A 57,181-nucleotide genomic window follows, 5' to 3' on the forward strand; every position below is an offset into this window, starting at 1 on the left:
GAAACAAAACCGACGAGATTGGAAGTGGCGTGCTTGTTGCTCTTGCCTGAATGGTCTGGTGCCATTCACTACTTAACGGCCCTGGGAGACATGGGCAAAAGTGGAACGGTTTGTGCGTGCCAATGGGCCAGGTCTGCTGGAACTAAGCATCATTTGATTGGGCTTGACTTTCTTTTTCTCTCTTCTGTTGGATTTTTTTGGCACGCTGCTGCACTTCGTAATTAGAATTCCGCGTAAAGGAATAAAATAAGACCACCACAATTGCTGCAAGCCCGAGTGCTAAGAAAACAACATAGTAGCCGGGTAAAATATCTAGCATAATGATTATTTTTCTTGAATATAGCATGAAATGCATTCAGGCCCTGGTGTGCCATCTGTTGTTGCTGTGGAACCGCATCTCGCAATCAAGCTATTGCAGACATAGGTAGCGTGATTTGTTCTCTCGATCCTTACTGCATGGGATGATCCTGTGGACATTGAATCTTTTTGCATGCTCAGCTTGTGGGAGTCATCATTTTGAGTGAAGGGCTTGTCATCAAGCTTCGGCCATTACACCCGTCGGACGACATAGCGTTGGCCAAAGTAATTCGGTCGGCACTTGTTGAATTTGGTGCTAATCGCCCAGGTTTTGCTTGGCAAGATCCAGAACTCGATGCAATGAGCAAGACCTACGATGCCTCTGGATGCCTTTATTTCGTTGCAGTGGAGGGCACCAATCTTCTTGGCGGAGCCGGAATAGGACCCCTAAGGGGTGTGGAGGGTACTTGCGAATTGCAGAAGATGTATTTAGCTCCGTCAGCGAGAGGCAAGGGTGTTGGTTGGCGCCTGATGGGGAGCTTGTTGGAACAGGCTCATGTGATGGGCTATCGCTGGATTTATCTCGAAACGCTTTCGGGAATGGTTGCTGCTCAACAGCTTTATCGGGCCTGGGGATTCCTCCAGATGGAACATCCTCTTGGCCAAACAGGGCACGGTGGTTGTGACTGTTGGTTTCTCAAGTCACTGCACGGGGCTGGGGGGGGGGGAACGACGAGATTGACGCATAGAAAACAGGAATCACGAGGGCAAGACCAAGGCGGAATCCATGATCCTGATCATTGGTTTCCCTAGAGGCCTTTCATTCGTTGTTTTTTTTGTCCTCTTTCAGATCGATTCCGAGTTCTTTCATGGATGAAATCGTATCGCTTACGGCTGGGACGTAGGCAATCCTTCGTCTGATTTTGTCGATCAGATTACTTAGCTTAGGCGGTATTCGTTGTCTTATTTTCATGGGTCTCTCCAATCGGAATAGATCGTGCGTTGAGCTCATAGCAAGTTTAGTGGTCTCAATTGCCTGCTCCTGATGCCCTTTATGGAATTTCATCGCGATGGGCGATGCCGTGCTGGGCGCATCCAACCTTCTGTCTCCCCTGAATAGGTGATTCATTCGATGTCTACGATCACCCGTTTGGGGGAGTTCTTTTGAATGTGTGTGGGCGATAGTGATCTCATCACTCAGAACCAACTTTGATGCCTGAATTGCCAGTATTTGCTATGAAGAAAGAGCGGAGAGAGCTTGTTGAATTAATGTCTTTTCCGTTTAAATGTGAGCCTAACTATTGTCAAACGAAGATCTCTTTCTCGAAGTTCGTTTCAGAGATGCCTGCGCCAACTTTGCTTCACTCCCTTTCGGTGATCAGGGGGTAATGGGCATTGGATCAAAAACAACGAGCAGCTGCATATCGACTACTTGCAGCAATAGAGGCCAATGAAATCACGAAGGAGGATGCTGTTGCGTATGGTAACTGGTACTCCTATTTGCTTGAACATTTGAAAGCGGATGAGAAGGAGTGTAGTGAATGAGCAAGCTTTGCCATCAGCTGAAGCCATTCAATAGGCTTCTTCACTTGATGTTTTTATTGTAGGCGAGTGCTTCTTTTTCCATTTGTATCCTCAGAATTTTATGGAAGCGGATGCAGGCTCACCCTGCTATTGATTGTTCTGGGGATCGATGAGAACTGTGGTTGGCACATCTTTCTCTCCCGCATAAAATACAATCAGATCTACATCGGTTGCTCCTAATGCTTTACCTTCGTGAATCGTGTTGACAACTTCTATGAGAGCATCGCCTTGTTGGTACGTCTTTCTGGTGCCATCTTTTAATTTGAGTTCTAGTGTTCCCTGGAGAATGACGGCGGCATTGATCACAGGATGGTAGTGCCAGGGTAATGTCACGCCACTTGGTACTTGGATCCGAAGTATTTTGATATTGGGCTGTCCCTTGGGATAGCTGGGTAACACTCTGCCATTCCACATTTTAGTGGAGTTTGCTAACACCTCAACCTTGACTCCATGGCTTGCTGAGTGCCCGTCATCGCTATTCGCGAATGATGGCCACAAGATTGATGTTGTAAAGACGAAAGATAAGGAAATGAAAAGATTTTTGATTGCCTTACTTCGTAAGAATGTTGTTGATAGGTTCGCGCTCATCCCTAATGCCTTCTTGTCAATATGTCTCGATAGACTAGAGAATTTTTTTGTACTGGCCCGCATTTGTGGATTGGCTCAGTGGCTGTGCTCTTCTTGATGGATGTGTTCAGAGTTTGTATTGGATAGCATTCCAATCATGCGAACCCTATCAAGAGGTGGTGCTTCGGAAGGAATGGAAGCCACACAACAAAAATTTTGCTGGTGGCGAGAGTTCCTTCCTCCGGTTGAAATCAGCTGTAAACCTTGGCCATGAAGGGACCTGCCTGATCGTCCGTAAGAACAGGGGTCACTTCCCAATCCAAGCACTCGGCCCATTCGGCAGCGTGTTCGTAGCAGGCATCAGCATTATCGGCTTCCACCAAAATCCAACCTTCTACTGAGCCAGGACCGTGAAACCGCTTCCATGATTTGCATTCAGGGAATGGAGCCCCTGTAGATAAAAACTTTTTAGCAGCAATGGCGTGATAACCAGTTTTAAATGACCAATGCATTAAAAATGTCATGAACCTTTTGTTAATCGACTGCTCTGCACGACTGCTCAAAAAGTCATGTAGCTTTTGATACATACAGAATTGGCATTTTTGCTGCATTTTGCACCTGATGATCCAGTCTTCTTTCGCTATGTTTTGTTATATGATGCGCTTAATGGCAGCAATCCGGCGCAATTGATGACTTGCTGAAAATGATATGAAGATCGCTATTACTGTCGATCCTAATCCAAGCAACCAGATGTTTCTTACCCCTAGTGAATAGGAGGTGATCATGGTTCCGGCAAGGAGTGGTATGTGGATTAAATAGGCGCCAAAACTATCCTTGCCTGCCTTGACCAGCCAATGCTGTTCTGGCTGTTGGTGGTCTTGACTCCAAGCTAAAATTGCAGCCATATATCCCCAGCCAATGAGTGGTGATAAAAATTCCATGATTGGCGTAACCGTTTGCGAGTCTGTCTCGTTAAGGGGAACTTGAAATGGTGCGTGGTTTGTAGCCACGAGTACCAGTGTGATCAGTGATGAAAGTTGTAGCCATCGCAATGCGTGCCGCTTGTTAATACGTTCTAACCATTGATGCGATGCGGCTTTGCATCCCACAAAGAATAAAAAACAATAGGTCCAAAGGTGCATTCCCTGATAGCCAAGACCATCTAAATGGGAGTTTTTTAAGTTTGACCAGAATCCTGTGAAATGTCCCATTACGATCTCTAGTATCCCAAGAATTGCAGCGCTCTTCAGCCAGGAACGCCAGCCTGGTAACGGTTGGGTGCTCTCAACTGAAAATCGGCTTTTTCGAATGAAGGCCCAGCAGCAGTACATTGCATTCAATAAAATGAGTATTACAAGAAACCATTGAGGTCCAATTCTATTCAGTGGAAGAGTGTTAATTTCTTGCGCAAATACGGTGCTGTTGGGGATGGCGAGACCAGCTAAAGGCGTTATGTTGTTAAGGATCAAAATTGCAATAATCAGAGGGATCCCAAGGCGAAGAAGGCGGTGCCTGGCAAAGTATCCGACCCCTCGCTTATGCACTGAATTTGGTAATAGGTAGCCTGAGATCAGGAATAGGATGTTCATGTAAAAAGTGTTGCAAATCCAGCCAAACCAATTGCTCGCTGCCTCGTAAATAGGTGACGACGCGATCATTTGCCTCGTGTCTGTAGTGAACAGTACGCCTACAAATATTGTATGACTGGCGATGACGAGGGCTACCATGATTGCTTTAATTTGATCTAAAAAGATCAGCCGTTCTGGCGCTTTTGTGGGTCTGGAGAGCAAGATTGTCCTTCGCTTTGGTTTTGTTGTTGTCTAATGAGATGGTCTTGTAGGAGGCCTTTGAAGTCTGTGTTGCATTTCAAGATTGCCACTCAATTTCTGTTTGATCAAAACTGTGGTCTCACCTCAAGCAGATTGTGATAAAGGCTGCCATTGTTTTCATCTCGATGGGCTCTGATCGATGTCTGGTGCTGAAATGCCCCTGTCTGTTGCGATTGGAGCCGTACACTTGGAACTCAGGGATAAGGCCATGGCCCTGGGGTTGTGAAGGCCCATGGATTCATTTTTCACTTTGAATGGTTAATGAAATTGCTGTCGCTCTGGGTGATCCTTTCTCCATAACGACAGCAACAGCATGGCGATGAGGATGATCATCAAAGGTATATTGATGATGGCTCCTGGGGCATCACCCATCGTCTCAATGGGTTTGTAGTGGCCAATATAAAAAGCTCTTACTCCGTATTCAATGATGCCAAGAGCATATAAAAGAGGTATGAGTGCTTTGTATCTCAAGCATGCCGCTAGATAGATGATTCCTATAACTAATTGCGATAGACCCCAAAGTGCAAATATCCCAATAACGGTTCCTGATGCCTCTGCTGAATAGGTATCAAGCGGGATGGTGGCTATCGATTGTGCCCCTCCATCGGCTGCAAGCAAGTGGTGTTGGCTGCGCCAAAGTGTTATAGCAGTCAGCACATAAAAGAACCATAGTGAAGCTTTTCTGCCTGAAAAGGTGTTATCTATGGCTGTGGGTAAAAGCAAGCTTGCATCAAGCATTGATTTGAGTTTCGTTGTATGCGTTCCTTCAAACGTTAGGCCGTTCGTGCTTTTTTGAGGATTTTTTGTGGATTCGTCCCGATGTTTGGATTTCGATGTCGCGGCAAGCGGACTGACTGATTGCTTGGCGTGCGAAGGGGGCGATGGAATCGTGCCGCTCAACAGCTTGCCAGCACCTCGATGGCTTTAAGATTGTGATTCTTTGTTGAAATGGGTCGTGGCAAAGCTTGGTGAGATAAAGCTCAAGCAAATTCAGCAGCTGAATACGGCGGATAGTCCCCTTTTGATTCGCAAGCACAAAGAGCTTCTCAATTGGATGATGAGGACATTCCAGCTGGACTCCTATGGGCTGACGTGGGCTCAGTTCTTTAAGGGTGTAGGAATCGGTGGTCTTGCTGTCTGGTTTTTGATGCGTTGAGGCTTGGATTACATGCCTGGGTTGTGAATATGTTTCAGTTGCTTCATTTATTATGGATATTTAAGCTGGAAATGATTAAGGCTTGTTTTTTGGATTCTGCTGCTGATGATCGAGTGATTTGCAACTTATAAACGGTTTTAGAAATAGGGCTGAAAATACACTTCAGCGTTGCTCCATTGGTCTGAACTGCCACTCTTTTCTCAACGGCGTCCGCAGATAAAGCCATCGCGGCGTGCATCGTTGAGATTGGCCTCCCCTAGGACCGGGATAGATTCACCGGTGCGAAAGCTGCGGAAGGGCCAACCCGGTCTGGTATCGCAACTCGCACGGTCGCAGGCGCAGATGTAGGTGTTGGCGTTATTGCCGTTTTGGCGCCACTCACTGAAGATCAAGGAAAGCGGTATGTTCCTTTGCTCAAAGGCTTTTGTGGCAGGTTCCTGTGCCTGGCTAGTTGGCACGATGAGCCATGGCAGTAACAACAACCGTGCAAGGGGCATGAGGCGAACAAAACGAGGCATGACTCCAGGGCAGGCGAGCGCTGTCTTGCAACATGGCATGGATCAGCGGCTATGGGGGAAAGAAGGCCTTAGTAATTGATCTCAGGGGAAGAGTCGCTAGCCCAACAGCAATGCACAGAAGAACATCGAAGTTCGACAGTTTGCAGGCTATTCGTAAGCCCTTATCTTCGCTCGAAGCATTGGCTACAGGCATTGCCTCGGTGAAGCGGTAGGGAGCATTGCCTGTCGAGAGGATCCTGGTAGCAAAATTCTGATTGAGTCAACATTCTGCAGGAGGATTCAATCTTTTCTGCAAAAAGTAAGAAAATTTTGCCAACCTCAGTTTTTTAATGGATGGGTTCAATCCTTCGGTGAAGATCCGAATCTAAACCTAGATGACGTCACCGGAATGAGTCTTGTGCAAGATTGGTGATGACAGTGAATGAAACCAGTATTCATGACCTTGCTTTGATTCTTGCCGTTGCCCAACCATCCATATTGAGGAGTTTGAATCGTGACCCCAACAACAGGAACCAGCGCGGATTTACGGGCGTTGTTGTCACAAGAAGCCTGTCATGTCATGCCCTGCTGTTTTGATGCCTTATCGGCAAGAATTGTGGAGCAATCGGGCTGTCCGCTCACCTTCATGAGTGGATTCTCGGTGGCTGCAGCGCGTGCGGGGTTGCCTGATACAGGATTGCTTACGGTGACAGAAATGCTGGATCAGGGTCGTGCTCTTTGCGATGCCGTTTCGATTCCAGTGATCGGTGATGGTGATACAGGCCATGGCAATGCGGCCAATGTGCAGCGCACCATGCATCAGTTCAAGCAGGCAGGTTTTGCTGGGATCATGCTTGAAGATCAGGTCTCTCCCAAACGCTGTGGACACACCGGGGTCAAACAGGTTGTGGAGCGTGATGTTGCGATTGAGCGGATCACTGCTGCGGTTGAAGCTCGCCGTCAGGGCGCAGATCTGGTGATCGTGGCGCGAACCGATGCGCGATCGGCGTTTGCGGAACGCTACGGGCAGCAGCGGGCACTCGATGAAGCGCTTTGGAGATTAAAAGCGTTTGCCGATCTTGGTGCTGACGTGCTTTTTTTTGAGGCGCCACGTTCAGAAGAAGAGATGCTTCGCTTTTGCAGCGAGGTACCGGGAAAGCGCATGGCGAACATGTTGGAGGGAGGGGTGACTCCCTTGCTATTGCCTGAACAACTCGGCGCCATGGGGTTTCATTTAGTGGCCTATCCCCTCACCCTGCTTGCATCTGCCGCTTACGCCATGCGGCAAGCGGTGACGGATCTTCAGAACGGAAAAACACCAGACAACATGCTCAGTTTTTCCGAACTGAAGGATTTGGTGAGATTTGACGCCTATGACGAGGCTGTGAGTAAAAAAGACACCTAATGTTTCTTCAATGCTGAGAAACAAGAATGGGCCTATTGGTTAATGGGCATTGGTCGTTGGGGTAGTGCTGGCTTTTGGAGCTGGCTTTTGGTTGTTGTGACATCCTGTGACCAAGATCACGGGTCGAGATGATCTGGCTCGTGACCGCAGCCATGGATCGGTGGGATGGTGTGTGCATCGGAGAGGTATCACCCTCTTCGCCACACTCAACCAATTCAAATCAATGAATAACGCTGAACTGAGCCTCGATCAGCTGCAAATAATGGCAGGTGGAGGTGTTGAAAACAAACTTGCAAAAATTCTCAAGCCGAAACCGAAAGTGAAAGAGATCAAGATCCCTAAGCCTTTTGTCTACGATCTCGATAGTGCTGTGAAATGGGGAGCTTCTTCAGGACCATTTGTGCCTAAGCCAAATTATGTCTCCCAAAATATGTATCGAGGTTTCTGATTAAATCTTGATGGCCCTCATACCCTGCGCTCATGCGTGGGGTTATTGAATTGCCTGGCGCTCATTCATCCATGCTTCTGCAGGGGCTGGAGGCCATCAAAAACGAAATGACTGTCTTGCTGCGTCAAAGTTCAGTGAATTCGGCAGTCTCAAGATTGGTGCTCACGCTGCAGACATCATCCAGGGCCTCCAAGGCTTCTTGTAAACGTTGGCACGTTTCTGCAAGGTGTTGGTCTTGGATCTCCACAAGCGCCAAGGGGTGCCAGCAGTGCTCCCAATCGATCACGGACCAGCCACGATCCTGGAGCCCCTGTTGAAGTTGTTCGAGCGCTTCGAAGCCACCATGAACCATGGTGTTGCCATCGCTTTGCCACACATATCCCTCTGCATCGAGGTCGAGAAGGGCTTCCAGCAGAGGCTCTTCTTCGCAATGTCCCTCCAGTCGCACCTCGCTGCGATGCTGAAAGAGATAACTCACGCATCCGGTCTCTCCGAGCTTTCCGCCGTGTTTGCTGAAGGCCAGCCGAACCTCGGCCGCCGTGCGGTTGCGGTTGTCGCTGAGTGCTTCCACAAGGACAGCCATGCCTTCAGGGCCATACCCTTCGTAGCGAATCAATTCCAGGCTGGAAGCGGCCTCTCCTTGGCCCGATCCTTTGGCAATCGCGCGTTCAATGTTGCCTGCTGGTAAACCCGCCGAGCGCGCTTTTGTGATCGCCGTACGCAATTGAAAATTGCCGTTTGGATCGGCTCCGTTACGTGCCGCCACGGTGATCTCGCGTCCAAGCCTGGTGAATAGGGCACCTCGCTTCCCATCCACCACCGCCTTGGTGCGTTTGATCTGGGACCATTTGCTGTGGCCGGCCATACGTAGCAGGGTAGGAATCAGCCGCGCGCTTCAAACACGACCTTGGGTCTGAGCTGGCCTTCGCTGTTGGCGAGTCCGATTCCCAGCATGATGTCGTCTGAACTGAGAACAACGGTGGGCCCGGTTCCATTTTGAAGGGGAATCGCGCTTCCGCAGCTCCAGTCGTCCCGCTCGCCTTCGGAGAGCCTTCGTGTGGGGAGGTGCGTTAAGGCGAGTTGGGGAGGAATGAGGGTGAGCGGCTCCAGCCCTGCAGTGTGCTGTTCATTGGGATGCACTGGGAGTGCGATGGCATGGGCTTCCACGAATCCCAGCGCTTGGGTGCGCCTCAGCCAGTCGAGGCAGCCGCCACATCTGAGCGACTGGCCAAGATCTCTGGCCAATGAACGGATGTAGGTGCCAGCGGAGCAGTGCACCTCAATAGTGAGCTTTCCTTGCTCTGAATCCCAATGCTCAAGTGAGAGGGAGTGGATGGTCACAGGGCGGGCAGGTAGGTCCATCACTTCACCGCGGCGGGCCCTTGCATGAGCGCGTTCACCGTTCACGTGAACCGCCGAAACCTGGGGAGGGCACTGCTCGATGCTGCCGCGGAACGGATCGAGCGCCTGATCGATTTCCTCCAGGCTTAAACGCGGCCAGTCCTGAACCGCAACGACCTCTCCCTGAAGATCATCGGTGCTGGTGCTGGTCCCCAGCTGGATCACACCCCGATAGGTTTTCTCTCCTGGCAGGTAGGGAAGCAGTCGGGTGGCCTGGCCCACGGCAATCGGCAGCACGCCAGTCACGGCCGGGTCAAGCGTGCCTCCATGCCCCACTCTTTTGGTTTTGAGCACGCGACGCATCCGGCTCACGCAGGCATGGGAGGTGAGACCTGATGGCTTGTCGATCACCACGAAGCCAAGTGGTGCATCCAAGGGGTTTCAACAGCAGTTGTTCTGAATGTGGCATCCGGCCTGCACGTAAATTGACGCTGTCTGACCGGCAGAAGATGCAACGTCTCAGCAATTCTCCCCGCGTGGACATCGAGACCTTCTTGGATAGTGGCTTCTCTGTTCGTGCCCATTTGGCTGAACACCTTCAGCTCACGCTGGAGCAGGTGGATCAGCGCTTACCCGATGGCAAGGACGATTTAGCCGCACTCCATCCGGGCGCTTTTCAAGCGGATCAAGCCACGGAGTTTTATGAAAGCACCGTAGGGACGGGCCATCTCTTTGAGTTGGCGGCTTGGCATCTCAGTAGTTCTGATTACATCGCGGACACGCTGCGTTTGCAGGAGGATTTTGCTCGAGGCACCGTTCTTGATTTTGGAGGAGGGATCGGCACCCACGCTCTGGCTGCAGCGGCATTGGACGCTGTTGATCGCGTTCATTTCGTTGATCTGAATCCACAGAACAGAGCGTTCGTTTGGTCCAGGGCTGTGGCTCTTGGACTGGAACACAAGATGTCGATGCATCGTGATCTATCAGATCTCACTGGCCAACGTTTCGATACGGTCGTTTGTCTTGATGTCTTGGAGCACCTCCCTGATCCGTCGGATCAGCTCATGCAATTTCATGCACTCATGAATGAGGATGGACGAGCTTTATTAAACTGGTACTTCTTTAAAGGTCATAGCGGCGAATATCCTTTTCACTTTGATGCCCCTGATCTTGTTGATTGCTTCTTTCGAACGTTGCAATCGCATTTTCTTGAGGTCTTTCACCCATTATTAATCACCACAAGGGTCTATCGGCCACTAGGCATGACCTCTTAGTCGTGAGGACGTTGATCATTGCTTGAATGAAAGCCTTTGAAGATGTCTCTTGAGTGAAATCTTAAGTGGAACGATCAAATGCTTGATAACGGTTGCCTTGAGATGCGTGAATGGATTGTGATGTTAAGGATTGAGTTCAGAGCGATGATCTTTTTCCCTGCCTATTTGTTGACAAGGATTCAATTGATGACCAAAAGATTGATCATCAATTGATAAATCTATCTTCTTGCTGATTTAATCCTGTCGCGCCTCAGCGGGCTGCCTTAAATGCATTCTTTTCGAGAGCAGGATGATGGAAAAATCATAAGTTTAAGCCTTGGAGTTGGCGCAAGTTTTTAAAATTAATAGATGTCACCTGATCTAAAATCATGTTCTTCCTCCTTGAGATTTGAAGAGCTGCATGTAGACTGAGAATAGTGAAGAAGGTTTTTATAGCCAGCTGGTACTAATCCTGGACATAGGATTCCAACTTCAATAGCTTGAGGGCAAAAATATACTCCTTTCCATCGATTAATAAATCTTCCTTTGATTTCATCTGAGAAATCAAAACCACTCTCTGTGGCAAATTCTATAATTTGATTTGGACTCATTGATGAAAGGTGAGCACGAAAATGCTCGTCATTATGTGCTCGATCAATGAATGCATGTAATTGAGAATGAGACATAGCATGATTATCGCTACTCGATTTATACACTGCATGAACCCGTTATTTGGGTGAAAATATACTTGCTGCGTTTAATATTGAGTGCAATGCGGAAATAGTGAATGTGACTTTTCGGTTTTATGCATCCTGAACGTGCATTGCCTCGAAAATGAGTAAAACTTTGCTAAGGAGGCCTATTCGCCTGAGCCCTGTGCTCCATAGGCCTATCGGATTATCTTTTAAATATTAAAAGAGTCTTGTAATGTCTGATCGGAAAGCGAATAGTTGGTATTCTTGATTAGGTTTTACAGGGATGGCTCTAAGGCAGTATTTAGATGAAGGCAAGGAAGGCAAAAGAATATGTTTTCAGTAACTTGCTTGGAATGGAGACGTATTGCAAGAATCACTACAATGAATATTACTCCACCTCAAATTTTTCTTGCAATATCACCCAGCTAAGCAAAGGTGAACTGCAAACGAGTTCAATCTGCGCGCCGATTAATAATGTTCACCTTGAAATTTTTAAGTCAAATCAAACATTGCTTTACGAAGAAGAGGCAAATCAAAATTCAATTGCATTTTGTTGGGTAAATAATCAAGGGAAAAAGCCAGGCAGCAATACTATTATTGGTGGTCATAAAATGAAAGATTTAAGCATCGCTGGATTTAATCGCTTAAATAAAACTGGTGGCAATACATGGGATATTGTCGGGGCCAATACTCTCCTTTGTTGTATGAGCTTGAAGTGGAAATTAATGAAAGAAAAAATCGATGAGATGAATGCTTACAATGCCTATGCGAGGATAGAAGAATGTATTGGTATTGATTCAAATAGTGATGCCAGTTTTCAGCTCAAAAAATTATTTCAATATCATTTTACCAAGGGTGTAGCCAAAGCAAATGAATTTTACGATTTAGCTATTGCGACTTTGGAGGATTCTTGTGAGCTTCCTAATTACATCACAGAGAGATCTGAATCTACCGAGTTAATAGAGGATCTTGTTAAGTTATTGCATGAAGATAGACCAGGTTTGCCACCCTTGACAATAGGAGAAATATCCAAATACTTGAACTCTGAGCAAGAATCTCTGGGCCAAGCATGTAGATCGACCTTTAATATGAATACTCTTGATTTGATTAAGAGTATACGTCTAGAACAAGTCAAAAAATCTTATTTAAATCCCCCTGTTCCTCGAGGCCTGAAGCAATTTACTAAGCAGCATAATGCTTTGTATTATGGATTTAAAAATTGCAATTCTTTTCAACGTCTTTATTTTAAGACGTTTGAAGAGAGTCCTGAAGAGACAATTGATAAAGCAAGCAAAATGAGTGTTCTTGTCTCTGATTTGCATAGAGGAAGCATGTCATGAAAGTCAAGTTTTCCTATACAGATCCTTTGCAATTGTCTGAGACTCTTCAGAAATATGATCAATTTACAAGAATTACTCAGCTTGAAACTGGTGAAGGTAGTTATTCAATGGCGCATGAAAGATCTTCTGGTATGGCCATAGCCGAGATCAGTGCATCAAAACCTCTTTTATATGAGGGATGGGGTACAGGTTGGTCCGTCGATTTTAATTGGATAACACCAATACAGAAAGCAAGTTATCCGCATGGATATTGCGATGGTTTCGATATGAGCGAGAATAGTCTTGGTGGTCTTAATACTTTTCGTTCAAATCCAGGGGACTCATGGGGGAAATATTCTGAATCATGCTCTGCAACTGCATGTATGTTAGATAAGAAAATATTACTCGATAAACTTGAACAATGTCAGGCAAATCGTGCTCTTGAGAATTTACACCAATCCATTGGCTTAGTGATTGATCATGAAGCTTTTTCCCAATTACGCAGACTCACTCGAAGGGATCTTGTTCAGGGAATTTCGAATCCCTCTAAATACTATGATTTAATGACTATATGCCTTGAAGAAGGAGGTCACAGGTTATATAAAAAGAAACAAGCGAAGAATCAGGGATTGCTTGGTGAGATTGTTAATCTTTCTCATGATCCTGATAAAATGAGTTCACCAATGTCTCTATCAGATGTTTGCAAGCACTTAAATGTAGCCCAGGCTTCATTGTATAGAGTATGTCAAGATTATTTTGGCATGGGAATTATAGAGATGATGACACAAGTAAGACTTGAAGAGGCTAGAAGATCATTGCTTTATTGCTCTGCCGATTGCAACACGAAGACTATTCGTGAAATAGCTATTCGTTTTGGATTTAAGCATCAAGGCAGATTTTCTAGGAGATATTTCACAAGTTTCGGAGAATTGCCTAGTCATACGGTTAAACATTCCGAGTCCCTGTGAAAAGCTAGAGACATGATCAACCTCCAGGAGCAGCTCAACTCAAGCGAGGACTGGTTGGGCGATCAGCGCAAGCCTTGAAGCTAAGGAAAAAATTAAGATTTTTTCAGGCCTATCCGTTTCTTATCAAAAATAGTACAATTCAGTTTGTTGAGACTCATTCTGTTTCCATATTGCTGAACAATGCACTCTGCTGAAAAATGAAACGTATCACCTTTGAGCTGCATGATGATCTTCATAAAAAGCTCAAGCTTCTTTGCTATGCAGAGTCTTTGTCGATTGGCCATATTTTGAGGCAATGTGTTTCTGATTTTTGTGATAAGCATGATGCTCATTTGATTGAATTAATTGATAAGCGATCAAAGTAGCTTGTTGATTCTTGGTGTGGTGTTAATAGCCCGCTAAGGCTGATCAGGCTTGTTTCCCTGATGTCGGATCCTGTGAGTCGTTGAGGGGCATATCAGTCTCAAAAGGAAAAATTGGAAAATGACTTTTGTGAAGCTATGCCCCTTTGTTGGCTAAGATGACCGCTATCTAGGCCTATGACGATTCGATGGATGTAAAGACATTCGTCCATGTCTCAGTATGTTTAATCAAGCCAATTTGGGTGGTTGTCTGATTGGTTATGGTTTGACAAAACTATGATTTGATCTCTCTTTGAGGTCTTTCTGTCTTGATGTTGTCCTTGGGTATTGGCCTCACGGTTGGAGTTCTTTCTGCAGGTATCAGCAAGAGATGCGGGATGCGAACTGAATTTCCTTTGATGAGCTCAGCAGCAATCATTCAGAAGCTATTTGCGTCTTTGAATTTTCTGCCATGGTTGATATGAATATCTTGGCATTAATGATGAGTTTTGCCGCAGCTGTAGATTGGAATTATTGTTTGGGTGATTGCAATAAAAAAAGAGCAATGACCTCAGGAAAGATCACTGCTCTTCTATAAACCTGCTTCGATTGTTGAAGAGGCTGCTTTGTCCTTTTGTTCTACTGAGCTGCTGCGGCAACGGTGATCCGCTTGCGATTGCGGAGTCCGCGGCGGATCGACTCAAACTTGACAATCCCGTCGGTCAACGCAAACAAGGTGTCATCCTTGCCACGACCAACGTTGACGCCTGGCATGACAGAGGTGCCGCGTTGGCGGATCAGAATCGAACCAGCCGTTACGCTCTCGCCGCCGTAGGCCTTCACGCCGAGGCGCTTGGAATTGGAGTCGCGTCCGTTACGGGTTGAGCCTGTGCCTTTCTTGTGGGCCATGGGAAATCAAAGAGATGGTGAGGGGGAAGCTGGTTGAAGCAATCAGCTGATGGCTTTGCCGCCAACGGAAATGGATTCGACCATCACTCGTGTGAGCTCCTGTCTATGACCATTCTTACGGCGTGTCTTCTTTTTGGGGCGCATTTTATAGACGATCACTTTCTGACCGCGACGGTGGGCCATCACTTTGAGCTCCACGCTGGCGCCCTGGACGTACGGCTTGCCAACGGTGGCGACGTCACCGTTCTTGACGAGGAGCACCTTGTCGAGGGTGATCTTGGCGTCGACGTCTGCATGCAGACGGTCGAGATCGTAATAGCGGTTGGGTTGCACCCAAAATTGCTGCCCAGAGGCTTCGACAATGGCGTATGAGCCTGTCTCTGGAGTGGTTTGTGAGCTGGTGCTACTGGTTTCTGCCATGGGCTACAGGACGCGAACAGGCTCGGAGACTTGAAAGCCACCGATTTGGCCTGTGCCGCAATCGAAAGACAAACAAAGATCCTCGACCTTCGTGCTCTCTTTCGTCAAGATTCAATTGATCACTTTTCGTTTTGGATGAGCAGGCCGGCACTCACGATCGCGTTCTTGTTGAGGTCGCCTGAGCTTGAATCGGCTTGCTGTCAGTGGTTGCCTGGCAATCGCTACACCAGGGTTGACCTTGGACTTGAGGATTCTGCCGTCGATGTCGTTTCCGCTTTGGAGCGACAACGGGAGGCTGTTGATGCCGTTGTGATTGAACAATCTCTCCTGGAAGAGCAGACACGAGAGGACTTATTGGCTCGTGGGTTGCTCTTTCCAGCCGTTGTGGTGGGCGAATTGATGGGGCGTGTCGATTACCACCCAGAAGAAGTCCACCTGCCAGGTGACCAGCTCGAGCAGCTGGGCTACAACGTGGACGCAGCGATTTCACGGTTTCTGCGTCACGGGCAGAAAGATATTCGCCCTGAAGATGGATCCGCTGAATCGGATCAGGTGGGTGGTCAGCCTGAGGGTAGTGCCTGGAAGCTGTCCAGTCGTTTGCAGGAAAGGCTGGGCTACCTCGGGGTCTTTTACAAACGCGATCCCTCTCGATTCTTGGCCAATCTTCCGCCCCATGAACAGCGTGAGTTGCTGCAGTCGCTGCAGCGCACCTACCGAGATTTGCTGATTGGTTATTTCCGTGACCCCGCGGCGGCCAACCAGGCTTTAGAGAGTTTTGTGAATACCGCTTTTTTTGGCGACTTGCCCATTACCCAAACCGTTGAGATCCATATGAATCTGATTGACGACTTTTGGAAACAACTCAGACTTGAAGGACATAAAGACGACTTCCTTCAGGATTACCGCCTTGCACTGCTGGACGTCATGGCTCACCTTTGCGAAATGTACCGACGTTCGGTCCCTGGAGATATTCCCTTGGTTCCCTCTGGATCTCAGCGTCGCCAGCTTCAGGATTCGGAGGTGACCTTGTGAGCCCCCGGAAGACTTACATCCTCAAGCTCTATGTAGCTGGGAACACCCCGAATTCGATGCGTGCACTCAAAACGCTTCGAAATATCCTTGAAACTGAATTCAAAGGTGTTTACGCCTTGAAGGTCATTGATGTCTTGAAAAATCCTCAGCTTGCAGAAGAGGACAAAATTCTGGCTACACCCACGTTGTCCAAAATTCTTCCGCCCCCTGTGCGTCGGATTATTGGCGACCTTTCTGATCGCGAACGGGTGCTGATCGGACTCGATCTTCTTTACGACGAGCTTGTTGACAACAGCCATGGCTCTTCGCTGATGGACGCGTTGGAAGACCCGGACATCGCCGAAGCAGATTCTTAAGTCACAGGGTGATCTAGCGGATGCGAAGGATTTTCCTTATTAACGTTGGAGAGCAAGGTCGCGGTTATGCAGATTTCTAGCTCAAGTGGTTCTTCTCAGATGCAGGTCCAGAAGCTTCCGACTGGAATTGAGGGCTTTGATGATGTGTGTCATGGCGGCTTGCCAGTTGGACGCAGCACCCTGATTAGCGGAACGTCCGGAACGGGTAAAACTGTTTTTTCCTTGCATTTCCTCCATAACGGAATTGCTCATTACGATGAGCCGGGGATTTTTGTCACGTTTGAGGAGTCGCCGCTCGATATTTTGCGTAACGCAGCAAGTTTTGGTTGGAACTTGCAGGAGATGGTCGAGCAAGACAAGCTCTTTATTCTTGATGCTTCACCGGATCCAGATGGTCAGGATGTGGCGGGCAGTTTCGATCTGTCTGGCCTGATTGAAAGAATTAATTACGCCATCCGAAAGTACAAAGCCAAAAGGGTGGCAATCGATTCGATTACGGCGGTCTTTCAGCAGTACGACGCCGTGTTTGTTGTGCGCCGGGAGATCTTCCGTCTCATCGCTCGGCTGAAGGAGATCGGTGTCACCACCGTGATGACCACGGAGCGCATTGACGAATATGGGCCCATCGCGCGCTATGGCGTTGAAGAGTTTGTGTCTGACAATGTTGTGATCCTGCGCAATGTGTTGGAGGGCGAGCGCCGACGGCGCACCGTTGAGATTCTCAAGTTGCGAGGCACCACCCATATGAAGGGGGAGTTCCCGTTCACGATGGGTGCTCATGGGATCAGCATCTTCCCTCTTGGCGCGATGAGGCTGACGCAGCGTTCATCCAATGTGCGTGTGAGTTCGGGCGTGCCGCGGCTTGATGAGATGTGTGGTGGCGGCTATTTCAAGGATTCGATCATTCTTGCAACCGGAGCAACTGGTACCGGTAAAACGCTACTGGTCTCCAAATTCATTGAAGATGCATGCAGTAACAAAGAGCGTGCGATTTTATTTGCCTACGAAGAGTCGCGTGCTCAGTTGCTACGCAACGGCACGAGTTGGGGCATTGATTTTGAGCAGATGGAGCAAGATGGATTGCTGAAGATCATCTGTGCTTACCCAGAGTCGACTGGTCTCGAAGATCACCTCCAGATTATTAAAACTGAGATCAGTCAATTCAAGCCCACGCGCATGGCGATTGACTCCCTATCAGCGCTCGCACGTGGTGTTAGCCATAACGCCTTTAGGCAGTTTGTGATCGGGGTGACTGGATATGCCAAGCAGGAGGAAATCGCAGGATTCTTTACGAATACATCGGAAGAATTCATGGGAAGTCATTCAATTACTGACTCGCACATTTCTACCATCACCGACACGATTTTGTTGCTGCAATATGTAGAAATTCGTGGTGAGATGGCTCGCGCTCTTAATGTCTTCAAAATGCGTGGATCCTGGCATGATCGCGGGATTCGTGAATTCTTGATCACCGGTAATGGTCCCCAGATTAAGGATTCATTCTCAAACTTTGAACGAATTATTAGTGGCGTTCCGCATCGCGTGACGATGGATGAGCGAAGTGAATTGTCGCGTATCGCTCGTGGAGTGGCTCCAGAGTAAATTTCAATCATTCTGGATTCTGGATTCTGGATTCTGGATTCTGGATTAAACGAGCCTCGTTGATGCTGAGTTGATGCAGAAATGCATTAACTCAGTTCTGTTTCGTCTTGCTCGTAGCGACTTTGCCGCTCAGCTTGCAGTTTGATTTCGTCTTGGTCGGATTGGGCTAGCGGTAAGTCAAACCAAAATGTTGTTCCCACATCTGGTTCGCTTGCCATGCGAATCACGCTGCTGTGTTTTTCTAAAATTCCCCTCACGATAGAGAGGCCAAGCCCTGTCCCTACCTCCGTATGGACGGCATTTTCTACGCGGTAAAACCGTTCGAAAATTCGTTGTTGTTTGTCTTCGCTGATCCCATAACCCGTGTCACTCACTTCCACACGCAATTTTGGAAGAGGTGAAACCATTTCACATTGCGGTGCTTCAAGCGAATCTTCGGGAAGCGGACCCATCAAGCAACTATCAGGCCAGGTGTAGGCCCTCAACACGATGCGGCTGCCACTCCGGCTGAACTTGAGAGCATTTCCAACGAGATTATCCAGGACCTGAAGAAGTAAATCCCAATTGCCAAGAATGTCTGGCAGATCAATCGATGCCTCGAGATCTAGCTCGACCTGTTTGTCAGATGCATTGAGTTGATAGCTGCGTAGGGTTTGCTCCAGACCAGGCCTGAGATCGAGTTCAGAAAACTGAACGCTGGGATGGGATTCGAGCCTTGAAAGATCGAGGACATCGTTGACGAGCCGCGTCAGTCGATCTGTTTCTGCATTGGCAATGCCGAGAAATTCTTGCTTGTCTGTTTCGCTGAGTTGATCCCCCATTTCGTAGAGGGTTTCGACGTAGCTCTTGATGTTGAACAGTGGCGTGCGCAGCTCATGGGACACGTTGCTGATGAAGCGGCTTTGGGCTGCATTGAGCTCCACTTCTCGGGTGAGGTCCTGCATGGTCACCGCGATCCCTTTCAGGTTTTCTCCACTGGGTTCGCGTACGGCTTGGAGGACGAAACGGAGGGTGCGCGGTGGTTCCCCGATGCTGCTTCTTAATTCATTGCTGTCACGGCCTTGATTCAGGACTCCATCGAGAGGCTCATGCAGCTCAATGGCTAACAGGTCAGGCATGGCATTGAGAAAGTCCTGGCCTTCAAGATTTCGCCCTTCCCAGCGAAATAAGCGTCGAGCTGTTGGATTGGCCAAAACAATTTGACCTTTTTCATCCAGCAAAACCGCACCATCCGCCATCGTTGCGATCAGCGAGGCCTGCTTCACCTGGGCAGCCTGTAACTCCTCGATGTTGGCCGCGTCATAGTCCTGGAGCTGGGAGGCCATCGCATTAAATCCATCCAGCAACTCCCCAAGTTCGCCACCAACAGGGAGGCCGATCCGGGCTTGGAAATCTCCCGCTGCAATCGAGCGCACGCCGCGTAGGAGTTCCTTCACTGGTCGGGTAATGGTCAGCGCATTGAAGACAGCGCCAAGAATCACAAGCACCCAGATCGAGATGAACACGGCCACGGTGACCTCTCGGGTGAGGGAAGCACTCGCCAGGGCCGAGTCGTTGGGATTCACTCCAAGGGCGAGGACGCCGAGATAGCGACCCTCCTGAATCAAGGGCACAAAAACATCGGTGACCTGACCATCAGGGGTGAGATGTTGACGAACGAGCGGATTTTTAGGTCTCGATTTCAGTTCGCTGGGGAGTTCCAAGCGTCGATTGAGACGGAGGTCACCCCTTGTGTCAGCGTCATTCCCACTGATGGGAATCCCTAGATACACAACGCCTTCTGGATCTGCAAAAAAGATGTAGCGAAGGCTGCGGCTTGAACGCCAAAACTGTTCGGCCACATTGGCCAGTTCTCGGTCGTGTCCGTCGGCCACCAGCTCGGTGACGTTGCCCGCCAACAACAGCCCCAAATCGCGGGCGTAGCGGGTGTCATTCATCACCGCATCACGCTGGATGCCGTTGAGCGCAAAAAAGGTGATGCTGGTCATCATCAGGCTCACCACAAGCGTGGCGATGGCCAGAAGTTTGGTCTGAAGGCTGAATTCGGCCCACCAGAGGCGGATGCCACTCCAAAGGCCATACTGCTCTGGGGCCGTATCCGAAGAGACTGACCCTGCCCATGAGGACGCAGTGGAGTTCGCAGAAGCTGGTGCCGAACCGCTACTCATGGCGCATCAATGCTTAACAAAGCTTAGGTGCGCGCACTTGATGGCCAATATCTTTTCGGAATTGCATTCCGTCGTATCGAACCTGCGTTAATCCCTCGTAGGCCTTCGCGAAGGCCTGATCAAAATCTGGTGCTTGCGCCACCATCGCCAGAACGCGGCCGCCGGAGGTCTCCAGCACCCCCTCCGAGCTGTGACGCGTTCCCGCATGGAACAACTGAAGTTGGTCCGTGCTGCTTGGTTCGGAATCGAGCGCAACGGTAATGGGATCGCCTTTGCGGGGGCTGTCGGGATAGCCAGCGGCTGCCGCCACCACGCAGGCACTGCATAGCTCTGTGTGCGTGAGTGTTGGAGCGTCCTCTAAACGTCCGAGGGCGCAGGCCTGCAGCACGCGAGCCAGTTCAGGCCCCATGAGAGGCATCAGGGTTTGGCATTCAGGATCGCCAAAGCGGCAATTGAATTCGATTACCTGGGGCCCATCGGGCGTCAGCATCAGACCCGCATAAATCACCCCTCGATAGAGGATTCCTCGCTTGCGCAAGGCCGCAAGGGTTGGTTCCAGGATCCGTTCGCGCACCTGCTCTAGTTGCGCTTGATCGAGCAGGGGGGCGGGTGCATAAGCCCCCATCCCCCCCGTGTTCGGTCCTTGATCCCCCTCCAGGAGTCGTTTGTGATCCTGAGCAGGCGGAAGCAAAACCATGTTCTCGCCATCGCAAAGGGCAAACACGGAGACTTCTGGCCCCGTTAGGCGTTCTTCCAAGACGAGCTGCTCACCGGCTTGTCCGAACCGTCCTTGAAAAGCCTCTTGAATGGCGGTGGCCGTCTCCTCCACGCTGTTCGCCACCGTTACCCCCTTCCCTGCCGCGAGCCCATCCGCCTTCACCACCAGGGGGCGCTGCAGTTGTTGGAGGAGGGCAAGACCCTCCTGTTCGTTGGACACGGTCCAGTACCCAGCCGTGGGAATGCCTGCTTCTTGCATTAATTGCTTTGCCCAGGCTTTGCTCGCCTCGAGCTGGGCACCCTCCGCGCTCGGACCGAAGACAGCGATGCCTTGCCCGCAAAGCGTGTCTGCGAGTCCAGCGGCCAAGGGGGCTTCTGGACCGATCACCACCAGATCGATGCGGTGGTCTCTGCATGCCGCAACCATGCCGTCGTGATCGGCTTCTGCAATGGCCAGTGGAGTGCAGCCGTCTAAATCGCTGGTGCCAGCGTTGCCTGGGCTGATCCAAATGCCTTCAATCTCTGGGCAGCGCCTGAACGCCCAGGCCAACGCCTGCTCTCGTCCGCCACCTCCCACCACGAGCACATTGCGCAACGGTGGGAGCGAGAGGGGACGGGTGGTGGAGATGGACATGGGCGGGTGCGGAACGGGGGGTGACCCCTAGGTTTGGAGTTCAGGCGTAACGCTCGGCGCGTTGTCCTGACCTGTCCATCTTTGTTGAGCGACTGTCAGCCCATGGGGCTTTCCTCCCTGCCACTGTTGTTTTTGTTGGCGGCAGCACCGCCGTTGGCCCCGGCCCTTGTGCAGCCTGTCGTTCTGCCGATGTCCAAAGAGGCCTTTGAAATGGTCCTCAAAGACGGTGGCATTCCCCAGTTGTCGGCGGCTTGTGCCGATGCCGATCGCTTTGGCTTGCAGGAGCGCCTGCGTCTGCTGCGCGATCGTTTGATGCTGGTGGCACCTGCTCCGCAACCGTTTGCTGTAGTGATGGCGAATGCTCGGGCGCTGATGGCCTGCAAGGCTCCAGACAGCACCCAGATTGTGCTGAGTCGATTTGGGCCTGGACCAGGATCAGCGCGAAGGGAGTGGTTGCTTCTGTCATGGCAAGCCGCGAGTGCGGCCCTTGATCAAGACCGCGCAGTGCTTGCACTTCGGCGTCTGGCTGATGGAGACCTTACGCGTCTTGATCCTGAAATGTTGATCGTGGGCTATTCGGATGATGGCTTGCCACTCACCCGTTCAGCCCTCGATCTGCTGGCCAACCATGAGTTGGCAGCCGGCCGGCCGGAGGAGGCCGTCACGGTTCTCCTGGCGGGTCGTACTCCAGGAGTTGTGGCATCGCGGAGGCTTGGTCAAGTCGCTGAGCTGCTGGCACCTCTTGATCCAGATCGCAGTGATCTGTTGTTGGAATCAGCCTTGGATCAAGCGGCCGCTGAGCAAGCTTGGGGTTTGGCAGAGGATTTGCTGCGTCTGCAGTTGCGTTTAGCCCTGCAGCAGGGTGGGGATGCTGATCGGCCTCGCGAACGGCTGCGACGGTTGGCCAGCCGGGTTGATGACCGATTCACGCTGCTTGAGCTGGAACAGATCTCCCCTGACCTGGATCCTCAGCGTTTGCAAGACCTTGAAGATCAGCTGCGCTCTCCTCGCGCGCCCGGTGGCCATGCCTCCCTGGGAGAATTGGATTCATCCGAAGCTCCTGCTTCTAATCCTTTGCCCACGCCATGACCAGCACCCATGGGCCTCTCCTTTATGAGGGCAAGGCCAAACGCATCTATGCCTCAAACAATGAGGCTGAGGTTTTGGTTGAGTTCAAGAACGATGCCACGGCTTTTAACGCTCAAAAGCGTGCACAACTTGATGACAAAGGCCGACTTAACTGTCAGATCTCAGCGTGCCTGTTTGAGTTGCTGGAACGGGAAGGAATACCAACCCATTACTGCGGATTGGAGTCCGATCATTGGATGGTTGTCCAACGGGTCCAGGTGATTCCGATTGAAGTCGTGCTGCGCAACGTGGCGACTGGATCACTCTGCCGTCAAACCCCAATTTCTCAAGGCACTCGTTTGGATCCAGCACTGCTGGATCTCTACTACAAGGATGATGATCTCGGTGATCCTCTTTTGACCGAGTCGCGCCTGTTCCTACTTGACTTAGTGAGTCAGGAAAGTCGTCAGGAAATCGAGACGTTGGCAAGACGGGTGAATGCTGTTTTAACCCCTTTCTTTTCGGGGCTCAATTTGCAATTGGTGGATTTCAAGCTCGAGCTGGGGCGCAACGCTGCGGGTGAATTACTTGTGGCTGACGAGATCAGCCCAGATACCTGCCGCCTTTGGGACATGAACATCCAAGATGCAAAAGAGCGCATTTTGGACAAGGATCGCTTCCGCCAAGACCTCGGAGGAGTGATCGAGGCCTACGGGGAGGTCTGCAAACGGGTCCAAGGGGCAACCCCTAAACCCCGCAACTACAGGTAAGGTCACCGGACGTTTCCGGTCGTTTCGGCCGATATCCGCACCACCTCATGGTCAATTCCTCCTCATGCCGAACCAGGAACGCCGTTCGGCGAGGAGCTTTGGGGCTAGCTCTGGCCCTTCCGCTTCTGACCACTCTTCCGGCTCGAGCCCAAGCTGAGGCTGACTCCGATCAGAGTTCGGAGGAACAGATCCAGCTCGAGGATGCACTCACTGGGGATTCTCCAGATTCACAATCAGCACCTCAATCAGCACCTCAATCCGTTGAGGTGGAGGCCTTTGAAGATGGTCAGGAAGCACCTGTTGCTGCTGAAAACGAGGGCCCTGAGCAGCCAAGAGTTCTTATAACTGAGGTGGTGATCGATGGGATCGATGGTCACCCCGAGCAAGAGCGGGTGGAATTGGCTGCTTATGACGCCATGACCGTGCGTCCTGGTAGCCGCGTTACCAGGGATGAACTCAAAGTTGATTTGGAGGCGATTTACGCCACCGGTTGGTTCTCAGACGTTCGCATCGAACCGGTTAACGGTCCGCTTGGCGTGCAACTTGTTGTTCAGGTTGTCCCCAACCCTGTACTGACCAAGGTTGAGTTGTTGCCTGAAGACAATGAGATTCCTCCACAGGTTATTGAGGATGCCTTTAGTTCCGACTACGGACGCACGCTGAACCTCACCGAGCTTCAGCTTCGGATGAAAGAACTTCAGACCTGGTACTCCAGCGAGGGGTATGCCCTTGCCAGGGTCACAGGACCGACCCGAGTCAGTCCAGATGGGGTTGTGCAGCTCAAAGTTGTTGTGGGTACGGTTGCGGGCGTTGAGGTGCAGTTCCTGAACAAGGAAGGCGAAACCACCAACGAAAAAGGTGAACCGATTCGTGGAAAAACCAAACCTTGGGTGATTACAAGAGAAATATCGATCAAGCCAGGTGAGGCTTTTAATCGCAACCAACTTGAGGGTGATATCAAACGCCTTTACGGAACATCGTTGTTCAGTGACGTCAAAGTCACACTGAAGCCCGTTGCCGGAAATCCAGGCGAAGTTAATATTGTTTTGGGAATTGTTGAGCAGTCAACCGGTTCTCTATCAGGCGGCTTGGGCTACAGCCAAAGTCAGGGTGTGTTTGGACAGGTTCAGGTTCAAGACAGCAATTTGTTTGGCCGTGCCTGGAACCTGGCTCTTAATCTCACCTACGGCCAGTACGGCGGTCTCGCAGATTTCACGTTTACTGATCCATGGATCAAGGGGGATGCGCATCGCACCTCCTTCAGGACCTCTTTGTTCTTGAGTCGTGAGGTTCCTCAGGTCTTTCAGAGCCAAAATAATGGCGACATTGTGACCGTCACGGATTACGAAGACAACAAATCGTCCCGTGCTTACGCAATTAATAGAAGTGATAATCCAGCCGGGCGCAAGTTTGATGATGTTGGAGATGCCTCTGATCTCTTCCCCGAGTACAGTTGGTTCGATTATCAGGGCGACTCTGTTGCCCTGCAAAGGATTGGCGGAAATATCATTTTTGCAAGGCCTCTTAATGGTGGTGACCCCTATAAGAAAGCGCCATGGCAGGTTCTTGCGGGTTTAAATGTTCAAAGTGTTCGACCCATCAATTTCGAGGGCACTTCTCGTGTGTATGGCACCCCTAGTGACCGTGATAAAAAGAGTATTCCGAATGAAAATATTATTTGCATTTCTTACAATTGCGCTACTGAAAATAATTTAGCTGGCTTGCGATTTGCTGCCACCTATAACACTTTGAATGATCCCCGTAATCCAACCTCGGGTAATTTCTTTAGTTTCGGGACCGAGCAATTCCTGTCGGTTGGTGAGAATTCACCAACCTTCAACCGTGTGAAAGCAAGCTATACCCAATTCTTCCCCGTGAATTGGCTGAAAATTGCCAAGGGTTGTCGGCCTAAGCCTGGCGAAAAAGCAAATTGCCCACAAGCTATTGGTCTTCAACTCAAGGCTGGTTCCATTGTCGGAGACTTGCCCCCTTACGAGGCCTTTTGCCTCGGCGGTTCGAACTCAGTGCGTGGTTGGTACGACTGCGATCTAGCAGTTGGTCGTAGTTACGGCGAAGCAACCCTGGAATATCGCTTTCCGATTATCAGCATTTTCGCTGGGGAATTATTTGTTGATGCGGGCACCGATTTTGGTTCCCAGACCAGTGTTCCGGGAAAACCCGGCAAATTGCTGAAAAAGCCAGGTTCAGGCTTCTCTATCGGTACGGGTGTGATCGTGACGACGCCTGTGGGTCCATTGCGTCTTGAGGTTGCCAGTCAGGATTTGACCGGTGAATGGAGATTCAACTTAGGTGTGGGCTGGAAGTTCTAATGATGTCTTGGCCTGCGGATTACAACGGGCCTTGGACGTTGGCATCAAGGGTGTCGCGCTCCGGGATTGGTTTGCACAGTGGCCAGCAATGTGAAGTCAGCCTGGTTCCTTCTGAGCAGGAAGGCTTCTATGTGCGCTGGCTTGATCAAACCTCAGAATCCGTTCGTTTAGATCCCTCACAGGTGCGCGACAGCCAGCTGTGCACCACCCTCGATTTTGGAGACAGACAGCTTTCCACCGTGGAACATCTGCTCGCAGCTCTGGCTGGCTGTGGCGTTTCCCATGTTGAGCTGCAGGTATCAGGAACGGAAATACCGCTTCTTGATGGTTCTGCTTTGGGCTGGGTGGAAGCGATCGCAGAAGCCGGATTAACTGCAGCCTCGACACCACGTCGTTCCCCGGTGGTGCTGTCTGCCCCGCTGGCCTTCTATCGCGGAAACAGCGCCATCGTTGCAACGCCTGCTGATCGCTTCACGCTGGTTGGCGTGATTGATTTCCCTCAACAAGCGATTGGTCGCCAGCAATTGGCCCTCGAGCTCACGCCTCAGACCTTTGTGGAAGAGATTGCGCCTGCTCGGACCTTTGGTTTTCGCGAGCAAGTGGAGCAACTTCGCGCCTCGGGTCTCATTCGTGGAGGCGCTTTGGATAACGCCCTCGTTTGTGACGGAGATTCCTGGGTGAATCCGCCGCTGCGTTTTCAAGATGAACCAGTGCGCCATAAGATCTTGGATCTAATCGGAGATCTCGCTCTCGTGGGTTTCCCTCAAGCCCAGGTGCTTGCCTATCGCGGATCCCACGGCCTTCATACTGATCTGGCCGCGGCACTTGCCGATCAACTCGTTCCCCAACGCTGAGCCACTTGACCGTTCTTGCCTCTACCGACTCGCCTTCTGCCGTGCTCAATGCTGAGCAGATCATGGGTCTGCTGCCGCATCGTTATCCCTTCGCCTTGGTGGATCGGGTGCTTGAGCACGTTCCAGGTGAGCGCGCTGTCGCGATCAAGAACGTCACCATCAATGAGCCCCATTTCCAGGGGCATTTCCCTGGTCGTCCCTTGATGCCTGGGGTTTTGATTGTTGAAGCGATGGCTCAGGTGGGTGGATTGATCGTGACTCAGATGCCGGATCTCCCCCAGGGCTTGTTCGTATTCGCCGGAATTGACGGTGTTCGTTTCCGTCGGCCGGTGGTTCCTGGAGATCAATTGAGGATTACCTGCGAGTTGCTCAGCCTTAAACGAAAGCGTTTTGGCAAAGTAAAGGCGGAGGCCACGGTGGATGGACAGCTTGTCTGCTCCGGTGAGCTGATGTTTTCTCTGGTGGATTGATCGTGATGAGTGAGGAGCTCTCCACATCAGTGATCACGGACGATCGCCCCGCTCAGGTCCATCCGATGGCGGTGGTGGATTCCCGAGCGCAACTCGCCAATGGTGTGGTGATCGGTCCTGGAGCTGTGATTGGTCCTGAGGTGAGCATCGGAGCGAATACCTGGATTGGTCCCAACGTGGTGCTCGATGGTCTTCTGCGCATTGGCGCTCACAATCGCATTTACCCGGGTGCCTGTTTGGGGCAAGAACCTCAGGATTTGAAATACAAAGGCGCTCAGACGGAGGTTGTCATTGGTAATCACAACACCATTCGTGAATGCGTCACGATTAACCGTGCTACCGATGAAGGGGAGCAGACTCGAATTGGGGACAACAATTTGCTCATGGCTTACTGCCACCTTGGGCATAATTGTTTGCTTGGAAACAACATTGTGATGTCGAATGGCATCCAAGTTGCCGGCCACGTGCTGATTGAAGATCGGGCTGTAATCGGTGGTTGTTTAGGAATTCATCAATTTGTGCACATCGGCGGCATGGCCATGGTTGGTGGCATGACCCGTGTGGACCGTGATGTTCCTCCCTACTGTCTTGTGGAAGGGCATCCAGGCAGAGTGCGGGGTCTCAATCGTGTGGGCTTGCGCCGCCAGGGCTTGCACCGCCTCGAGGGGGGGCAGGAATTTAAACAGCTTCAGGAGGTCTGGTCGTTGCTCTACCGCTCCGACCACGTTATTTCCGATGGCTTAAACCTTGCGAGGCAGCAGGCTTTGCTGCCTGCCGCAAATCATCTCTGTACGTTTTTGGAGGGTTCCTTGTCGACAGGTCGACGGGGCCCCATGCCTCCTCCATCGAGTCGCTGATGGTGCGTCTGCTCATCAGCACCGGCGAGGTGTCAGGAGATTTGCAGGGAAGCTTGCTGATTCAGGCCCTTTGGCGCGTCGCTGAACGTCGTGGACTCGATTTAGAAGTCCTCGCGCTGGGCGGTGAACGGATGCAGGCAGCTGGAGCTGAGTTGCTGGCCGATACCTCTCCGATGGGAGCGATCGGTTTATGGGAAGCCCTGCCTTTGGTCGTGCCAACGATTCGATTGCAAGCCAGGGTGGATCGGGTGTTGAAGCAGCGCCCACCCGATGGCGTGGTGTTGATCGACTACATGGGCGCCAATGTGCGCTTAGGCCACAGCCTCAGAGACCGTCTGCCGGATGTACCAATCACCTATTACATCGCTCCCCAGGAATGGGCTTGGCGCATTGGGGAGGGAGGCACCAAAAGTTTGCTGCAGTTCACAGATCGCATCCTGGCGATTTTCCCTGAAGAAGCCGAGTTTTATGCCGGTCGAGGCGCTGAGGTGACCTGGGTGGGGCACCCCCTTCTCGACATGGTTCCGGTTTCGCCTGATCGCCAGGCTGCCCGTCGTGCGCTGGGTTTGCCCTCGGAAGGAGCCCTCTTGCTCTTGATGCCTGCATCACGGCCTCAGGAATTGCGTTACCTCATGCCTGAATTGGTGCAGGCTGCTGCCACCCTTCAGGCCCGTGACCCATCGTTGAATGTGATGGTCCCAGCGGGATTGGAGCGCTTTGAGGAGCCTTTGCAACAGGCCCTAGACCAAGCGGGAGTTCGCGGGACCGTCATTCCCGCCGATCAGGCGGATGCCATGAAGCCCCACCTTTTTGCCGCTGCGGACTTGGCACTGGGTAAATCGGGCACGGTGAATCTGGAATTAGCCCTTCAGGGTGTGCCGCAAGTGGTGGGCTATCGCGTCAGTCGTGTGACGGCCTGGGTGGCACGGAGAATTCTGCGTTTTCACGTGGATCACATTTCGCCTGTCAACCTTCTGCTTAAGGAGCGTTTGGTTCCGGAGCTGTTACAGGAGGATTTCAACGCCGATCAGCTTGTGGCCTTGGCGATTCCGCTGTTGGATCACCAGGAGGAGCGCCAAAGGATTTTGGATGGGTATCAGCGCTTGCGTGACACCCTTGGTGAACCGGGTGTGACCGACCGTGCTGCTGAAGCCATTCTTGACCAGATCCAATAGCCATCCTGAATGTATGCGTGCGTTGATCCCGCTGGTTTTGGCCAGCATCCTGTTTTTGAACCCAATGTCAGCCCTGGCAGCTGTCCAGGATGCGGTTCTAGCTGGCGGCTGTTTTTGGTGCCTTGAACATGATTTAGAGGATGTGGAAGGTGTGATTTCTGCCGAAAGTGGTTATAGCGGCGGCCATGTGGATAACCCCACGTATCAACAAGTGAGTGGTGAAAAAAGTGGACACCAAGAGGTTGTGCGGGTGCGATTTGATTCCGATAAAATCAGTTATGCCATGCTTTTGCAGCATTACTGGCGCAATGTTGACCCGCTTGATGGACAAGGCCAGTTTTGTGATCGAGGAGACTCTTATCGGCCAGTTATTTTCACCTCTGGAGAGAATCAGGCTGATGTTGCGCAAGCGAGTGCTGCTTCTGCTGCCAGTGAATTAGGGTTGCCTAAATCTAAGATTAAAGTGCAGATTCGTGATGCAGTTCGGTTCTGGCCTGCTGAGGATTATCATCAGAATTATGCCAATAATAACGAGCTTCGTTATCGGTATTACCGTTTCAGTTGTGGGCGTGATCGCCGTCTTGATGCCGTATGGGGCGAACGTGCAAGGACGGGAGCAGCATGGGCGAGCCCTAGCCCCCAATAACCACTTTTCAAAAACCGAAGAAAATCTGTAATTCGGACCTTGGTTCCATTCAGGCATTTCTCAGTGAAGATGCGGGTTATCCCCTCTCGACGCCTTAAGACTTTGTCCTTACCATTAGCCCAAGATTTGTGGAGGGGCTGTATGTATCTGCTGACGATCAAGGATGGTCTAGTGACGCGTCACGTGGGTCCTTATCCGTCGACGAAGCAGGCTTCGGATGATTTGGATCGTGTACTTGCGACGTGTTCTGAGCGGGCGCGTTGGCAAATTCATGCCCTCGAGTGCCCACGTGCGATGACTGCGGTTGCGTCCTAATCGGCTCGTCGGCCTGGATAACCGCTGAGAAGACCGCTTTCAATCATTAAGCCGATTCCTGCATTGATGCAGATCAGGCTCAGCGTTCCATACCAAAACCAAGGGCCACGGTCCTGTCCTAGTAGCTGAATAATCCTTCGACTGATCGCTTCCCCGAACAGGCAGAGACCTGCAGGTAAAAGCAGAACTCCAAGTTGAGCTCGCACGTACCAGCGCAAGGGTCTGGAAGCCATTTGTTTTTGTGGGTTCACAGTCTTGGGAAAATTTAAGCCTCGGCTTGCTGGGTTTGAGCACACACCCAATTCACCAAGGTGCGGACTCCATAGCCTGTGGCTCCAGCAGGATCCATTCCTCTTCCTTTATCGCTCCACACCGTGCCGGCGATGTCGATGTGGGCCCATGGGATGGAGCTTTGGACAAATTCCTTGAGGAACAAAGCGGCTGTGATTGAGCCTCCTGGGCGAGGACCTGTGTTTTTCAGGTCCGCAAGCAGTGATTTCAGTCCTTTTCGATAGTCCTGGTGCATCGGCATGCGCCAGATCCCTTCCCCTGCATCCTTTGCTGCTCCCTCTAAGGCGTGGGCAAGCGCATCGTCTCCAGTCCAAAGCCCGGCAATCTCGTCGCCAAGGGCAATCACGCAGGCTCCGGTCAATGTGGCCAGGTCAACGATGGCATCGGGTTCGAGCTCGGATGCATAAACCAAGGCATCCGCGAGGGTGAGCCGGCCTTCCGCATCCGTGTTGTTGATTTCAATCGTGGTGCCATTGGACGCGGTGACGATGTCACCGGGGTGCACGGCAGATCCGTTGATCATGTTTTCGCATGACGCCACCAGCATGTGCACTTCCACCCCCTCGGGGCGGAGCTCAGCGATCGAGCGCATCGCGCCAAGAACGGCTGCACTGCCTCCCATATCGAATTTCATCATGTCGATCTGAGCAGCACCCACTTTCAGGTTGTAACCGCCGGAATCAAACGTGAGTCCCTTGCCCACCAAGACCACCCGTCTTGTGGCCGGACCTGAGGGGCGGTAGGTGAGATGGATGAACTTGGGATCCATATCTGAGCCTTGACAGACGGAAAGGAATGACCCCATTCCCCTGGCTTCACAGTCGCTGCGCTCGAGCACCTTCAAGTCCAAGCCATGCTCATGCGCTAGCTGAGCGGCGCTGTCCGCAAGGGCGGATGGGGTGACGCTGTTCGGAGGCGCCGCAACCAGTTCTCGTGCGAGCTCGACCCCCGCGCAAATGGGATGCACCGCTTCGAGGGCGCTGCTGAGCGTGTTGGGGAGAGGGCCAAGCAGTTCCAGACGCTCGGGGTGGATGCTGGGCTCGGGTTTGCTGCGGAAGCGTTGATCGCTGTAAAGAGCCAGCCTGACCGCTTGCGCTGCAACGCTGACTGCTTCTGCAGGATTCACGGCGTTCCATGGCAAGAGCAATCCGAGGCTGCCGGCTTGCTCCTTGCTCGCCCGTGCCGCAGCAGCTCCAGCCTTCCGAAAGCTATTGACATCAAGTGCTTCAAGAGGGCCCATGCCTATCAGCACGAGGGATGAGCAGTTGGGGTTGAGGAGTTGAAGGCTCGCGTTCTCTCCGCTTTTTCCTTGGAACTTGCGTTGTTCCAACCAGTCGCCCAGGGAGATGGAAAAGCGTTCCTCCATCGCTGGGATCCAGCCATTGGGATCCCCCTCTGCAATGCCTAGGGCCAAGACGGTTCCCGACCAGGCCTGTGGCTGGGCCGAAGAGAGGGAGATCTGCATGGAGATTGGGCGCGTGAGTCGATGCTACGGGGCACCCTTAATCGGCATGGAACGGTGTGGACCAACGCGCACGGGTTTCCTTGTTGAAGGGCGGTTGCCAGAGGCGAATCAAGGTTTGTTCCAGGCGTCGTCGTGAACGGGTGTCCTGGGGAACATCGGCCCAGAAACGAATGCTTGTGCTGCAGCACAAGCCCGTGCCCATGCAGGCCTCTTGGTAACTCGCCAAGTAGGCCTTGCAGTCGTGCTCGCCTTTCCAGCGACGATCAGCCGCCTTGGTTTCTCCGATGTAGAGAAGGATGGGATGGTCGAGTTCTTTCGGGCGATCCATCACGAGATAGATGGCCGCCCCTTGATGGGGACTGTTGGGCCAACGCCAGAAGCTCAACGCTAAGGGCCTGAGCTGAAGAGGCTGGAAATTGCTCAGCGGATTGGTGTTGTCGCTGGCAAACAGGTGCTGTTGTCCAGTTGGTTCATCTCGATGCCCGGCCTGAGACTCCAATGGTGGTGCGAACAGAGGTGCCTGGAACTGATGGATGCGCTCTTGCCAACCCCGCAACAGCTCCGCACTCAGGGGCAGGGAAGGATCGATCAGTCCACTGGATTCTGCTAGTGGCTGCTCGAAAAGGTTGCCCTGCCCAGGTGGAGTGCCCATGGGTTTAGCCCCTTGGAGGAAGGCTGGGGCCGGATGGCCGCGCCCCAAAACTCACGCGACCAATCAGCTGTTCCACAGCATCAGGGGGTAAACACACGCGTTCCTGGAGATCGGCGAGATGTTCAAACGGCTTAAGCCGCCTCTCCTGGATCAGACGTTGGAGTCGGGGTTTTGGCCAGTTGAGCGTCTGCTCCAACAAGGTGGGGGCAGCGGCATTGAGATCCAGGGGGGGCTGTTCAGGCAGCACGGGAGCATCCCCATGCCAGCGGAACACCAGGTGGGGTGTCCAGCGCTCCACCAGATCACTAGGAAGGTTCAGCAGAAGAGCGAGATCATCCAGCTGGGTGAACTGCACCCCACCCCGTTGGAGTCGCATTAAGACGTCGACCATCGCCTCACTGCAACCGGGCAGTTTTTGCCATTGCTCAGGGGTTGCCCTGTTGACATCCAGGCTCCAGGTTTCAGCTGGGGTAGGGGGAGCGCTCAGCTTTTGTTTCGCTGTTTGTTTTGCTGTTTGTTTTGCTTTGACAGGATCTGGAGGTAGATCGCCGGTGGCCTGCAAGAGCTTGCGAGCCAGGGGGTCAAGCCAGTGCTGGCGCGCCATTGATTCGGGAACTTGCTTCTTGGCCAGGACGATACCGAGCCCAAGCCTCAGGTGTTAGGGGTTCCAGCGTGGAGGCAGGGTTGGGATGTCGATCAGTCCCTGTTGAAAAGCCACCACCACGGCGTGGGTGCGATTGTTGGCCTGCAGTTTGCGCAGCAGGCTGCCGATGTGGGATTTCACGGTGTCGATGGAGACGACAAGGCTGTCTGCGATGTCCTGATTGCTCATTCCTTTGCAAAGTCCACGCAGCACGTCCTCCTCCTTCAGGCTCAGTTCGGGAGGAATGGCGCCGGAGGCGGTGCGTCCCAGTCGACCGTGCCGGAGAACGTCGGCGATCACGGCATCGTGATAAGTGCCATCGGATTCCATGGCGGTCAGCGCAGCTGTGACGCCTCCCATCCCGACATTTTGATGGGAGCACAATCCATCACAGGGGGCGTCGATCGCCTGGAGGATGGTGCGCAGAATTGGACGCTGAACGAGCAGCAACGCTTTCAAGCTGGGATTGTTCTGCTTGGCGCGCCGAACGAGGCTCGGGCCATTGCCACCCTCAAGCTGGTCCGTACAGATCAAGAGGTTGGCATCCGTTGTTTGCAACCTCTGAAGACATTCTTCTTCAGTCGTGGCGGCAGCAACGAGCTGCCCTAAGTCCTGAAACCAGCCCATCCAGCTGGCCATTAACACCTGATCAGCACTGGCAATCGCTGTGCGACTTCCGCGCAGAAGACTGTGACCCTGCTTGCTGCGTGTCTGAAGTCTGGGGATCTGGGAGGTGAGATCCAAGCCGTTTTGAAACTCTCCACATGTTGGCTTTGGTGAGGGGGCGTGGATCCGCACTGTGAGGGATTGCGTGAATTGTTCAAAATATGAGCGACTCTTTCTCAGGACCATGGCCTTCTTCGATTCCGAAATCGTGCAGGAGGAGGCCAAGCATCTTTTTGGCGATTACCAACAGTTGATGCAGCTCGGGTCGGATTATGGAAAGTTCGACCGAGAAGGGAAGAAGAAGTTCATCGACACGATGGAAGACCTGATGGAGCGTTACCGCGTTTTTATGAAACGCTTTGAGCTCTCAGAAGACTTTCAAGCCAAGCTCACGGTTGAACAGTTGCGAACGCAGCTTGGGCAGTTTGGGATCACGCCTGAGCAAATGTTCGAACAGATGAATCAAACCTTGGAGCGGATGAAGAGTCAGCTCGAGCAATCGGAAGGTCAGTGAGCCGTACGATCCGTCGCACAGCAAAGTCCTCCTTCGATGACAGTCAACCGCAATTCACTTCCGAACTGGTTGGCGCGGGGGATGGCCGATTTATTTCCGGACGGCAATCCTGATGATGGGGATCAGGCGTTAGCTGCGCGCTTGGCCGCGGCTGCCAAGGATGGCCGTCCACTTCGGGTGAAGTTGGGCATTGACCCAACAGGAAGCGATATTCACCTCGGCCACAGCATTTTGTTTCGCAAGCTGCGCGCTTTTCAGGATGCGGGGCATACAGCCGTTCTGATTATTGGTGATTTCACCGCTCGGATCGGTGATCCAACGGGCAAGAGTGCTACGCGCGTGCAGCTCACAACGGAGCAGGTGGAGGCCAATGCGACGACCTATCTGCGCCAGCTAGGGCAAGGACAACCCAAGGAAAGGGCCCTGCTTGATTTTGAAACTCCAGGACGCCTGGAGGTGCGACGCAACAGCGAATGGCTTGAGGGCCTGGACTTGCCTCAGGTGATTGGCTTGCTGGGAACGGCCACCGTGGGTCAAATGTTGGCCAAGGATGACTTTGCCAAGCGGTATGGGAGCGGTACCCCCATCGCTCTGCATGAGTTTCTCTATCCCTTGCTTCAGGGGTATGACTCTGTGGCTGTGGATGCTGATGTGGAGCTGGGGGGGACGGATCAGAAATTCAATGTGGCGATGGGGCGTGACTTGCAGCGTCATTTCGGCCAACGAACGCAGTTCGGCTTGCTCTTGCCGATCCTTGTGGGTCTTGATGGCGTTCAGAAGATGAGTAAGAGCCTTGGCAACACGGTGGGCTTGGAAGATGATCCGCTGTCGATGTACTCCAAGCTCGAGAAAGTTGGTGATGCGGCCATTCACGACTATCTGACGTTGCTCACCGATCTGGCCGATGAAGCCTTGCCGGAGAATCCCCGTGAAAAGCAAAAAGCCATGGCTTTGGCGGTGACGGCAAGCCGCTATGGCATGGAGGTGGCCCAAAAAGCTCAGGCGGATGCTGCCACGTTGGTGGCTGGATCGGGTGCAGCAGCGGCGGATGTGCCAGAGGCATCACTTTCTGCAGTGAATTTTCCGGCCAAGGCGTTCTATCTGCTCAGTGCGGTGGGGATCTGTGCCAGCAGTAGTGAGGCGCGCCGGCAAATCAAAGGGGGAGCTGCACGCCTTGAGGGAGAGAAAATCACCGACCCCAATCAAGAATTTGCTTCAGTATCCGAATTGGAAGGGAAGGTTCTTCAGCTAGGCAAAAAGACATTTAGGCGATTAGTGCCTTGATGTGCTGCTATGACTGCTCCAGCTCAAAACCAGGAGAAGCATGCTTGATATGAACTCTTCGCGTTCTGTCTTCGGAGTGGTCCTTGCCTGTTTGGCGGGTGTGGGAATGACAGCACCGGTCCATGCTGGGATTAAGGATGAATATGAGCGAGCTCAGGCGTGTGACTACAGCAAGGCTGACTATGGAAGCGATGTTGGTGTCTTTGATGAGGTAAACGTACGGTTTTGTATCAGTGAGGATCGTCGATTTGTTGTGTATGTGATGCGCAGCGGTAAATCATGGGCCTTGCCCTTTGATCGTGACTATCGCGAGGCCGGAGTGATGAGTTTGAATACCATTGAGGGCGATAAATTAGTTCACTACACCAAGAAAGAAGGTGTGGTCAAGCGCGTGATTCTGGGAAGGAAGCGTGTAGATAGGCCTGTTTTGTATTGATGACCTGTCGTTGTGTGTTGCCGATCGCCGCAGGGTTGGCAGAAGGACCCTGCTGGTGGTCTGAGCGGAACATTTTGCTTTGGGTGGATATTGAGGCTTCCAGAATTGGCCTGTTTGATCCTGCAACAGGTAACAATGATTTTTTTCATCTTCCTGCCCACGTGGGTGCGGTTGTTCCCACATCCGTTGGCGATTTGCTGCTAGCAACAGCAGCGGGGTTGATGAGGATGGATCCGAGCACCGGGGTTGTGACCCTGTTGTTGGATCCAGAGGTCGATCGGCCTGGCAATCGCTTCAACGACGGGAAATGTGATCCATGGGGCCGCTTTTGGGCCGGCACGATGGCCTATGACTTCGAGCCATTGGCTGGATCTCTATGGCGGCTGGATGGTGATGGAAGGATCACGCGCCAACGCCGCCAGCTCACCATTTCCAACGGACTGGCTTGGAGTCAAGACCGTGGGACGCTCTATTTCATTGACTCGCCAACGCTGAAGGTGATGGCCTTCCCGCTTACCAGCTCAGGTGAGATCGCCGCAGAACCCAGCATCTGTGTGCAGATTCCAGAGGATTGGGATGCCGTTCCGGATGGCATGTGCATCGATGCGGAGGGAATGCTTTGGATTGCCCTCTTTGGTGGTGGGGCGGTCACGCGCTGGGATCCCATCAGCGGTCAATTGCTCGAACGGCTGGAGTTGCCTTGTCGTCAGGTCACCTCCTGTTGTTTTGGCGGTCCCCACTTGGATCAGTTGTTTATGACGACCGCAAGAAGGGAGATGGATGCTGCTGCCATTGCGGCCGAGCCCTTGGCTGGTGGCCTGTTTCAGGCGGATGTGGGTGTGAAAGGTTTACCTGCCGATACTTTTCAAGTGGCGGGTTGACCTAATGGGCTGCCCATGACCCATCACGATGAGGGTCGTGCGGAGACGGTGCGTGGCTTCCTCTTTCTCGGCTGAATCAGCGGAACGGATCATCGTGGCCCTCGATGGCATGTCCCCTGATCAGGCTTCGGTTTTCAGCGCTCAAGTGAATGGGCTGCGCTGGGTGAAGGTGGGGTTGGAGCTGTTTGTGCAGGCGGGTCCCGGGGTGGTGGCGCAGCTGCGCGATCAGGGTCTGCGGGTGTTTCTGGATCTCAAATTTCACGACATCCCGGCCACGATGGCCGGGGCTTGCCGGCGTGCGGCAGCTCTGGGCGCGGAGCTGATTACGGTTCATGCCTGCGCGGGCAGCGAAGCGCTGCAGGCGGCTCAAGCCGCGGCGATAGAGGGTGCCCAGAGCGCCGGTCTTGCTACTCCAACTCTGCTGGCGGTCACGGTGCTCACCAGCTGGGAAGAGCAACGGCTGCAAAGGGAGCTGGCGATCGAGCAAGGCATCGACGAGCGGGTGCCGGCGTTAGCGCAGCTATCGGCAACTGCCGGTATCGGTGGTTGTGTGTGTTCGCCTTTGGAGGCCGCGGCGTTGCGGGCGCATCACCCTGAGCCCTTTGCACTGGTGACACCGGGGATTCGCCCCAAGGGTTCTGAAGTGGGAGATCAGGCCAGGGTGATGGGGCCTGCTGAGGCGATTTCAGCAGGTGCAAGCCAGTTGGTGATCGGCCGGCCGATCACCAAGGCTGAGGATCCCAGTGTTGCGTTTGCCGCCTGCTGCGAGGAGTTAAGCCTGGGCAGCTGCTAGTGGTGCTGCTGTATTTCCTATGAAGTCTGAGCGGGTAGGTCTTGCTTCCATTGAGCTTTCGTGGGCATGCACTGAGCTGGGTGCTTCATTCCGCACTTTTTGAATCAATACATGGTTGAAAACCTGGGTTGATCTCAACAGAATTCAAATTCTGGTTAGTCGTTTGGATGTTTGAAAACAATGTGCGCGTTTGGTCTTTTCGCGGCTTGCTGAAAGGCAATTTGTTGGCCTTCTCGCTGTTGTTCCTCGGTGCCCATGCCTCCTTGGCTCAAGTTGCAACGGCAGATCTTCCTGGAAATCCCACACCTGTTGGAGGGGTTGGCACGCAGGAAATCCCTGAAGCGGATGTAGAAGATTTTGATATCCCTGTTACATCTAAGCCAACTTGTAATCCATCACTAAAAACGGGTGAAAAGGTTGAATTAACAGAAACAGCTGAAAGTCTCACCTGTACCGGCCCAGGAGAGGAAACGGTGAGTTCAATTACTGGACCTAATGGTCAATCAAATTCCATAATTTTAGAAGGTGGCGCTAATCTCACAGTCACAGGAGATGTGGCTCTCGACAAGGACATCGTAAGCGGTGTAAGCGGTGGAACCATTAACAAAGGCAATACGATTAAGATTCAGGAAATGGTGTGCCGGGATCCCAAAAATTGTTCCAGTTTGAATATTAACGGCAATCTCTCTTTCCATCAAAATGACGGGAAAGGTAATCCTGACAGCATAAGTAATGCTGGAACGCTTAATGTCGGCGGAAGTGTCGACCTTTATCAATATGAGGACACCTTCACGAACAGTGGAACAGTTAATATCACGGAAAATATTGGATTGGGTTCTGGTGACGACAAGCTGCTTAATTCTGGAAGTCTAACAATAGGCGGTGACCTAAATACAAAACTGGGAGATGATTTGGTTGATAACTCTGGGTCTCTGACTGTGAATGGCAACCTCCAGGAGGCTGAAAGAGGAAAAGATCACTCAGGGAGCTGTCCTGGAAATGGAGAGGGGAGGGTGAAAGCAATGTGTGGAACCAGTAATAGTGATTCGATTAAGAATTCTGGTGAATTTACTGTGACGGGAAACATCGTACTTGGATCCTCGCGCGAAGAAAAAGATCGGTATCCAACTTGGGCTGATAATGACTCTATTACAAATACTGGTGTGCTTTCTGCAGCAAGTATTCAGTTCGAGAAAAAGCTGTCAACAGGTACGGACGTTGATACTTTGGTGAATACAGGTATATTAAATGTGACTGGCGATATACTTTTTGGGCGTGATAAAGATGCTTTTTCAACAGATTATAATTTCACCGTTGGTGGCGTGATCGATGGAGGAGATGGAGAAGATACCGTCACTTTTGGCCGCACTGCGCTGCCTGATTTTTTTAGTAGTGGCGTTCAAAATGGTGGTGAAGTAAGAGCTGCAAACTTCAAAAATTTTGAGTTCGGTTACCAAGATGGCGGTAATTGGGATTACGACGGAGATTTTTCAACAGACGAGTCGGGAAATCCGCGGATTGATACTTTCACGCTTAGTGATGGCACCTTGAGAGCTAGGGACGCTGAATATCCAAAGTTTAAAAAGTTCGTGTTTGAAGATGGCTCAATTGACTTTGTGAAAACGGTCAGTGCTGATCCAGCTTTGGCTGTGACTGAGCAGTTTGATTACAAAGGAGAAGAAGGGACTCTTTATATCGATGCGCGCTCTGTTGCCAGTTCGCCTGATCTCAATCCGGTTTGGACTGTGATCGAGGGGCCGGTTGTGAATGCAGAGGGGTTGGCTAAAAATACGATTCTGGTTACAGGTGATGCGACACGTAGTCAGTCTGAGTTTGAATTTACGGGGCTTGCGAATGCTGATAATTTGCAAAACGATGATAACAAGAGTGGAACAGTTGCTGTTTATCCTTTCAACTATGCCTATTTGGGGACAAAACAAACATCTTCGGCTCTTCGGGCTAATGCATTGCAAGGTCAGACAACAACAGATTTTGAAGTGCGATTGGTCCCAACGGAATCCCCGATTGGCCCGCAACCAGATCCTGATTTTTGCGTCGAGAATCCCAATGATCCTCTGTGTCAAGGCACGATTGAGCCTCCTGAGCTCATCGGCTGCGAAGACGAAGATCTTTGTGAAACACTTCCTCCGAATCGCGATCCAGAGGATTCAGAAGATCAACAGACGATTGAGATTATCGACATCATCACGGATGAGCTTCAAGAACCTCATCCTGAGCTTGAGCTCCCATTAATTGATTACGGTCAATTGGCTCGACTTCTGGGTTCCGGTCTTTCCCCACGGAACATTGATGCGTCTGGTCGTGGTCTTCAGACCTACAATAATCTTCTGGCTGATACGATTTTTGAACGCTTGCCACTTCGCCAATTCACGGCTGTGGAGCCTGAGCCCCCTGTTGCAACACCTCCTATTGAGGAGGAGCAAGAGTCTGTTCAACAGGAGCCGATTCGCGGACTTTGGAGCAAAACTGAGGCCTTGAGTGATGCTGATGCCCAGCAAGTGATGGCCCAATCACTAGCTCAATCTGAGAATGAATCCTCCTCAATAGCTAAGTCCGAGGATTCCTCCTCTGAGCTGCTTCATGTCAATGGAACCACTTACATCGAGAACCCTTCCCTCACATCTCAGTACAGCCTTCGTGATGGATGGCGTGCCTGGTTTCGTGGTTTTGGAGGGAATAATCGTGCTTACAGTTCCACCACTCTTTACAACGATTATTCTCTGAATGCCGGAGGGGTCATTCTTGGTGCTGATGTGTCATTGAGCGATTCATTTCAGATTGGTTTTTATGGCAACTATGGAAACGTCAATGTGAATCAGCTGGGTGATACCGGTGGTGGTTCTTGGAACCCTGATGGTTGGGGTGGTGGCGTTACGGCTGAATATTGGACAGACAATTTTTATGTGCAGGGTTTGATTGGAGCCTCCAGTTTTTCTGGAACGCAAAAGCGCGGCGTGCTCTCGATCACTGAGTCGTTAGGTGATGACACCGCGTCGGGAGGCAAAAACGCAACATCACTGCTCGGTGCTCTCCGTGTTGGTGCACCCTTCCAGTCAGGTGGTCTTTATCTCGAACCTCAGTTCACTGCCATCTGGACTAACAACAACGAAGATGCATTCACTGAAAGCGGTATCGATGACAATCTGCGCCTGAGTTATGGCAGCCGAAGTACGAACTATCTGGAGACAGCCCTGGGGATCAAGTTGGCGTTCCCAATTAACAGTGGTGAGTTTGCAGAGTGGGTGCCAAATCTGAAGCTTGCCTGGTTGGCTGATTGGGACACCGGAAACGGTGCTCAATCGATCGGCTACAACTTCACCAATCGCCGTGTTGATTTTGAAAGCCAGCAGAGCAATCAAAATGGAGCACTGATTGAGGCGGGCCTGGATTACACCGTGGCAAGTCTCGACACCACATCCTGGAAGGTTTTTGCTAAGGGAGGGGCAGAAGTTTGGGGTGGAGATCGTGGCACCACATGGCGTGCCAGTGGAGGCGTCACATTCCAGTTCTAATTATTTAGGAAAATTGAATTCTCAATTCTTCGCTGTGAGGGTGGAGCCATCAACTGAAGTCCCTGTTGAGCCAATTCGCGGGCTGTGGAGTCAGACGGAGGGGATGGATGAGCATCAGGCGCAACAGTATTTGCAGCAACGAGTTGCTCAAGGAGAGCAAGGCTTGGTGGATGACGTTGGCTTTGAATCCGATGGAGTTGGCTATGTCGAGGATCCATCGCTAACAGCGCAATATTCCGGTCGTGAGGGAGTTCGTGCTTGGTACCGCGGCTTTGGTGGCGACCTTGGCCCGACAACGACATTTACGTTGTATGGGAATTACAACGCCAGTGCCAGTGGGATGGTGCTTGGCGCTGATGTGTCGCTGGGCTCCAATGTGCAGATCGGTGTGTTTGGTAATTACGGCGATGTGTCGCTTAATCAGCTCGGTGGTGACACCGGCTCTGGATCCTGGAATCCCACGGGTTGGGGTGGTGGCATCACCGCTGATTGGTGGAGCGACAATTTTTATGTGCAAGGTCTTATTTCGGCGTCCAGTTTCTCCGGTAGGCAGTCGCGCAACATCATTGCCATCAATGAGCAGTTGGGGAATGAATCGGCGCGCGGGGATAAGACCGTGACCAGTTATTCCTATGCCTTGCGGCTTGGTGCACCGTTTGAGGCGGGCCGTTTGTTGCTGGAGCCGCAGTTCACCGCAGCTTGGACGCAAAACCAGGAGAGCGGATTCACGGAGAAGGGTGCTGATCGGTTGAATCTGCGTTATGGGAGCAGGACGACTAATTTCCTGCAGACCGAATTGGGGATGAAGTTTGCGTTGCCAATTCAGAGCGGTGAGCGTGGTGAATGGGTCCCAAGTGTTCGTTTGGCTTGGCTGGGTGATTGGAACCAGAACAATGAAGACCAGAGCATTGGCTATGAATTCACCGACAAAACGGTTGGAGTGGATTCATTGAAAGACGACCAGAACGGAGTGTTGATTGAAGGGGGATTGGATTACACGATGGCGAATATCAATAACGGCTCCTGGAAGTTGTATGTGCGTGGTGGCGCTGAAGTGTGGGGCGGAGAAAGGGGAACGGATTGGCGCGCCAGCGGCGGCATGACCTGGCAGTTCTGATTGCGGGAGGCAGAGGGTTGATTCATTCGCTTAAATCAACCTTGCAGTAAACCCATAGCTGTAGCCGCATCCAGCTCATTGCAGCGCTGTTTTCTTACTCGCTCCAGCGCTGCAGCTCCCTGGCATCTTCCTCCAGGGTGTCTACGTGATGTGCGGCATCGTGCTGATCGGCGAGTTCCGGTTGGCGGCAGTGTTGTTGACGGTGCATTGCCTCATGCACCAGCTGGGAGGAGCAGCGGCTCCAACCGGAACTCGCCATCAGCAAGGACATCGCCTCAGAGACCAAGGCTTAACGGGCGCAGCATCACGAGCCGTTTGCGTTGGTGATGCCGGGGATTCGCCCTAAGGGAGCGGCCGTGGGCGATCATGTTCGGGTGATGGGGCTGGCCGAAGCACTGGCACCGGCTGAGTTTGCCGCTTGCTTCAGGGGGCTTAGCCGCTGATCTGTGCCTTAAAAGGTGAGGCTGAGACCGCCCCAGGCTCGCCAGCTGGTGCCAAGCCCGCTGCCCCAGAACACCGGGCCCCCACGCACGAACACGCCAACGGAGGTGTCGCTGAAATTGAAGGTGGTGTAGTCGAGGCCAGCTTCCACCAGCAGGCCATTGGCATTTTCGGTGCTCATGCCATAGGAATAGCTTTCACCACTCTCGATGAATCGCACGGTTTGGTTGCCATTGCCTTGCCCCCAGTTGGCGATCCAACCCAACCGCAAGGAAGGAAAGAACAACGAGCGTTCATCGCTGCGAAGCGGCACGCCGATCTTGATGGCCAGCTCGGTGCCAAACAGGTCGGCGTTGCTGCCGCTGAAGCGCAGCCGCTGATCGCTTGACACGCCGGATTCACTAAAGGAATCAAACGTGGCACCGGTCCAGCTGAACTGGGCCTGGGGTTCGAGATAGATGCTGCCGGCATCGATGGGAGCGCCGAGACGCACGGCGGCATTCCAGGAATTGCCGCTGCGATCACCGCTGGCGTTGTCGCCGTTGAGCTTGCGCTCCTGGCGGCCGGAGAAGCTGGTGCCACCAAAGAGGCCTTGCACGTAGAAGTTGTCGGTCCACCAGTCGGCGGTCACGCCGCCGCCCCAGCCGCTGGGGTTCCAGGAGCCGCGGCTGCTGCTGGTGTCGGTGCTGCTGTAGTTGCCATATAGCCCGAGGCTGAAGGTATCGCTTAGATCCATATCCAAGCCGAACACCACCCCACCGCTGTTGAGATCGATGCTGCGGTTGTTCAGCTGCAGCCGGTCTCCAGCGCCGTAGCCATTCACCCAGGCTGTGAGGCCTGGGTCCATGTACGGATGGGAATAAAGCAGAGTTGTGGGCTCGAGGATCTCTAGGTAATCGGTGTCCCCGAAGCGCAGGATTTCACCGCTGACTGTGGTGGAGACCGTTGATTGCTCCACCTGCGCGAGCATCTGCTGACGCAGGTGGGTGTTCACATAGTCGAGGGCCAGGGGCTCCGGTAGGGCGCTGTCTTTGTTCCAAAGCGCCCGGATCGGCTCGGGTGCGGGCTGCGGTTGCGCGGCGGGTTCGGGCGCTGGCGCCGGTGCAGGTTCAAACTCTGGTTCCGCTTCCTGGGGCTCGAACACCCTGTAAGGCTTGCGGCGATCAAAGATCAGGCCGGCGGGAACGCCGGGAATGCCTCCCCAGACGGGAATGCGTGGGCGATCTGAACTGGAGCTCCCAGGATTGTCTGAATTATTTGGGTCAGGATCCGGCAGGCAGGTTTCACCCCCAAAGGGATCTGGGGTGCAGCTTTGGGCGTGGGCAGGCTGGGTGAGCGGAGCACTCAGGATCGCCAGCACCAGCGCGGTGACACCAGCGGAGGATTGAACCAGCGAGGGGAGCCGGCGGTGCTTCTGCGTCACAGGAAGTTCAAACAATGTGCTCGCAGGTTGGCCAGTTTCTTGCGTTATTGCATGCCATCCGTTGCAAAGTCTGGGCCAAAGAGCGTGGTGTGCTTGTGCTGGCTGATTCCCTAAAACACCTTCAGCACGGTGATTAGCGGCTGCGTTGTTTGACGCTCAAGCTGAATGCTCGATCAGGTGCCTTGATTCAAACATTGCACGATTGGAACCAAAATTTTTTTGAGCGCCTAACCCCAGTTCAGAAGCTGGTTTTTGATCAATGGGGATTGAGCCGGAGGCCTTTGCTTGGCTGATGGGAATGTCAACCCCCCAATGAGTGATGGATGCAATTAGCAGCCACTGCTAGACCCCGATTGATGCTGAATTGAAGTCAAGATGAATCTCATCGCTGCCCCTGCATGCACAGCGGCTTTTCTGGTCGGTGATGCCCAGTGTGGTCAGATTCAAAATCTGTTGCGAGGTTCCAAAACACCGGTTTTGGCTCTGGGATCTCAGACCAGCGCTCTTGCAGAGATTAGTGCGGGGCTACTCCAGCAGCGCGAGGCCGGGTACCCCACCAGCACCCTGCACCTGATTGCCCACGGCCGGGCGGGCGCATTTCGGATTGGTGAACAGTGGATTGATGCCGAGGCGTTGAAGGCCCATGCCTCGGATCTTGCGCGTTGGGGTGTGGAGACGATTGCGCTGTGGAGTTGCCATGTGGGCGGCGATGCCGGTTTTGTGGCGCTGCTGCAGGAGCTCACTGGGGCGCAGGTGCTGGCCAGTGCTGATTGGCTGGGCCGAGATGTCGACGGAACTGAGCGGTTGCAGCTGGGGGCGTGGTCTCTAGCGGATGTCACCAATGCATCGGTATGGCCGGAATCGTTTCGTTTGGCAAAAAATGATGTAGATAAAACTGAGCCTGGAATTTGGTTTACGGCTGATAATGGATCACACATTTATCTGAATGGAAAACAATTAGAGGTTAAAAAAAATGGTGAAATCCAGCCTGGCACTTGGAATTGGAAGGAGGGTTTTTATCTTCCACTTGATGATGTTGTTTTAAGAGCGGGCAGGAATGTTTTGGCTATCACTGGCTGGGATAGCGAAGCAATTGCGGCTATCAATGGCCATTTTAAGTTTTCGAAGGATGTAGAAATCGGCACATCATCTGTCGGCTGGAAGGTTTGGAATGCGGACACAGTAAAGAATGGTGATTCCTCAACTAAAGGCACTACGGGGCTTTATTCCTATTACCTTGGATATGACAATAACGGCAAGGTAATTAGTCATGATAATTCTAAAAAGCACGATGAGTTTCCTGAGGATGAAGAGGCGCTTATAGCTCTATTTGAAAAGAAAAATCCTGGCTATACTCCTAATATACCTAAGGATTGGAAAAAAATTGGTTTTAATGATAGAGGGTGGGTGACGCCGGGCGTGAGTACGGGTAATCCCGATCCCTGGGGGGACCAGACACCAGATTCAACCTGGATCTGGTATGGGGAGAGGAAGACCGATGGTATCAAGCCAGATCAAGATAGTACTAATCCCTGGGTGAAGCATAACTTGTCTCTTTTCAGGTTTAGTTTTGATACTAAATTTAGGATAGAAGGAACAGGTTTCTGCGAAACAGAAGTCGATTCTGGAACGTCGTGGCCGACCGCGAACGCAGAATTTGAGATCCTGTTTAATGAGCCACTAAAAAGCGATGAGAGGTTCAGTTATACGCTTGTTGGTAATGGAGACGGAGGAGCTTTTGAGCTTTTAGATCTGGATCTAATTGCATATGATGTGGAAAACAAGATTGTTCCAGGCGGCGTCGAGAAACTCGAAAGAAGTGATACGTATCAGGGAAATATTGTTGTTGCTTTTGGAGTGGAACGAGTTGAGTGGGCGGCAAGCTGGAAGAAGACGGATGGAGATCTGACGGGTCAAGAGAGCGTCACGCTGACCTTTAAGCAGGGGGGAGGTGAGAGTAATGGCGTGATTACGACTGATACGAAGAAGGTGGTTCTAGATGAAAATGGTGATGGGGAGTGGGAGAAGAATTGCCCGCCTGTAGTACCCGATGAGCAGGAGATGAATCTTCGTGCGGAAGCGGCTTGTGTGGTGGAGGGCGAGTTGAGTGATAACACCGCTGAATTCACATTTACGGTTGATTTTGATCCGTCGCCGACCACTGAATCCATCGATCTTGATTATGTGATTGAGCCAAGTGATGGCCTGATTGATCAGGATTATGGCTTCAACCTTCAGCTGTCTGATGGGGTTTCGATCAAGGCAGGTGGAGCCGACGGTGTACTTGAGGTGGAAGAAGGCGTCAGCGATTTCACGATCACCATTACGGCGTCTGCTGCCGACAGCCTCAAAGGCGATGAAGAAATCAGGCTGACCCTCAACGACGGCACCGAAGTGCATCAAGAAACGGCAAGCCTGGCCGAGCTCGACTGTGCTCCTGTTCCTCCTGATGAACTCGGCAAAACCGATGTGGAGTTGTACCTGCTGATGGACAACTCCACCTCGATGCTGCAATCCGATCCGTCGACGGCCCTGGCCGGGCAGGCCAATCGCTTGGAAAGTCAGGACCGCGTTTCCCTGTATGCCTATCAGCAGGCCTTGGAGAAAGCGGGCTATGGCTTTAGCCGCAAGGGCGAAAGTGGGGTGCTCTCCACGGCTGCGTTCAAAGACGCGGTGATCAAGAACTCTGCTGCTGATCTGGCCGAGGTGCTCAACGACTTTGAGGTGATCGTTGATCCCAATTACTCTGGAGAGGCACAGGATCTCACGTTGCATTTGATCAGCTACGGCTATGCCGTGGATTACGGCTCCGTAACGATCACTGCAGACGATCCCAGTGCCGGCAAGCGGGCCGCCGAGGCAATTATCGGCTTGCAGACTCCCGATCAGATCTACGGCAATTCGATCGACGGCAACGCCTTGTGGGCCGAGCGTGGGCTGCCCGCCGTGACCGCGAATGACACGTTCTGGGGAGAGGGGCGCCCCGCTTCCAATCTCTACTCAGGCACAGAAATGCTTGGTGCGCTGGAGGGATTAGAGCATTTGCTGGCGGCCCAGCTAAATCGTTCCGATGCCGATCCAATCACCACTTACATCAACATGACCACCGACGGCCGCCCCGAGCGGCGGGCTTGGTGGGATACGCGCATCGGTTCCGGTTCCGACTCACTCACGGGCCAGCCTGTGCCTCTCCCCGGCAGCCTGGGTGGGGATGCCATCACCACCTCCGGCCTGCTTTACGACATCGATGGTGATGCCACCTTCCTGAACAACAACGCGGGTGAGCAGCAGTGGACTGCGATGCAGAACCGTCTGAATGCAACCCTCGATGCCATCGCGGCGCAGCAAGCCGACCCGGCCAATCGTTTGCAGGTGTCGGTGCTGGGCATGGGTGATGGTAGTGATGCCAATTTCCCAGCGATCTACAGCGATCTCTTTGGGCTTCGTACCTTTAACAACAGCGGTGGTGGTTGGAGTTACGACTACTTCACCAGCTACGCCTTGCCCGACTTCATCGGCTGATCGTTGCATTGGTCCTTCAGCTGCCGCCGCAACCAGTCGGCGGCAGCGCCGGGCTTTTGCTCGCTCCAGTTCTGCAGGTCTCTGGCTTCTTCCTCCAGGGCGTCCACGCGATGAGCGTTGTCGAGCTGATCGGTAAGTTCCGGTTGGCGGCAGTGCTGCAGCCGGTGCATCGCCTCATGCAGCAGCGTGCTTTTGAGCGCAGCATCGTTGCTGTGGTTGTTGCGGCAAAGGCCGATGCGGTTGCGCGCTGGGGCGTAGAACCCATCCAAGCCAGCAGGGCAGTCATCCAGCAGCAGCACCCGCGTTTGGCCGGCGATCTCCATCTGGGCGATCAGCGTGAGGAGGCCCAGGCCGGCCGCTGCACTCAAGACTTCTGGCCCAGCTTCGGCTCGGTGCCATTGATCAGCCGCTGGATGTTGCTGCGGTGTCGCCAGAGCACCAGCAGCATCGCCACCAGGGCCACCACCAGATTGGCCGTGCTGCCAGAACCGGCGGCCATCAGCAGCGGCAGGCTGATCGCCGCTAAAACGCTCGCCAGTGACACGAGTCTGCTCAGGCTGAACACCGCCATGAACACGCCAAAACTGGCCAGCCCCACCGGCCATGCCAAGCCGAGAAACATCCCTAATCCGGTCGCGACGGCTTTGCCGCCCTTGAAACCCAGCCAAACAGGCCAGATATGACCAGCCAGAGCGGTTAGACCTGCTAGCACCTGAATCCAATCGCCGAGGCCAAGAGCGCGGGCCAGCAAGACAGCGGCGGCTCCCTTGCCAACATCGATCAAAAAGACGACCAACGCGGGACCCTTGCCCACTTGCCGGAGCACATTGGTGGCTCCCGTGGAGCCAGAACCGAGTTCGCGCAGGTCAATGCCTTTGAGCCAGCGACCTGCAAGCCAGCCACTGGGGATGGATCCGAGTAGGTAGCCGAGGAGAAGAGAAAAGAAATCCATCAGAGCAGCTCGTTGTCGTCGTCGTAGATCTCACCAGGGCCAGCCGCAAAGGCCATCCACAGCGGAAACTGAAGCACGGGGATGTCGACGACGCGCTCAGCGGCATCGATCACGATCAAAGGAACTTCACCGCGTTCTTCCAGGCGGTCGGCGCGCTCTACCAAGGCATCACCCCGTTCAAACAGCACGATGCCGCTGTTTGGACCAAAGTCTTCTCGGCCTAGGCCAAGGGCATCTTGCAATCCGCGCCGCCATTCGCCGAGTCGCTCTGGTTGCCCGGCCAAAACAAGGGTCTGAAATTGATCGCCATAAAGATCGCTAAGGATGGCGATCAGGGCACTCCCGACTAAAACGTTGCGCGGGCGATTCCCACGGCTGGATTGGGCTCCCCGTCCGCCCTGATTGAAGAACCAGTCCTCAAGAAGGGCGATATCGCTGTGGTCGAGGCTGCGGCGCAGCTTCCAAGGATCGGCATAAAAATCAGGTTGCTCGGCAAACCGCTCGAGGTTGGCGCGAATCAGGGCTTCATCGGGCCGGAAGGTATCGGCGACGGCTGGCGTTGGCTCAGCGATGTGGGCCCCTTCCTGGCTGTTAGTCGCCTGTTGATCGAGAGGGGAAGGCTGCACCACCACCGGCTGAGACACCAGCTCGAGCTGCTCAACCGACTGCGCCATCCCCTGAAGCGCGCCGCTCAGATATTCCTGGAATCCCTTTACGCGCCGCGCAATGGCATCGGACTGACCGACGAAGCTTCCGGCAATCTCCTGCTCAAGCTGCAGTTTGCGTTGGTTGAGGCTGTTGATGTCTTGCTGCAAGGCATCGCGGCGTTGCTGTAGCTCGGTCAGGGCGAGGCTGATCAAGGCTTCTCCAGCGGGGCCTGAAGTCGTTTCTGCAGAGGTGTCGTCAGTAGAGGTCTCCTCAGCAGAGTTGTCGCTCTGTGGTGCTTCTGGTTCAGGTGACGATGTTTCGGCTGTCTCGTCGGAACGCTCCTGGGGCGTCAGATCGGTGTCGTCAGGCATGGTCTGCTCGTCCTTGAACTATTTCAGCTGATCGCGCGACGCAAGTCGAACCTTCTGTCCAAACGTGAGGAAAGCATTTCGTTTTCGTTACGCCAGCGACTGAAGAAAGAGTTCACTCACTCTGGCTCAGGGCTTGGCTTGTTGTAAGGGCCCCACCCGTTGTTCCAGTTGCTCTTGAAGTTCCGCTGGATTGAACAGGATGGGAAGGAAATGAATGCTTTTGGTTTCACGGAAGTAAAACAGTCCGGGTAGCCAAGGTGCGAAGAGACGCCAAGCCATCCATTCACGGAAAGGGAAACGGCGTAACTCTTGTTGTCCGCGCCACACCACCAGATCGTCTTCGCTGAATTCAAGTTTCAGGATGTAGGTCTGCACCAGAAGAAACACACCAAACAACCCCACCACGAGGGTTGGCCAGGGACTGAGGGGTAAGGGCCAAAGGGCTGCACTCAGCAGAAGAATCACCAATGCCAGCCTGGGGCTTGGGCTGATGATCACGCTGTTGGTTTTTGGGGTGGTTGTCATGGGGTTGCGTAATCAGCCGAACAAAATTTGTGTGAGCAAGACATCCATCAGGGCCACGGTGACAAGGATCATGACCACAGCTCCAGTGGTACTGGTGCCAACCTCTTTGGCACCACCTTTGGTGGTCATGCCCCATCCACAGGCAATCACGCCAATTTGAAGCCCAAAAACCAGAGCTTTGATCAGCATGAAGGGCAGATCATCAGGATCTAACCATGTCCTGACGGCGGTCCAAAACACGGCCGGAGGAATGCTGTAAAGGTTAGTGCTGCTGATTTGAGCGCTCCAGATTGCAACCCCAAAAAACAACAGGCATTGCACGGGTGCCATCACCACCATGGCGATGAGGCGCGGCACCACCAAGTACTCCACGGGATCGGTGCGGAGCATCGTGATCGCATCGATCTGCTCGGTGACCTTCATCGTTCCCAATTGGGCGGCATAGGCCGTGGCCACCTTTCCAGTGAGCAGCGTGGCGGTGAGCAGGGGAGCAATCTCCCTGGCGAGGCCAATGGCCAGAACACCCCCCACGGTGGATCCGGCACCCATGCTGTTGAGCTCCGCAGTGATTTGAATGTTGAATACGGTGCCGGCCGCTAAGGCCGTGATGATCACGATCAAAAAGCTTCCAGGCCCCGCTTCTTGGAGCTGATCAAACAGATCAATGGTGTTGATCCGGCCTTTCGTTGTGGCCGAGACAGCTTGTCCGCCGATCAGCAGGCTGCTGCCAAGTCGGTTCAGCCAGCGAGGGGACTTCATTGGGGGGAGATCAGGGAAAAGGCTTAAGCGCTGTGCAGATGAGCGCCGCGATCAGGCCAGCGTCGCATCAACAGAAGCCCGAGCACCACCAACACCGCTGGAATTAAACCCATGCAAAGGCGAATGGCAATCAGGGCTGATTCGGGCTGTTGAACGAAACTTAAGGCGCCATCGCAACTCTTTGTAGAGATGTATCCAGTGAGCGAAAGCAAAGCCCCAAAGACGCTCATGCTCAGTCCAATGATGAATTTTTGTCCAAATACCATCCATGCGGTGTACAGGCCCGCTGGGTGGGTGGGATCCGCGTCGATCGCATCAGGGAGCAGAGACCAGGGGATGAGGTAAGCCGTTGATGCCCCCAATCCCACCAGCATGATCAGGCCGATCACTGGGATTAAGGCAACCATTCCGCTGTTCTCAGGGATCGGGGTGAGGAGCATGGAGAGCAGGCAAGCAGCAATCCAGATGCTCGAACCCCAGCCGAGAGCCGTGATGCGTCCATGGCGGTTGGACAACATGCTCCACAGCTGGAGGCCGATTAATGCCGCAATATTGAAGGCAAGGAGCAGCAGGGTGGCCATTCCAGCGGGAACCTGGATGACTTGGACAAGCCAAATGAGGGCAACGACTTGCATCAGTTGAAGTCCGAACCACAGCAGCAAATAGAGCCCCAGAACGAGAAGGAAACGCGGGTTGGAGCGGATGCGTCTTAATTGCTGAAGTGTGGGCTCTTCGTTGCCACTTGGACGTTGCGCTTTTTTGGCGTAAGGGGCGAGGCCCCAGCAGCAGAGCAGGGTTGCGACCGCTGCGATCGTTCCCGTGATTTGTCCCATCAACAAGTAGCCACCGCCGCCTTCTCTCAAGACCAGATAGGCAACGAGTAACCCCATGGTTCCCGCGGTGATCGATCCGGTGAAGCGGGCCGCATTCAGGCGGGTGCGAATCGCCGTATCCAGGGTGAGTTCTGTGGAGAGCGCGGCATAGGGCAGGTTCACGCTCGTATAAGCCGTCATCAGCAGGATGGCCATCAACACGTAATACGCCGTGCGCTGCAGGGTGCTCCCCTCTGGGACCCACCACATCGCTGCCAGGCTGATCCCTAAAGGCAACGCGGCTGCAAACATCCAAGGAAGTCTTGGGCCCCATCGACTCTGGGTGTGATCGCTCATCCAGCCGATCAGGGGATCATTGATCGCATCCCAGATTTTGATCACGGTGAGCAAGGAGCCGGCAATGAAAGCTGGCAACCCTGCGGCACAGGTAAAAAACGGGAACAGATAAAACCCCAGTGTTGTGGCGGCCAGTCCGGTACCTGCATCCCCAAGCCCGTAAGCGAGCATGAGACGGCGACGGGAGCCCTCGGGGCGAGCTGTTGAAGTCAATCCTGAACAGGGGGGCACGCGGACCGTCATAATGCTTGGGCACGCGACCTAACAGCTGCCTTCTTCTGGCAAGCAGTTCGGACGTACTAGTGCGGGCGTAGTTTAGTGGTAAAACCTCAGCCTTCCAAGCTGATGATGCGGGTTCGATTCCCGCCGCCCGCTTGATTCAAAGACTCAGGCGGTCTGCGTACTCCTGAGCCACCATCACCACCAGGCTGCGCGCCTCCAACGGAACCCCAGAGGGCGTCCAACGTTCGATTTGTGTTGGTAGATCCTCTCCAGCAGGCAATGCTGTGTCGATCAAGCGACACCATGGCGAGGCCGCTTCCGGCAGGTCGAAGTGCATCGACTTGAAGTAGGCGTTGAATCCCATCCACAACACGGCACCTTGGTGTCCTTGCTGCAAGCTCAGCGCTAAGCAGTGGGACCAATTCGCCCAGTCAGGTTTGCTGAGCTCTACCCCGTGCCACTGGCGCCACAGCTTGTCTGAATCTCCTGATCGGAGTGGTTTCTTTTCGTTGTGAGGCTGGATCGGATTGAACAAGCTCGCAAGTTGTTGGCGCACGTCGAGTAAGCGCCGCACGAAGGTCTGTAACTCGTGATCGCAGTGATCGTCTCCCCAGATCATCCAGCTGAGAGGGCTGTCCTGGCACCACGTGTTGTTATTTCCTCCCTGACTGCGCCCGACTTCATCGCCCATCAGCAGCATCGGGACACCACGACTCAGCAGCAAGGTGCTGAGCAGATTGCGTTGTTGGCGCTGACGTAGTGCCTGGATAGCGCGATTGCTGCTCGGCCCTTCGACGCCATGATTCCAGCTGTTGTTGTGGTTCTCACCGTCTCGGTTGTTTTCACCATTGGCCAGATTGTGTTTGTTGTTGAAGCTCACAAGGTCCAAGAGGCTGAAGCCGTCGTGCGCCGTAATCAGGTTCACTGAGCTGCCAAGACTGGCTGCTTTCCCGTTGTACAAATCGGGGCTGCCACGAAAGCGTTGTCCAAGAGCCCAGGTGCTGCCCTCATCTCCTTTCCAGAAACTGCGTAAAGCATCACGGAAGTGTCCGTTCCAGGTGCCAATCCTTTTGGCCGGAAAATCACTCAGCCGGTAAAGCCCACCACAATCCCAGGGTTCGCTCACCAACTTGAGTTCACTCAGCTGCGGATCAGCCTCCATCGCTTCAAACAGGGGAGGGTGTTCCAGCGGTTTCAGCTTCTCTCCACGGCTGAGAGCAATCCCTAAATCGAAGCGGAAGCCGTCAATGCCCAGTTCAATGGCCCAGCAGCGCAGTGATTCGAGGATGAGTTGTCTGGAGAGTGGATCGTTGGCAGCAATGCTGTTGCCACAACCGCTCACATCCATGTACTCACCTGCATCGCTCTGGTGGTAATAGTTGCGATCGGCAAACCCCCTCCAGCTCAGGGTGGGTCCGTTGCGGTTGCCCTCCGTGGTGTGGTTGTAAACCACATCCAAAAGCACCTCAATTCCTGCGTCATGGCAGGCCGCCACCAGTTCACGCACCTGGTCTCGAGCGGAGTGGGGGTCCGCGCCGACCGCGTATTCGTGATGTGGTGCGAACCAACTCAGAGGGCTGTAACCCCAAACGTTGTCACGACCAGCGGGGGCATCGTTGGGATCGAAGGCTTGGATCGGTAGCAGTTCGATCGTGGTGACCCCGATCTCCTTTAGGTAGGGGATCTTGTCGATCACTCCTAAATAAGTTCCGCGTCGATCGCGGCTGATACCGCTGTCGGGGCGTTTGGTGAACCCTCCGATGTGGAGCTCGTAGATCACGGTGTCTTGCCAGCTATGGCGAGGCCGGGGATGGGCTTGGAAATCGAACGGATCTCGCTCGGAAACCACCGATTTCAAGCACCTGTCGGAGTTGGGTGATGTGCCGGTCGCCGCTACACGCTGATAAATTTTCCAGCCATCAATGGCGCGGGCGCAGGGGTCAACAAGCACCTTGGCGGGCCGAAATCCATGGCCACCTGGCTCAATGGGGCCAAACACCCGATAGCAGTAGCAACATCCAGCACCAAGACCTTCGACCTCGACATGCCAATAATTGGCGGAGCGATGCTGCTCCGACAGCTCAATCACCTGTTCGGGTGCCTTTGCCTCAGCATCGGAAAAAATCAGCAATTCGAGCCGATTGGCCGCTGGCGCCGCAACGGAAAAATTCACACCGCGTGGTGTGATCGTGCTGCCTAGGGGCCAGGGATTGCCGCGATGGATCGTGCTCAAAGATCCGCCCGCAGATCGCAGGACGTACTTCCCTCAAAGTAGAGGGTGTGATGGAACTCCACCGAAATGACGATGACCTCGGCTTTGGAGTCAGGCCGACCACCTCAGCAAATCTTGGACAACCTTTGGCTGTTTCCACCCAATCGAGATTGTCGTGGTGGGTCGTCTTGGTGGCTCGATTTGGACCCAGAACCCGTCCTGATTGATTGCCCACCGCTGACCGAGGCCAGCCTTCAAGCCCTGCATGACCTGGCATCTGATCGTTCAGCTCGGATTCTGCTGACGAGTCGCGAGGGGCATGGACGCCTTCGTCGCTTGCAAGAACGATTGGGATGGCCTGTGTTGGTTCAAGAGCAAGAGGCTTACCTATTACCAGGGGTTCAACCCCTTGAGACTTTTGTTGATTCCCACATCACAGCCTCCGGTTTAAGGCTGCTTTGGACGCCTGGACCCACGCCAGGAAGCTGTGTTGTGCACGCTCCAGCCCCTCTGGATGTGCTGTTTTGCGGACGATTGTTAATTCCAGTTCAAGAAGGTGAAATGGCTCCTCTTCGTCATCGACGCACGTTTCATTGGCCGAGGCAGCAGCTCAGCCTTCAGCGTCTGCGCGATTGGATTCCTCCAGAATCAAGTCCAGCACTGGCTTCTGGAGCAGGCCTTGGGGCGCTGCGAGGTGGGCGCTTAGCTCCTTTTGACAGTTGGAGTCCTGCCCAATCAGATCTGCTTCCTCAAGACTGATTGGGTGAATGCGTTGCGGCACAGGGTTTTTCGGTTGCCTCAAGGCGCTGACCTCCATACGATTGGCACGCTCAAGGAAGCCGTGCGGATGTTGACCTCCGCAACGTCAACCACCCCGCTCTCGCTCCATATCACTCCTTCCATGAACAAAGCTGATCTCGTCAACCTCGTTGCTGCTCGCACCGAACTCACCAAAACCGACGTCTCCCTCGTTGTGGACGCCGCTATCGACACCATCATTGATTCCGTTGTCGAAGGGAAAAAAGTTTCCATCCTTGGTTTTGGTTCGTTTGAACCACGCGAGCGTTCTGCTCGTCAGGGCCTGAACCCCAAAACTGGTGAAAAGATCAAAATTCCTGCCAAGCGTGTTCCCGCCTTTACCGCTGGCAAAATGTTCAAAGACCGCGTCCAGGGCTAGATCAAAGAGTCTCTGCTGATCACGGGGTGGTCTTTTGACCACCCTTTTTTGTTGATATGAGCGATCAGCACTATCGATGGCTATCGAGCTTCCCGATCACCTGAGTCGAGTCCTGCAGAACGGCCAGAGACTGCGCCAACAGGGTTACCGGGGTCGCTTTGCTCCCACGCCCTCCGGTCCACTTCACCTCGGCAATGTGAGGACGGCTCTTCTGTCCTGGCTGCATGCCCGAGTCAACAACGGGCAATGGTTGTTGCGGGTCGATGATCTCGATACGCCAAGGATTCGTTCTGGCGCCATTGACTCGGTGCTGCAGGACCTCCGCTGGCTAGGCCTCCACTGGGATGGCCCCCTTGTACGGCAGAGCAGACGACGAGGCCTCTATGGCTCATTCCTTTCAAGCTTGCGGAAGCAGGGTTATCTCTATCCCTGTCGCTGTAGTCGCCGTCAGCTTGACGGTGCAGGCATCTATCCAGGAACGTGCAGGCGGCTCCCACAGGACTGGGGCTTGAGGAATGCGCGATTACCGGCATGGAGATTGCGCGTTGCTGAGCCCTTCTGCGCTCAGGTAGGAGATGTCGTTCTTCGTCGCGCCGATGGAGTCATCGCTTATCACCTGGCGACGTCCATCGATGAGTTGGCGATGGGCATCAGTGAGGTGGTCCGAGGGCAAGATCTGGTGTCGGTCTGTGCCGCCCAGATCGCTGTCATGTCCAGCCTGGGAATGGCCTCCCCGCGCTACGGGCATGTGCCGTTGCTCTGTGATCCGTCCGGCCAAAAACTGTCAAAACGCGAGCATGCGACAGGCGTGAGGTCGCTCCGTGATCGTGGAGATACGGCAGCGCAATTGATTGGCCAATTGGCTTCATCTCTTGGGCTCGTGCCTCCCGAGCATGCGATTTCGGCTGAAGAATTGCTGGAGGAGCTGAGAGAGCGTCAGGACACGCTCATGTCATTGATTGTGGGGGCTGATTCTTCAGGAAAAGTTCGGGATCGCAATTAAGAAAAGGCCTCAAACTAAACGTCTTGAAACGGCAACAGCAACCATGACCTGCAGAAGCTGCGGCGGCAGTGGCATTCAGCGAATCAATGACAAGCGTTTTCGTACTTGTCTGGATTGTTTGGGGCAAGGCGAGCCCACGAAGAGTCAAAATCAAGAGTTAGGCATGTCTCTGCCAGCCCTTGGAATTCAGCACTCCACGGCCCTTCCTGAGCCGGTTAACGCAGTTGTTTCTTCCTCTGTTGCCAAATAAAGAAGGCGGCGGTCACCACGACAGCCAACAAAGGCACAGTGGTGAACAGCAGAAGGGCGACAGCAGTCCAGTCGGTGTACATCCGATCCGAGAAATAGCTGTCGCATCCTCTCAGGAGATCGCCATTTCTGGGGCGATTCTGTTGGTCCTTGGTGGTGCTTTTATCGGTTCCGCTTCTGCTGCTTCGCTTCGGAGCGTTAATCCTGTTG

Annotated in this window: 56 protein-coding genes, 1 tRNA gene and 1 pseudogene (1 of these 58 cut by a window edge); 32 read left to right on the forward strand and 26 right to left on the reverse strand. The window is 53.1% G+C overall.

The window, feature by feature from the left end; translation table 11 throughout:
• Together DXY38_RS13850 and DXY38_RS00010 are read left to right on the forward strand one after the other, a co-directional pair.
• Positions 1–225, forward strand: a 225-nt coding sequence (locus DXY38_RS13850) for a hypothetical protein (protein WP_206749667.1), incomplete at its 5' end; no start/stop codon positions are given.
• Between the two features lie 276 nt (positions 226–501).
• A complete protein-coding gene (locus tag DXY38_RS00010; RefSeq protein ID WP_256359561.1) occupies positions 502–1,110 on the forward strand; it encodes a GNAT family N-acetyltransferase in 609 nt (202 codons plus the stop codon).
• 858 nt (positions 1,111–1,968) lie between these two features.
• Here the strand turns inward: DXY38_RS00010 and DXY38_RS13890 are convergent.
• From DXY38_RS13890 to DXY38_RS00045, 5 genes are all read right to left on the reverse strand, one after another.
• The gene (locus tag DXY38_RS13890) at positions 1,969–2,532 is read right to left on the reverse strand and encodes a cupin domain-containing protein (RefSeq protein ID WP_244278928.1); all 564 of its coding nucleotides are present in this window, start codon (positions 2,530–2,532) and stop codon (positions 1,969–1,971) included.
• A 167-nt stretch (positions 2,533–2,699) separates the two neighbouring features.
• Positions 2,700–2,972, reverse strand: coding sequence for a DUF3303 domain-containing protein (locus DXY38_RS00025; RefSeq protein WP_006853610.1), 273 nt, complete (start codon positions 2,970–2,972; stop codon positions 2,700–2,702).
• A gap of 126 nt (positions 2,973–3,098) precedes the next feature.
• Positions 3,099–4,238, reverse strand: coding sequence for an acyltransferase (locus tag DXY38_RS00030; protein WP_244278930.1), 1,140 nt, complete (start codon positions 4,236–4,238; stop codon positions 3,099–3,101).
• Positions 4,239–4,535: 297 nt separating this feature from the next.
• A complete protein-coding gene (locus DXY38_RS00035) occupies positions 4,536–5,177 on the reverse strand; it encodes a hypothetical protein (RefSeq protein ID WP_244278932.1) in 642 nt (213 codons plus the stop codon).
• 456 nt (positions 5,178–5,633) lie between these two features.
• Positions 5,634–5,951 carry a hypothetical protein gene (locus DXY38_RS00045; RefSeq protein WP_115069962.1) on the reverse strand — a complete coding sequence of 106 codons (318 nt, stop codon included), beginning with the start codon at positions 5,949–5,951 and terminating at the stop codon, positions 5,634–5,636.
• 493 nt (positions 5,952–6,444) lie between these two features.
• On the opposite strand from DXY38_RS00045, the gene DXY38_RS00050 reads away from it, so the two are divergent.
• Together DXY38_RS00050 and DXY38_RS00055 are read left to right on the forward strand one after the other, a co-directional pair.
• Positions 6,445–7,335, forward strand: coding sequence for an oxaloacetate decarboxylase (locus DXY38_RS00050; protein WP_115069963.1), 891 nt, complete (start codon positions 6,445–6,447; stop codon positions 7,333–7,335).
• Between the two features lie 106 nt (positions 7,336–7,441).
• The gene (locus DXY38_RS00055) at positions 7,442–7,783 is read left to right on the forward strand and encodes a CCRG-2 family RiPP (RefSeq protein WP_115069964.1); all 342 of its coding nucleotides are present in this window, start codon (positions 7,442–7,444) and stop codon (positions 7,781–7,783) included.
• Between the two features lie 124 nt (positions 7,784–7,907).
• Here the strand turns inward: DXY38_RS00055 and DXY38_RS00060 are convergent, their stop codons facing one another.
• Both DXY38_RS00060 and truB read right to left on the reverse strand, forming a co-directional pair.
• Positions 7,908–8,648, reverse strand: coding sequence for a YebC/PmpR family DNA-binding transcriptional regulator (locus DXY38_RS00060; protein WP_115069965.1), 741 nt, complete (start codon positions 8,646–8,648; stop codon positions 7,908–7,910).
• A gap of 17 nt (positions 8,649–8,665) precedes the next feature.
• Entirely contained in the window at positions 8,666–9,559 is an 894-nt protein-coding gene (gene truB / locus DXY38_RS00065; RefSeq protein WP_115069966.1) for a tRNA pseudouridine(55) synthase TruB, read from the reverse strand.
• A 74-nt stretch (positions 9,560–9,633) separates the two neighbouring features.
• Here truB and DXY38_RS00070 point away from each other — a divergent pair, with 74 nt between their 5' ends.
• Complete coding sequence (locus DXY38_RS00070; protein WP_115069967.1) at positions 9,634–10,398, forward strand: bifunctional 2-polyprenyl-6-hydroxyphenol methylase/3-demethylubiquinol 3-O-methyltransferase UbiG; 765 nt, start codon at positions 9,634–9,636, stop codon at positions 10,396–10,398.
• Positions 10,399–10,739: 341 nt separating this feature from the next.
• On the opposite strand, the gene DXY38_RS00075 is transcribed toward DXY38_RS00070, so the two are convergent.
• Positions 10,740–11,063 (reverse strand): Nif11-like leader peptide family RiPP precursor, encoded by a 324-nt coding sequence (locus DXY38_RS00075; RefSeq protein WP_115069968.1) that lies wholly within the window; start codon positions 11,061–11,063, stop codon positions 10,740–10,742.
• 314 nt (positions 11,064–11,377) lie between these two features.
• Between DXY38_RS00075 and DXY38_RS00080 the strand changes: the two genes are divergently transcribed.
• Both DXY38_RS00080 and DXY38_RS00085 read left to right on the forward strand, forming a co-directional pair.
• Positions 11,378–12,412 (forward strand): AraC family transcriptional regulator, encoded by a 1,035-nt coding sequence (locus tag DXY38_RS00080; RefSeq protein WP_115069969.1) that lies wholly within the window; start codon positions 11,378–11,380, stop codon positions 12,410–12,412.
• The gene (locus tag DXY38_RS00085) at positions 12,409–13,359 is read left to right on the forward strand and encodes a helix-turn-helix domain-containing protein (protein WP_115069970.1); all 951 of its coding nucleotides are present in this window, start codon (positions 12,409–12,411) and stop codon (positions 13,357–13,359) included. Before DXY38_RS00080 ends, DXY38_RS00085 begins: the two co-directional genes overlap by 4 nt.
• A gap of 980 nt (positions 13,360–14,339) precedes the next feature.
• On the opposite strand, the gene rpmA is transcribed toward DXY38_RS00085, so the two are convergent.
• Both rpmA and rplU read right to left on the reverse strand, forming a co-directional pair.
• Complete coding sequence (rpmA, locus tag DXY38_RS00090) at positions 14,340–14,609, reverse strand: 50S ribosomal protein L27 (RefSeq protein ID WP_006853593.1); 270 nt, start codon at positions 14,607–14,609, stop codon at positions 14,340–14,342.
• A gap of 42 nt (positions 14,610–14,651) precedes the next feature.
• Positions 14,652–15,029: a 50S ribosomal protein L21 gene (rplU, locus tag DXY38_RS00095; protein ID WP_006853592.1), complete on the reverse strand. Its 378-nt coding sequence runs from the start codon at positions 15,027–15,029 to the stop codon at positions 14,652–14,654.
• Between the two features lie 135 nt (positions 15,030–15,164).
• On the opposite strand from rplU, the gene DXY38_RS00100 reads away from it, so the two are divergent.
• The 3 genes from DXY38_RS00100 (at position 15,165) to kaiC (ending at position 18,019) form a co-directional block, all read left to right on the forward strand.
• A complete protein-coding gene (locus DXY38_RS00100) occupies positions 15,165–16,061 on the forward strand; it encodes a circadian clock protein KaiA (RefSeq protein WP_006853591.1) in 897 nt (298 codons plus the stop codon).
• Positions 16,058–16,417, forward strand: coding sequence for a circadian clock protein KaiB (gene kaiB, locus DXY38_RS00105; protein ID WP_038013503.1), 360 nt, complete (start codon positions 16,058–16,060; stop codon positions 16,415–16,417). Before DXY38_RS00100 ends, kaiB begins: the two co-directional genes overlap by 4 nt.
• 66 nt (positions 16,418–16,483) lie before the next feature.
• The gene (gene kaiC / locus DXY38_RS00110; protein ID WP_115069971.1) at positions 16,484–18,019 is read left to right on the forward strand and encodes a circadian clock protein KaiC; all 1,536 of its coding nucleotides are present in this window, start codon (positions 16,484–16,486) and stop codon (positions 18,017–18,019) included.
• 86 nt (positions 18,020–18,105) lie between these two features.
• Here the strand turns inward: kaiC and DXY38_RS00115 are convergent, their stop codons facing one another.
• Positions 18,106–20,187 carry an ATP-binding protein gene (locus DXY38_RS00115; RefSeq protein ID WP_115069972.1) on the reverse strand — a complete coding sequence of 694 codons (2,082 nt, stop codon included), beginning with the start codon at positions 20,185–20,187 and terminating at the stop codon, positions 18,106–18,108.
• Between the two features lie 13 nt (positions 20,188–20,200).
• Positions 20,201–21,538, reverse strand: coding sequence for a phosphoribosylamine--glycine ligase (gene purD / locus DXY38_RS00120; RefSeq protein ID WP_115069973.1), 1,338 nt, complete (start codon positions 21,536–21,538; stop codon positions 20,201–20,203).
• Between the two features lie 102 nt (positions 21,539–21,640).
• Here purD and DXY38_RS00125 point away from each other — a divergent pair, with 102 nt between their 5' ends.
• From DXY38_RS00125 to msrA, 8 genes are read left to right on the forward strand one after another with little or no spacing between them, the layout of a single operon-like run.
• Positions 21,641–22,627: a hypothetical protein gene (locus tag DXY38_RS00125; protein ID WP_115069974.1), complete on the forward strand. Its 987-nt coding sequence runs from the start codon at positions 21,641–21,643 to the stop codon at positions 22,625–22,627.
• Positions 22,624–23,376: a phosphoribosylaminoimidazolesuccinocarboxamide synthase gene (purC, locus tag DXY38_RS00130; protein WP_115069975.1), complete on the forward strand. Its 753-nt coding sequence runs from the start codon at positions 22,624–22,626 to the stop codon at positions 23,374–23,376. Before DXY38_RS00125 ends, purC begins: the two co-directional genes overlap by 4 nt.
• A gap of 47 nt (positions 23,377–23,423) precedes the next feature.
• On the forward strand, positions 23,424–25,706 hold the full coding sequence (locus DXY38_RS00135) for a BamA/TamA family outer membrane protein (protein ID WP_115069976.1): 2,283 nt from the start codon (positions 23,424–23,426) through the stop codon (positions 25,704–25,706).
• The gene (gene lpxC / locus DXY38_RS00140; RefSeq protein ID WP_115069977.1) at positions 25,706–26,560 is read left to right on the forward strand and encodes a UDP-3-O-acyl-N-acetylglucosamine deacetylase; all 855 of its coding nucleotides are present in this window, start codon (positions 25,706–25,708) and stop codon (positions 26,558–26,560) included. The genes DXY38_RS00135 and lpxC overlap by 1 nt, the downstream gene beginning before the upstream one ends.
• Before the next feature lie 5 nt (positions 26,561–26,565).
• Complete coding sequence (fabZ, locus tag DXY38_RS00145; protein WP_038013497.1) at positions 26,566–27,030, forward strand: 3-hydroxyacyl-ACP dehydratase FabZ; 465 nt, start codon at positions 26,566–26,568, stop codon at positions 27,028–27,030.
• Between the two features lie 5 nt (positions 27,031–27,035).
• Entirely contained in the window at positions 27,036–27,887 is an 852-nt protein-coding gene (gene lpxA, locus DXY38_RS00150) for an acyl-ACP--UDP-N-acetylglucosamine O-acyltransferase (RefSeq protein ID WP_115070068.1), read from the forward strand.
• Positions 27,887–29,062, forward strand: coding sequence for a lipid-A-disaccharide synthase (lpxB, locus tag DXY38_RS00155; protein WP_115069978.1), 1,176 nt, complete (start codon positions 27,887–27,889; stop codon positions 29,060–29,062). Before lpxA ends, lpxB begins: the two co-directional genes overlap by 1 nt.
• A 13-nt stretch (positions 29,063–29,075) precedes the next feature.
• A complete protein-coding gene (gene msrA / locus DXY38_RS00160) occupies positions 29,076–29,708 on the forward strand; it encodes a peptide-methionine (S)-S-oxide reductase MsrA (RefSeq protein ID WP_115069979.1) in 633 nt (210 codons plus the stop codon).
• 311 nt (positions 29,709–30,019) lie between these two features.
• Here the strand turns inward: msrA and DXY38_RS00165 are convergent, their stop codons facing one another.
• The 5 genes from DXY38_RS00165 to DXY38_RS00185 are packed head-to-tail and all read right to left on the reverse strand — an operon-like array spanning position 30,020 to position 33,818.
• Positions 30,020–30,256 (reverse strand): hypothetical protein, encoded by a 237-nt coding sequence (locus DXY38_RS00165; protein WP_006853577.1) that lies wholly within the window; start codon positions 30,254–30,256, stop codon positions 30,020–30,022.
• A 32-nt stretch (positions 30,257–30,288) separates the two neighbouring features.
• On the reverse strand, positions 30,289–31,779 hold the full coding sequence (locus DXY38_RS00170) for a leucyl aminopeptidase (protein ID WP_115069980.1): 1,491 nt from the start codon (positions 31,777–31,779) through the stop codon (positions 30,289–30,291).
• A 37-nt stretch (positions 31,780–31,816) separates the two neighbouring features.
• A complete protein-coding gene (locus DXY38_RS00175; RefSeq protein WP_170952802.1) occupies positions 31,817–32,431 on the reverse strand; it encodes a GIY-YIG nuclease family protein in 615 nt (204 codons plus the stop codon).
• 4 nt (positions 32,432–32,435) lie between these two features.
• The gene (locus DXY38_RS00180; RefSeq protein ID WP_115069981.1) at positions 32,436–33,035 is read right to left on the reverse strand and encodes a general secretion pathway protein GspK; all 600 of its coding nucleotides are present in this window, start codon (positions 33,033–33,035) and stop codon (positions 32,436–32,438) included.
• 54 nt (positions 33,036–33,089) lie between these two features.
• Positions 33,090–33,818: a response regulator transcription factor gene (locus DXY38_RS00185; RefSeq protein WP_170952803.1), complete on the reverse strand. Its 729-nt coding sequence runs from the start codon at positions 33,816–33,818 to the stop codon at positions 33,090–33,092.
• A 106-nt stretch (positions 33,819–33,924) separates the two neighbouring features.
• Here DXY38_RS00185 and DXY38_RS00190 point away from each other — a divergent pair, with 106 nt between their 5' ends.
• From DXY38_RS00190 to DXY38_RS00220, 7 genes are all read left to right on the forward strand, one after another.
• Positions 33,925–34,254, forward strand: coding sequence for a DUF1825 family protein (locus tag DXY38_RS00190; protein ID WP_006853572.1), 330 nt, complete (start codon positions 33,925–33,927; stop codon positions 34,252–34,254).
• A gap of 36 nt (positions 34,255–34,290) precedes the next feature.
• Positions 34,291–35,538: a tyrosine--tRNA ligase gene (tyrS, locus tag DXY38_RS00195; RefSeq protein WP_115069982.1), complete on the forward strand. Its 1,248-nt coding sequence runs from the start codon at positions 34,291–34,293 to the stop codon at positions 35,536–35,538.
• Positions 35,539–35,587: 49 nt separating this feature from the next.
• A complete protein-coding gene (locus DXY38_RS00200; RefSeq protein ID WP_244278933.1) occupies positions 35,588–35,974 on the forward strand; it encodes a hypothetical protein in 387 nt (128 codons plus the stop codon).
• Entirely contained in the window at positions 35,974–36,855 is an 882-nt protein-coding gene (locus tag DXY38_RS00205; protein WP_115069984.1) for an SMP-30/gluconolactonase/LRE family protein, read from the forward strand. The genes DXY38_RS00200 and DXY38_RS00205 overlap by 1 nt, the downstream gene beginning before the upstream one ends.
• A gap of 28 nt (positions 36,856–36,883) precedes the next feature.
• Positions 36,884–37,648: an orotidine-5'-phosphate decarboxylase gene (pyrF, locus tag DXY38_RS00210; protein WP_115069985.1), complete on the forward strand. Its 765-nt coding sequence runs from the start codon at positions 36,884–36,886 to the stop codon at positions 37,646–37,648.
• A 128-nt stretch (positions 37,649–37,776) separates the two neighbouring features.
• Positions 37,777–41,181 carry an autotransporter outer membrane beta-barrel domain-containing protein gene (locus DXY38_RS00215; protein WP_136987986.1) on the forward strand — a complete coding sequence of 1,135 codons (3,405 nt, stop codon included), beginning with the start codon at positions 37,777–37,779 and terminating at the stop codon, positions 41,179–41,181.
• 40 nt (positions 41,182–41,221) lie between these two features.
• Positions 41,222–42,298, forward strand: a complete 1,077-nt coding sequence (locus DXY38_RS00220) for an autotransporter outer membrane beta-barrel domain-containing protein (protein WP_136987988.1) — start codon at positions 41,222–41,224, stop codon at positions 42,296–42,298.
• Between the two features lie 94 nt (positions 42,299–42,392).
• On the opposite strand, the gene DXY38_RS13540 is transcribed toward DXY38_RS00220, so the two are convergent.
• Positions 42,393–42,584: a hypothetical protein gene (locus tag DXY38_RS13540; RefSeq protein WP_206749668.1), complete on the reverse strand. Its 192-nt coding sequence runs from the start codon at positions 42,582–42,584 to the stop codon at positions 42,393–42,395.
• Here DXY38_RS13540 and DXY38_RS00225 point away from each other — a divergent pair.
• Positions 42,517–42,741 (forward strand): annotated as a pseudogene (locus DXY38_RS00225) (orotidine-5'-phosphate decarboxylase); the annotation flags it as partial. The gene DXY38_RS13540 and the pseudogene DXY38_RS00225 overlap by 68 nt on opposite strands.
• 8 nt (positions 42,742–42,749) lie before the next feature.
• Here the strand turns inward: DXY38_RS00225 and DXY38_RS00230 are convergent.
• Positions 42,750–44,162, reverse strand: a complete 1,413-nt coding sequence (locus DXY38_RS00230; protein WP_136987990.1) for an autotransporter outer membrane beta-barrel domain-containing protein — start codon at positions 44,160–44,162, stop codon at positions 42,750–42,752.
• A gap of 375 nt (positions 44,163–44,537) precedes the next feature.
• On the opposite strand from DXY38_RS00230, the gene DXY38_RS00235 reads away from it, so the two are divergent.
• Entirely contained in the window at positions 44,538–47,684 is a 3,147-nt protein-coding gene (locus tag DXY38_RS00235; protein ID WP_115069989.1) for a DUF4347 domain-containing protein, read from the forward strand.
• On the opposite strand, the gene DXY38_RS00240 is transcribed toward DXY38_RS00235, so the two are convergent.
• From DXY38_RS00240 to DXY38_RS00265, 6 genes are all read right to left on the reverse strand, one after another.
• On the reverse strand, positions 47,657–48,052 hold the full coding sequence (locus tag DXY38_RS00240) for a hypothetical protein (RefSeq protein ID WP_115069990.1): 396 nt from the start codon (positions 48,050–48,052) through the stop codon (positions 47,657–47,659). The genes DXY38_RS00235 and DXY38_RS00240 overlap by 28 nt on opposite strands.
• Positions 48,049–48,636 (reverse strand): glycerol-3-phosphate 1-O-acyltransferase PlsY, encoded by a 588-nt coding sequence (gene plsY / locus DXY38_RS00245; RefSeq protein ID WP_115069991.1) that lies wholly within the window; start codon positions 48,634–48,636, stop codon positions 48,049–48,051. The genes DXY38_RS00240 and plsY overlap by 4 nt, the downstream gene beginning before the upstream one ends.
• Positions 48,636–49,655, reverse strand: a complete 1,020-nt coding sequence (locus tag DXY38_RS00250) for a DUF3086 domain-containing protein (RefSeq protein WP_115069992.1) — start codon at positions 49,653–49,655, stop codon at positions 48,636–48,638. Before DXY38_RS00250 ends, plsY begins: the two co-directional genes overlap by 1 nt.
• 126 nt (positions 49,656–49,781) lie before the next feature.
• Positions 49,782–50,180 (reverse strand): DUF3119 family protein, encoded by a 399-nt coding sequence (locus tag DXY38_RS00255; RefSeq protein WP_115069993.1) that lies wholly within the window; start codon positions 50,178–50,180, stop codon positions 49,782–49,784.
• A gap of 12 nt (positions 50,181–50,192) precedes the next feature.
• Positions 50,193–50,939: an ABC transporter permease gene (locus DXY38_RS00260; protein ID WP_115069994.1), complete on the reverse strand. Its 747-nt coding sequence runs from the start codon at positions 50,937–50,939 to the stop codon at positions 50,193–50,195.
• Between the two features lie 23 nt (positions 50,940–50,962).
• A complete protein-coding gene (locus DXY38_RS00265; RefSeq protein WP_115069995.1) occupies positions 50,963–52,279 on the reverse strand; it encodes an MFS transporter in 1,317 nt (438 codons plus the stop codon).
• Between the two features lie 133 nt (positions 52,280–52,412).
• Between DXY38_RS00265 and DXY38_RS00270 the strand changes: the two genes are divergently transcribed.
• A tRNA-Gly gene (locus DXY38_RS00270) sits at positions 52,413–52,483 on the forward strand.
• Between the two features lie 4 nt (positions 52,484–52,487).
• Here the strand turns inward: DXY38_RS00270 and DXY38_RS00275 are convergent.
• On the reverse strand, positions 52,488–54,563 hold the full coding sequence (locus tag DXY38_RS00275) for a glycogen-debranching protein (RefSeq protein WP_115069996.1): 2,076 nt from the start codon (positions 54,561–54,563) through the stop codon (positions 52,488–52,490).
• 66 nt (positions 54,564–54,629) lie between these two features.
• Between DXY38_RS00275 and DXY38_RS00280 the strand changes: the two genes are divergently transcribed.
• The 4 genes from DXY38_RS00280 to DXY38_RS13900 form a co-directional block, all read left to right on the forward strand.
• Entirely contained in the window at positions 54,630–55,301 is a 672-nt protein-coding gene (locus DXY38_RS00280; protein ID WP_115069997.1) for an MBL fold metallo-hydrolase, read from the forward strand.
• A 142-nt stretch (positions 55,302–55,443) separates the two neighbouring features.
• Complete coding sequence (locus DXY38_RS00285) at positions 55,444–55,719, forward strand: HU family DNA-binding protein (RefSeq protein ID WP_011620102.1); 276 nt, start codon at positions 55,444–55,446, stop codon at positions 55,717–55,719.
• Between the two features lie 82 nt (positions 55,720–55,801).
• Positions 55,802–56,722: a tRNA glutamyl-Q(34) synthetase GluQRS gene (gene gluQRS, locus DXY38_RS00290; RefSeq protein ID WP_115070071.1), complete on the forward strand. Its 921-nt coding sequence runs from the start codon at positions 55,802–55,804 to the stop codon at positions 56,720–56,722.
• A 179-nt stretch (positions 56,723–56,901) separates the two neighbouring features.
• Positions 56,902–57,181 carry the 5' portion of a hypothetical protein gene (locus DXY38_RS13900; protein WP_244278951.1) on the forward strand. It continues 221 nt past the right edge of the window, so the window shows 280 of its 501 coding nt (coding positions 1–280); it begins with the start codon at positions 56,902–56,904; its stop codon lies beyond the right edge, outside the window.

Source organism: Synechococcus sp. UW179B, assembly GCF_900474245.1.
Classification (GTDB): Bacteria; Cyanobacteriota; Cyanobacteriia; order PCC-6307; family Cyanobiaceae; genus Synechococcus_C.

Coding starts and splice junctions, on each gene's coding strand:
- DXY38_RS13890 (WP_244278928.1), bottom strand. CDS start 2,532: ATGCGGGCCAGTACAAAAAAATTCTCTAGTCTATCGAGACATATTGAC.
- DXY38_RS00025 (WP_006853610.1), bottom strand. CDS start 2,972: ATGACATTTTTAATGCATTGGTCATTTAAAACTGGTTATCACGCCATT.
- DXY38_RS00045 (WP_115069962.1), bottom strand. CDS start 5,951: ATGCCTCGTTTTGTTCGCCTCATGCCCCTTGCACGGTTGTTGTTACTG.
- DXY38_RS00060 (WP_115069965.1), bottom strand. CDS start 8,648: ATGGCCGGCCACAGCAAATGGTCCCAGATCAAACGCACCAAGGCGGTG.
- DXY38_RS00070 (WP_115069967.1), top strand. CDS start 9,634: ATGCAACGTCTCAGCAATTCTCCCCGCGTGGACATCGAGACCTTCTTG.
- DXY38_RS00075 (WP_115069968.1), bottom strand. CDS start 11,063: ATGTCTCATTCTCAATTACATGCATTCATTGATCGAGCACATAATGAC.
- DXY38_RS00080 (WP_115069969.1), top strand. CDS start 11,378: ATGAAGGCAAGGAAGGCAAAAGAATATGTTTTCAGTAACTTGCTTGGA.
- DXY38_RS00085 (WP_115069970.1), top strand. CDS start 12,409: ATGAAAGTCAAGTTTTCCTATACAGATCCTTTGCAATTGTCTGAGACT.
- rpmA (WP_006853593.1), bottom strand. CDS start 14,609: ATGGCCCACAAGAAAGGCACAGGCTCAACCCGTAACGGACGCGACTCC.
- rplU (WP_006853592.1), bottom strand. CDS start 15,029: ATGGCAGAAACCAGTAGCACCAGCTCACAAACCACTCCAGAGACAGGC.
- DXY38_RS00100 (WP_006853591.1), top strand. CDS start 15,165: ATGAGCAGGCCGGCACTCACGATCGCGTTCTTGTTGAGGTCGCCTGAG.
- kaiC (WP_115069971.1), top strand. CDS start 16,484: ATGCAGATTTCTAGCTCAAGTGGTTCTTCTCAGATGCAGGTCCAGAAG.
- DXY38_RS00115 (WP_115069972.1), bottom strand. CDS start 20,187: ATGAGTAGCGGTTCGGCACCAGCTTCTGCGAACTCCACTGCGTCCTCA.
- purD (WP_115069973.1), bottom strand. CDS start 21,538: ATGTCCATCTCCACCACCCGTCCCCTCTCGCTCCCACCGTTGCGCAAT.
- DXY38_RS00125 (WP_115069974.1), top strand. CDS start 21,641: ATGGGGCTTTCCTCCCTGCCACTGTTGTTTTTGTTGGCGGCAGCACCG.
- purC (WP_115069975.1), top strand. CDS start 22,624: ATGACCAGCACCCATGGGCCTCTCCTTTATGAGGGCAAGGCCAAACGC.
- DXY38_RS00135 (WP_115069976.1), top strand. CDS start 23,424: ATGGTCAATTCCTCCTCATGCCGAACCAGGAACGCCGTTCGGCGAGGA.
- lpxC (WP_115069977.1), top strand. CDS start 25,706: ATGATGTCTTGGCCTGCGGATTACAACGGGCCTTGGACGTTGGCATCA.
- lpxA (WP_115070068.1), top strand. CDS start 27,036: ATGAGTGAGGAGCTCTCCACATCAGTGATCACGGACGATCGCCCCGCT.
- lpxB (WP_115069978.1), top strand. CDS start 27,887: ATGGTGCGTCTGCTCATCAGCACCGGCGAGGTGTCAGGAGATTTGCAG.
- msrA (WP_115069979.1), top strand. CDS start 29,076: ATGCGTGCGTTGATCCCGCTGGTTTTGGCCAGCATCCTGTTTTTGAAC.
- DXY38_RS00165 (WP_006853577.1), bottom strand. CDS start 30,256: ATGGCTTCCAGACCCTTGCGCTGGTACGTGCGAGCTCAACTTGGAGTT.
- DXY38_RS00170 (WP_115069980.1), bottom strand. CDS start 31,779: ATGCAGATCTCCCTCTCTTCGGCCCAGCCACAGGCCTGGTCGGGAACC.
- DXY38_RS00175 (WP_170952802.1), bottom strand. CDS start 32,431: ATGGGCACTCCACCTGGGCAGGGCAACCTTTTCGAGCAGCCACTAGCA.
- DXY38_RS00180 (WP_115069981.1), bottom strand. CDS start 33,035: ATGGCGCGCCAGCACTGGCTTGACCCCCTGGCTCGCAAGCTCTTGCAG.
- DXY38_RS00190 (WP_006853572.1), top strand. CDS start 33,925: ATGGCCTTCTTCGATTCCGAAATCGTGCAGGAGGAGGCCAAGCATCTT.
- tyrS (WP_115069982.1), top strand. CDS start 34,291: ATGACAGTCAACCGCAATTCACTTCCGAACTGGTTGGCGCGGGGGATG.
- DXY38_RS00200 (WP_244278933.1), top strand. CDS start 35,588: ATGAACTCTTCGCGTTCTGTCTTCGGAGTGGTCCTTGCCTGTTTGGCG.
- DXY38_RS00205 (WP_115069984.1), top strand. CDS start 35,974: ATGACCTGTCGTTGTGTGTTGCCGATCGCCGCAGGGTTGGCAGAAGGA.
- pyrF (WP_115069985.1), top strand. CDS start 36,884: ATGAGGGTCGTGCGGAGACGGTGCGTGGCTTCCTCTTTCTCGGCTGAA.
- DXY38_RS00235 (WP_115069989.1), top strand. CDS start 44,538: ATGAATCTCATCGCTGCCCCTGCATGCACAGCGGCTTTTCTGGTCGGT.
- plsY (WP_115069991.1), bottom strand. CDS start 48,636: ATGGATTTCTTTTCTCTTCTCCTCGGCTACCTACTCGGATCCATCCCC.
- DXY38_RS00250 (WP_115069992.1), bottom strand. CDS start 49,655: ATGCCTGACGACACCGATCTGACGCCCCAGGAGCGTTCCGACGAGACA.
- DXY38_RS00255 (WP_115069993.1), bottom strand. CDS start 50,180: ATGACAACCACCCCAAAAACCAACAGCGTGATCATCAGCCCAAGCCCC.
- DXY38_RS00260 (WP_115069994.1), bottom strand. CDS start 50,939: ATGAAGTCCCCTCGCTGGCTGAACCGACTTGGCAGCAGCCTGCTGATC.
- DXY38_RS00265 (WP_115069995.1), bottom strand. CDS start 52,279: ATGCTCGCTTACGGGCTTGGGGATGCAGGTACCGGACTGGCCGCCACA.
- DXY38_RS00280 (WP_115069997.1), top strand. CDS start 54,630: ATGACGATGACCTCGGCTTTGGAGTCAGGCCGACCACCTCAGCAAATC.
- DXY38_RS00285 (WP_011620102.1), top strand. CDS start 55,444: ATGAACAAAGCTGATCTCGTCAACCTCGTTGCTGCTCGCACCGAACTC.